A 57671-nucleotide genomic window follows, 5' to 3' on the forward strand; every position below is an offset into this window, starting at 1 on the left:
CCTGGTTCAGCGAAACAATGCTGATCACCGGGATGCCGAAGTCACGTTCCACTTCCTGGATGGCCGACAATTCGCCGTTGCCACGCTCCTGACGGTTCAGGGCGATCAACACGCCCGCGGCTTTGGCGCCGTCCTGGGAAGCGATGATCTGCATCACTTCACGGATGGCCGTGCCTGCGGTGATCACGTCGTCGATGATCAGCACGTCGCCGGTCAATGGCGCGCCAACCAGGCTGCCGCCTTCGCCGTGGGCCTTGGCTTCCTTGCGGTTGAAGCACCATGGCAGATCACGGCCATGATGTTCGGCCAGCGCCACGGCAGTAGTCGCCGCCAACGGGATGCCTTTGTAGGCCGGGCCGAACAGCACATCGAACGAAATACCGCTCTCGACGATGGCTGCCGCATAGAAACGACCCAGCTGCGCCAGGGCGGAACCCGAGTTGAACAGGCCGGCATTGAAGAAGTAAGGACTGGTGCGCCCGGACTTCAGGGTGAACTCACCGAAGCGCAAAACGCCACGATCAATGGCAAAACGAATGAAGTCGCGCTGATACGCTTGCATGAAAAAAACCCCAAATACCACGGATTTAGCTAATTAGGTAGACGCCGTGTATCATACCCGCACGCGATTTTTGGGGCCACTTATGCGGATCATCAGTGTGAACGTCAATGGTATTCAGGCTGCAGTCGAGCGTGGTTTGCTCAGTTGGCTGCAAGCACAGAATGCCGACGTCATCTGCCTGCAGGACACCCGCGCCTCCGCCTTTGAACTGGACGATCCAGCCTTCCAACTGGATGGCTACTTCCTTTATGCCTGCGAAGCCGAAGTTCCCGCCCAAGGTGGCGTGGCTTTGTATTCGCGGTTGCAACCGAAGGCAGTCATCAGCGGTCTCGGCTTCGAGACGGCCGACCGCTACGGGCGTTACCTGCAAGCCGATTTCGACAAGGTCAGCATCGCGACCTTGCTGCTCCCTTCGGGGCAGAACGGCGATGAAGATTTGAACCAAAAGTTCAAGCTAATGGACGACTTCGCCCGTTATCTGGATAAACAGCGACGCAAGCGTCGCGAGTACATTTATTGTGGCTCGCTGTACGTGGCGCAACAGAAGCTGGATATCAAGAACTGGCGCGACAGCCAGCAATCCCCGGGCTTCCTGGCACCTGAGCGTGCCTGGATGGACGAGATTGTCGGCAACATGGGTTATGTCGATGCCCTGCGCGAAGTCAGCCGTGAAGGCGACCAGTACAGCTGGTGGCCGGACAACGAACAGGCCGAGATGCTCAACCTGGGCTGGCGTTTCGACTACCAGTTGCTGACCCCGGGCCTGCGCCGCTTCGTACGCAGCGCACGCCTGCCACGTCAGCCACGGTTCTCGCAGCACGCACCGCTGATCGTGGACTACGACTGGACGCTGACTATCTAAGCGTCTTTTCGCAGATGCAAAAAAGCCGACATCACTGTCGGCTTTTTTGTGGGCAATGATTTGCTTTCTGTGGGAGCGGGCTTGCCCGCGATGAGGCCGTCACAGTCAACAGATGTGTTGCCTGCCAGATCGCTATCGCGGGCAAGCCCGCTCCCACAGGAAATCTTTGCTGGCTATTATTTCACCAGGCGCCAAGTAAACGGATACCGGTACGGGAACCCTTCATTGGCTTTCACGCCGGCAATGATCGTCAACACCAGTGCACCGATCGCGACCAGACCAAACAGGAAGAACCCGATGATCACCACCATCAGCAGGAAGCAGATGGCGGAAGCAATGGCGACGGTGATTTGAAAGTTCAGCGCTTCCTTGCCTTGCGCGTCGATGAACGGGTCTGACTCGCGCTTCATCTGCCAGAGAATCAGCGGCCCGATCAGCGTGCCGAACGGCAGCCAGATCCCCAGCAAGGCGGACAAGTGACAAAACATCGCCCACTGACGAACCTCGCGGCTCGGTGTGGGTAGCGGCAGTTGCTCGTCACTCATGGCGTCCTCCTTGCGTGGAGCAGGTCCGATCAGTCGGCCAGTGCAGCCTTCTGCAATTCGAAAATCTCGTTCATGCCTTTCTTCGCCAGCGCCAGCATCGCGTTCAGCTCTTCCGGCTGGAACGGCGCGCCTTCGGCAGTGCCCTGAACTTCGATGAAACCGCCAGTGCTGGTCATCACCACATTGAGGTCAGTCTCGGCAGCCGAATCTTCCAGGTAGTCGAGGTCAAGCACAGGCTCACCCTGGTACATACCCACCGAAACGGCAGCGATCATTTGCTTGAGCGGGTCGCCACCTTTCAGGCCGCCACGCTTCTTGATCACTTTCAAAGCGTCGATCAGTGCAACCATCGCACCGGTGATGGACGCGGTACGGGTGCCGCCGTCAGCCTGGATCACGTCGCAGTCGACGTACAGGGTGACGTCGCCCAGCTTGGTCATGTCCAGCGCAGCGCGCAGGGAACGGCCGATCAAACGCTGGATTTCCAGAGTACGGCCGCCTTGCTTGCCGCGGCTCGCTTCACGCTGGTTACGTTCGCCAGTGGCGCGCGGCAGCATGCCGTACTCGGCGGTCAACCAGCCCTGGCCCTGACCTTTGAGGAAACGCGGCACGCCGTTCTCGACGCTGACGGTGCAGATGACTTTGGTATCACCGAACTCGACCAGCACAGAACCCTCGGCGTGTTTGGTGTAGTTGCGGGTAATGCGGATCGAGCGGAGCTGATCGGCAGCGCGACCACTTGGACGTTTCATAGGGATTACCTGTACGGAGGACGGAAAACTGCCGAGCATTATAGAGCCGCGGGCCGCGAGTGGGCACTTCTAAAAAAATCGCCCGACGATTGAAGCCCCTGAATAGAGCTTAGCCGACGGCCTGCAGCTCTTTGTCACAGCGTGTGTTTGGGCGCATCCGCCCCACTGCGCTACAATCCTGCGCCTTTGCTGCCTGTCGGCTTTAATTCACAGATAGCGGGTCCGCGGAACCATGGGTTACGCGCCGACCTGCATTGCGAGGTACCTCCATGGTGCACAGCATGACCGCCTTCGCCCGCGTCGAAAAAGCCGGCATCCAGGGCACCCTGAGCTGGGAATTGCGCTCGGTCAACAGCCGCTACCTGGAACCCCACCTGCGTCTGCCGGAATCTTTCCGCGACCTCGAAGGCGCGGTCCGCGAAGCCCTGCGCCAGGAACTGTCCCGGGGCAAGCTCGAATGCACCCTGCGCTTTACCGAAGAAAGCACCGGCAAACCGCTGCAAGTGGACCGCGAGCGCGCCGCGCAACTGGTCGCTGCTGCCGAGACGGTCGCCAGCCTGATCAAGAACCCGGCCGCACTGAACCCGCTGGAAGTCCTGGCCTGGCCCGGCGTACTCGTGGCCGATGCCGCCGACCCGCAAGCGCTGAATGCCGAAGCCTTGGCGCTGTTCCATCAGGGCCTGAAAGAACTCAAGGCCGGTCGCGAGCGCGAAGGCACTGAGCTGGCGCGATTGATCAACGAGCGCCTGACCTCTATTGAAGGGGATGTGGTGATCCTGCGCGAGCTGGTCCCGCAGATGCTCGCCACCCAACGCCAGAAAGTTCTCGACCGCTTCACCGACATGAAGGCCGACCTCGACCCGCAGCGACTGGAACAGGAAATGGTCATGCTCGCGCAAAAGAGCGACGTCGCCGAAGAACTGGATCGCCTGAGCACTCACATCATCGAAGTTCGCCGGGTGCTCAAATCCGGCGGCGCTGCCGGTCGGCGCCTCGACTTCCTGATGCAGGAACTCAACCGCGAAGCCAACACACTGGGCTCCAAAGCCTTCGACCCGCGCAGCACCCAAGCGGCGGTCAACCTCAAAGTGTTGATCGAGCAGATGCGCGAACAAGTGCAGAATATTGAGTAAGGCAAACCCGACATGACCCACAGCACCGGCACCCTGTACATCATTTCCGCCCCTTCGGGCGCGGGCAAGAGCAGCCTGGTCAAGGCCCTGACTGACGCTGATCAGGAGATCCGTGTCTCGGTCTCCCACACCACCCGCGCCATGCGCCCCGGTGAAGTGAACGGCGTGAACTATCACTTCGTCGAACGCAGCGAGTTCGTGAAGATGATCGAGCACGGGGATTTCCTCGAGCGCGCCGAAGTGTTCGGCAATCTCTATGGCACCTCGCAAAGCCACCTGCAGCAGACCCTGGATGAAGGCCACGACCTGATTCTGGAAATCGACTGGCAGGGCGCCGAGCAGGTGCGCAAGTTGATGCCCCAGGCGCGCTCGATCTTCATCCTGCCGCCGTCTTTGCAGGCCTTGCACCAGCGCCTGACCAATCGTGGCCAGGACAGCGACGAGATCATTGAAGGCCGGATGCGCGAAGCCGTCAGCGAGATGAGCCACTACGTCGACTACGACTACCTGATTATCAACGACGATTTCGCCCATGCACTGGACGATCTGAAGGCGATTTTCCGCGCCAATCAGCTGCATCAGAAGCGTCAGCAGCAGCGTCATGGCAAATTATTGGCTGAATTGCTCGACTAAACAGCTCTTCCCAAAACCGCTGCAAGGGCTTTACATTGGCACTTATAGCGCGTCGAAGAGCCTGGTCAAAAAATCAGCGCTTCCCTAATCGCTGGTGATTTTTTAAACTGTTGAGTCCGCTCGCCCACCCGGGCAGCGCGCATATTGCATTCGCTCCGAGGAATACCATGGCCCGCGTAACCGTTGAAGACTGCCTGAACCACGTGGAAAACCGTTTTGAACTGGTCATGCTGTCCACCAAGCGTGCCCGTCAACTGGCCACCGGCGGCAAAGAGCCCCTGGTTCAGTGGGAAAACGACAAGCCTACTGTTGTAGCGCTGCGTGAAATCGCCGAAGGCCTGATGAGCTACGAGTTCATCGCCAACGCAGAAATCGTCGAAGACGAACCGCTGTTCGCAGCGTTCGAGGACGAGTCCAACGAGGCAGTATAAGTCCATGCCTGGTCGACGTAGCACGGCGCGGGGTCACAACGAACGGCAGGAATTATCATGCCGAGCATAGACGCCCTCGCCGATCGCTTATCGACCTACCTCGGCAAGGACCAGGTCAATCTGGTCCGCCGAGCGTACTTCTACGCCGAACAAGCCCACGATGGCCAACGCCGCCGCAGCGGTGAGGCGTACGTCACGCACCCACTCGCGGTTGCGAATATTCTTGCCGACATGCATATGGACCATCAGAGCCTGATGGCGGCCATGCTGCATGACGTGATCGAAGACACCGGTATTGCCAAGGAAGCGCTGCAAGCGCAGTTCGGCGAAACCGTGGCCGAACTGGTCGACGGGGTCAGCAAACTGACCCAGATGAACTTCGAGACCAAAGCCGAAGCCCAGGCCGAAAACTTCCAGAAAATGGCCATGGCCATGGCGCGCGATATTCGCGTGATCCTGGTCAAGCTGGCCGACCGCCTGCACAACATGCGCACCCTGGAAGTGCTGTCCGGCGAAAAACGCCGGCGGATTGCCAAGGAAACCCTGGAAATCTATGCACCCATCGCCAACCGCCTGGGCATGCACGCCATCCGCATAGAGTTCGAAGACCTCGGCTTCAAGGCCATGCACCCGATGCGTTCCGCTCGGATCAACCAGGCGGTCAAACGCGCCCGGGGCAACCGCAAGGAAATCGTCAACAAGATCGAAGAATCCCTCAGCCACTGCCTGGCCATCGACGGCATTCAGGGTGAGGTCAGCGGTCGTCAGAAACACCTCTACGGCATCTACAAGAAAATGCGCGGCAAGCGTCGGGCCTTCAACGAGATCATGGACGTCTACGCGTTCCGGATCATCGTCGACAAGGTCGATACCTGCTACCGCGTGCTAGGCGCTGTACATAATTTGTACAAACCGTTGCCGGGTCGCTTCAAGGATTACATCGCGATCCCCAAGGCCAACGGCTACCAGTCGTTGCACACCACGCTGTTCGGCATGCACGGTGTACCGATCGAGATCCAGATCCGCACCCGTGAAATGGAAGAGATGGCCAACAACGGCATCGCCGCCCATTGGCTGTACAAATCCAGCGGCGACGAGCAGCCCAAAGGCACTCACGCCCGCGCCCGCCAGTGGGTCAAAGGCGTGCTGGAAATGCAGCAACGAGCCGGCAACTCGCTGGAATTCATCGAAAGCGTGAAGATCGACCTGTTCCCGGACGAGGTCTACGTGTTCACGCCCAAAGGCCGGATCATGGAGCTGCCCAAAGGCTCCACGGCGGTCGACTTCGCTTACGCGGTGCACACCGACGTGGGCAACAGCTGCATTGCCTGTCGGATCAATCGACGTCTCGCACCGCTGTCCGAACCACTGCAAAGCGGCTCCACGGTCGAGATCGTCAGCGCCCCAGGCGCGCGGCCGAACCCGGCCTGGCTCAACTTCGTGGTCACCGGCAAGGCGCGGACTCATATCCGCCATGCGCTGAAACTGCAACGCCGTTCCGAGTCCATCAGCCTCGGCGAACGCCTGCTGAACAAGGTGCTCAACGGCTTCGACAGCTCCCTGGAAAAAGTCCCGGTCGAGCGCGTGCAGTTGATGCTTCACGAATATCGCCTCGAACTCATCGAAGACTTGCTCGAAGACATCGGCCTGGGCAATCGCATGGCTTACGTGGTTGCCCGCCGCCTGCTCGGCGAAGGCGAACAGCTGCCGAGCCCGGAAGGTCCGCTGGCGATTCGTGGCACCGAAGGCCTGGTGCTCAGTTACGCCAAGTGCTGCACGCCGATCCCGGGCGACCCGATTGTCGGCCATCTGTCCGCAGGCAAAGGGATGGTGGTGCACCTGGACAACTGCCGCAACATCAGCGAAATCCGCCACAACCCGGAAAAATGCATCCAGCTCTCGTGGGCCAAGGATGTCACCGGCGAATTCAATGTTGAGCTGCGCGTCGAACTGGAACACCAGCGCGGCCTGATCGCCTTGCTGGCCAGCAGCGTCAACGCGGCCGATGGCAATATCGAAAAAATCAGCATGGACGAACGCGACGGTCGTATCAGCGTGGTCCAACTGGTGGTCAGTGTGCACGACCGCGTGCACCTGGCCCGCGTGATCAAGAAACTGCGCGCCCTGACCGGGGTCATCCGCATCACCCGCATGCGCGCGTAGCCCACCCTTCACAAGGAGTCATACATGACCAAGACCGTTATCAACAGCGACAAGGCCCCGGCCGCCATCGGTACTTATTCCCAGGCGATCAAGGCTGGCAACACCGTTTACATGTCGGGTCAGATTCCTCTGGACCCAAAAACCATGGAACTGGTCGAAGGCTTCGAAGCCCAGACCGTCCAGGTGTTCGAGAACCTCAAAGCCGTGGCTGAAGCGGCCGGTGGTTCGTTTAAGGACATCGTCAAACTGAACATCTTCCTCACCGATCTGAGCCACTTCGCCAAGGTCAACGAGATCATGGGCAAGTACTTCGACCAGCCTTACCCAGCCCGCGCCGCCATCGGCGTAGCAGCCCTGCCAAAGGGTTCGCAGGTTGAAATGGATGCCATTCTGGTCATCGAGTAATGTGTCCGGCGCAACCCCAGAGGTTGCGCCGATTTCGTTCTGAAAGGATTCCACCATGCGCCAAGCGCTAGCTCTCTCGCTGGTCGCCCTTCTCTTGGGCGGTTGTGCCAGCGACCCTGCCGACCGTGATATCAGCGGCACCTGGATCAATCAGTCGGCGATCGATGCTGCATCCAAAGGCGGCCCCCTGCGCGAAGCGCTCCAGGCCTATGGCCCGAATCTGGAATGGGACGTCAACACCAGGGCCGGTCAGGCCCGTTACACCAATGGTTTTGAAAATGTCGAAGGCAAGCTGCTGGGCGAAGAGTCCGGCGCCTGGAAAGTCGACTTTTATGGCAGCTCCGCCAGCGAGCTGAAGCGTGATGGCAAGCAACTGAGCCAGGCCGCCAACGACAACGAGCCGGAGCAAGTCTTCGACCGTGCAGCGGTCCCGGTGCCGGAAGGCGCACCGATTGGCGCGAGTTTCGAGCGGGCACTGTATTCGGCCTATATGGGCGGCAGCTGGAAAATTCTCAGCGGCCCGGGCGAAGGCAACACCGTGCAATTCCAGGCCGATGGCCAGGTTGCCGGCCTGCCCGGTGCGGATCGTTATGCCCTGTGCCTGGCGGGCGATTGCGCGTCGATGAGCGGCGGCAACGATAACATCTGGCTGCAGGCAAACGGCCAGGGCAATACCTGGATCTTTGCGCGCAAGGGCAAGGAACTGGAGATTTTCCAGACCGTGAATACCGCACTGGCGGACGAGATGCCTTCGTTTACGCCGGGTGATCGCAAATGGTTGCTGGAAAAGCAGTAACCCGGCCCTAAGGCCAACGCAGAATCCATGTGGGAGCGGGCTTGCTCGCGAAAGCGGTGTAACAGTCAACGATGATGTTGAATGTTATGACCCCTTCGCGAGCAAGCCCGCTCCCACATTTGGTTTGTGACTGGAAATCAGCAGCGACCTTCGAGGATCGCAGCGTAGCCTTCGCGGAAACTCGGATACTTCGGCACCCAACCCAACGCCTTCGCCCGGGCATTGCTGCAGCGCTTGCTGCCGGCACGACGCACACTGGCATCCTCGGCCCATTCGGTCACGCCCAGATACTCACGCAACCAGCCCACCACCTCCGCCAATGACGCGGGCGCATCGTCGACGCCTATATAGACATCATCCAGCGTAATCCCACGCCGATCCGCCTCAAGCAGGAATGCCAGCAACCCCGCCGCGTCATCGACGTGAATGCGGTTGGCGTACAACGGTGGATCGATCGCCACGCGATAACCGCGACGGACCTGGGTCAGCAGAAACTCTCGGCCCGGACCGTAGATCCCGGTCAAGCGCACGATGCTCGCCGGGATGCCGCTATCACGCGCCACTTGCTCGGCCTCCAGCATCACACGCCCTGAATAGCCAGCCGCCACGGTCGGCGAGTTCTCGTCGATCCACTCGCCCTCTTGCTGGCCGTAAACGCTGCTGCTGGAAACGAATAGCAGCCGATTAGGCACTTGCCCGTAGTCCCCCAGCCATTCCAGCACGTGCTGCAAACCCTGAATATAAGCGGCGCGGTATCCGGCCTCATCGTGATCGGTAGCCGCCGCGCAATACACCAGGTAATCCACCGCTCCGATTGGCCAGGTCGGCGGGCAGTCTTTATTGAACAAGTCACCGGCAACGCCAATCACCCCTTGGGGCAGGCGTGAGACATCACGCCGCAAGCCGTGAACCTCCCACCCTGAATTCAGCAATTGCGTGGCCAGACGACTGCCGACATCACCGCAGCCGGCGATCAAAACAGAAGGCGCGGACATCAGAAAACTCCTATCGCAAAGCTACAGACTAGCGTCGGCAAAGCACACGCGGCTAGCAATGAAGGAAAAAAAGATACTCTATTACTTTTGTTAACAAGAATTACTTGCAATAATGCGGGTCACTTTTGTTCTCGGCCTCACGAGGCCTGGAAGAACATTTACCGTTTTTTTCCTTTCAGGTCCGGCCAGCATGACACGCAATCAATTCCCCGCTTCGCCAACCAAACGACCTCGCGCCTGGAGCGCGGTGGCCGCCCTGCTGCTCAGCCTGATGCTGGCGCCGACCGCCGCCTTCGCCGACGCACAAGCGCCGGCCACACAGCCTGCTGCCGCTCAAACACCCGCCGCGCCTGCTGTGACACCTGCCGCGACCGATCCGGTCCAGGCCGTAGACGCCGCTGACGTGCCGGAAGTCCTCGAAGCCGACAACACGCTGGGCATGGCCCATGACTTGTCGCCGTGGGGCATGTACCAGAACGCCGACATCATTGTGAAGATCGTGATGATCGGCCTGGCCATCGCCTCGATCATCACCTGGACCATCTGGATCGCCAAGGGCTTCGAGCTGATGGGCGCCAAGCGTCGTCTGCGCACTGAAATCGTCCACCTGAAAAAAGCCGCCACCCTTAAAGAAGCCAGCGCCACGGCGGCCAAGGAAGGCACTCTCGCCAACCTGCTGGTCCACGACGCGCTGGAAGAAATGCGCCTGTCGGCCAACAGCCGCGAAAAAGAAGGCATCAAGGAACGTGTAAGCTTCCGCCTCGAGCGCCTCGTCGCTGCATGCGGTCGCAACATGAGCAGTGGCACCGGCGTACTCGCCACCATCGGTTCCACTGCGCCGTTCGTCGGCCTGTTCGGCACCGTATGGGGCATCATGAACAGCTTCATCGGCATCGCCAAAACCCAGACCACCAACCTCGCCGTCGTAGCTCCCGGTATCGCCGAAGCCCTGCTGGCAACCGCGCTGGGGCTGGTTGCAGCGATTCCTGCAGTGGTCATCTATAACGTCTTCGCCCGCTCCATCGCCGGTTACAAGGCGCAAGTGTCCGATGCCTCGGCAGAAGTCCTGCTGCTGGTCAGCCGTGATCTCGACCACCTGCCGACCGAGCGCAGCTCGCAACCGCACATGGTGAAAGTGGGGTAATCGGCCATGGGCCTGCATTTGAAAGAAGGCGCAGACGACGATCTCGCCGAGAACCACGAAATCAACGTCACGCCGTTCATCGACGTGATGCTGGTGCTGTTGATCATCTTCATGGTGGCCGCCCCGCTGGCCACCGTGGACATCAAGGTCGACCTGCCCGCTTCCACCGCCAAACCGGCGCCGCGGCCAGAGAAACCGGTGTTCCTCAGCGTGAAAGCTGACCAGCGCCTGTTCCTCGGCGAAGACGAAGTGAAGGCCGAAACCCTCGGCGCCACACTCGACGCCAAGACGAAGGGCAAGAAAGACACGACGATCTTCTTCCAGGCCGATAAAGGCGTGGACTACGGTGACCTGATGAGCGTGATGGACGCCCTGCGCGCCGCCGGTTATCTGAAGGTCGGCCTGGTCGGACTTGAGACGGCAGCCAAGAAATGATCAACACGCGCCAAAAGCTGACGCGTTACAGCGGGAGCCTGGCCGTGGTGCTGGGCGTCCATGCGCTGGCCATTGCGCTGGCGCTGAACTGGACGTCGCGCCCGCCGATCGAGCTGCCGCCGCAAGCGATGATGGTCGAGCTGGCGCCGGTTCCGGCCCCGCCACCGCCCGCACCGCCAAAGGTGATCACGCCGCCACAGCCTCCGGCTCCGGTGGAAGAACTGCCGCTGCCGAAACTCGCTGAAGCGCCGAAGGCCGAGATTGCCGTGCCGAAACCGGTCAAACCCAAGCCGAAGCCTCAACCGCCCAAGCCTGTGGAGAAAAAGCCGGAACCGCCGAAGGAAAAGCCTTCCGAGGAAAAACCGAGCGACGCGCAACCGACCCAGGCACCGACGGAGAAATCCGCTCAGCCGGCACCCGGTCCATCGCCGGCGCAGCAAGCGGCCAAGGCCAGTTGGCAAGGCACCCTGCTCGCGCACCTGGCCAAGTACAAAAAGTACCCGGCCAGTGCACAGCAGCGGGGCAAGGAAGGCTTGAACCGTCTGCGCTTCGTGGTGGATGCGGAAGGTAACGTGTTGTCGTTCGAACTGGTGGGCCGCTCCGGCAACGCCGATCTGGACCGGGCCACCCTGGAAATGATCCGCCGCGCCCAACCGCTGCCCAAGCCACCGGCCGACATGCTGAATAACGGCTCCATCGAAATCGTTGCACCGTTTGTTTACTCGCTGGAACGCCGACGCTAAGACACCGCCGAACCAATGTGGGAGCGGGCTTGCTCGCGAAGAGGGAGTGTCAGTCGACATTAATGCTGCCTGACACACCGCCTTCGCGAGCAAGCCCGCTCCCACAGGTTCTTCGGCGGCTACAAAATCCATGAAAGGCACCGAAAGGTGCCTTTTTGCATGTCTGGAAACGCATTGCCCTGTGTCACTCAGCACACTCAGTCTGATAACGTGCGTCTATCGATTGCAGCCGGTATGCTTGGCTCGCAACTTCATGGACGCTTGCTATGACTCTCACAGAATTACGCTACATCGTTACCCTCGCCCAAGAGCAGCACTTCGGCCACGCGGCCGAGCGTTGCCACGTCAGCCAGCCGACCCTGTCGGTGGGCGTGAAAAAGCTTGAAGACGAACTCGGTGTGCTGATTTTCGAGCGCAGCAAGAGCGCCGTGCGCCTGACCCCGGTCGGCGAAGGCATTGTCGCCCAGGCACAGAAAGTCCTGGAGCAGGCCCAAGGCATCCGTGAACTGGCCCAAGCCGGCAAGAACCAGCTGACCGCCCCGCTGAAAGTCGGCGCGATCTACACCGTCGGCCCGTACCTGTTCCCGCACCTGATTCCACAACTGCACCGGGTCGCCCCGCAGATGCCGTTGTACATCGAAGAAAACTTCACCCACGTGCTGCGCGACAAACTACGCAACGGCGAACTCGACGCGATCATCATCGCCCTGCCGTTCAACGAAGCCGACGTGCTGACCTTGCAGCTCTACGACGAGCCGTTCTACGTCTTGATGCCGGCCCAGCACCCGTGGACCCAAAAAGAATCCATCGACGCCGCCCTGCTCAACGACAAGAGCCTGCTGCTGCTCGGCGAAGGCCACTGCTTCCGCGATCAAGTGCTGGAAGCCTGCCCGACCCTGGCCAAAGGCAACGACGGCGCCAAACACACCACGGTGGAATCCAGCTCGCTGGAAACCATTCGCCACATGGTCGCGTCCGGCCTGGGCATTTCGATCCTGCCGCTGTCGGCGGTCGACAGCCACCACTACGCTCCCGGCGTGATCGAAGTGCGCCCATTGAGCGCGCCCGTGCCGTTCCGCACCGTGGCCATCGCCTGGCGCGCGAGCTTCCCGCGGCCGAAGGCGATTGAAATTCTCGCCGACTCCATTCGCCTGTGCTCGGTGGCCAAGCCGCCAGCGCCGGTGGTGGCCGGTTAAGTCGCTGCCATGACCGAGTTGTCGCAAGTGTCGGTGACGGCACTCAAGGGTGTCGGCGAAGCCATGGCCGAGAAACTGGCCAAGGTCGGTCTGGAGAATCTCCAGGACGTGCTGTTCCACCTGCCGCTGCGTTATCAGGACCGCACCCGCGTGGTCCCGATCGGCCATTTGCGACCCGGGCAAGACGCCGTGATCGAAGGCACCATCAGCGGCGCCGACGTGGTCATGGGCCGACGCCGCAGCCTGGTTGTCCGTCTGCAGGACGGCACCGGCGGGCTCAGCCTGCGCTTCTATCATTTCAGCAACGCCCAGAAAGAAGGCCTCAAACGCGGCACGCGCATTCGTTGCTACGGCGAAGCGCGGCCCGGTGCGTCGGGGCTGGAGATCTACCACCCGGAATACCGCGCCATCACCGGCGACGAGCCGCCGCCGGTGGATGAAACCCTGACCCCGGTCTACCCGCTCACCGAAGGCCTGACCCAGCAGCGCTTGCGCCAGTTGTGCATGCAAACCCTGACCCTGCTCGGCCCCAGCAGCCTGCCCGACTGGCTGCCGACCGAACTGGCCCGGGACTATCAACTGGCGCCGCTGGCCGATGCGATCCGTTACCTGCATCACCCGCCCGCCGATGCCGACGTCGACGAACTCGCCCTCGGTCATCACTGGGCGCAGCATCGGCTGGCCTTCGAAGAACTGCTGACCCATCAACTGTCCCAGCAGCGCCTGCGCGAGAGCATGCGTGCCCTGCGTGCCCCGGCAATGCCAAAAGCCACGAAGCTACCCGTTCAGTATTTGGCCAACCTCGGCTTCACGCCGACCGGCGCCCAGCAACGGGTCGGCAACGAAATCGCTTACGACCTCAGTCAGCATGAGCCCATGTTGCGGCTGATTCAGGGCGATGTGGGCGCCGGCAAAACCGTGGTCGCTGCCCTCGCCGCGCTGCAAGCGCTGGAGGCCGGTTATCAGGTCGCATTAATGGCGCCCACCGAGATTCTCGCCGAGCAGCACTTCATCACCTTCAAGCGCTGGCTCGAACCGCTGGGCATTGAAGTCGCGTGGCTGGCCGGCAAGCTCAAGGGCAAAAACCGCGTCGCCGCGCTGGAGCAAATCGCCAGCGGTACGCCGATGGTGGTCGGCACCCACGCGCTGTTTCAGGAAGAGGTGCAGTTCAAGAACCTGGCGCTGGCGATCATCGACGAACAACACCGCTTCGGCGTGCAGCAGCGCCTGGCATTACGGCAGAAAGGCGTCGGCGGGCGGATGTGTCCACATCAGCTGATCATGACCGCCACACCGATTCCCCGGACGCTGGCCATGAGCGCCTACGCCGACCTCGACACCTCGATCCTCGACGAACTGCCGCCCGGCCGTACGCCCGTAAACACGGTGCTGGTCACCGACACCCGGCGCGTCGAAGTGATCGAACGCGTGCGCGGCGCTTGTGCCGAAGGGCGTCAGGCTTATTGGGTGTGCACGCTGATCGAAGAGTCTGAAGAGCTGACCTGTCAGGCTGCCGAAACCACTTTTGAAGACCTCACCGCCGCCCTCGGCGAGTTGAAGGTCGGGCTGATCCACGGCCGCATGAAGCCCGCCGAGAAAGCCGCGGTGATGGCCGAGTTCAAGGCCGGCAACCTGCAACTGCTGGTCGCCACCACCGTGATCGAAGTCGGCGTCGACGTGCCCAATGCCAGCCTGATGATCATCGAAAACCCGGAGCGCCTCGGCCTCGCGCAACTGCACCAACTGCGTGGCCGTGTCGGTCGGGGCAGCGCCGTCAGCCATTGCGTGCTGCTTTACCATCCGCCGCTGTCGCAGATCGGCCGTCAGCGGCTGGGCATCATGCGCGAAACCAACGACGGTTTTGTCATCGCCGAAAAAGACCTCGAACTGCGCGGCCCCGGCGAAATGCTCGGCACGCGCCAGACCGGTCTGCTGCAATTCAAGGTCGCGGACCTGATGCGCGACGCCGATTTATTACCCGCTGTGCGCGACGCTGCTCAGGCCTTGCTCGAGCGTTGGCCGGATCACGTCAGCCCGCTGCTCGACCGCTGGCTACGCCATGGGCAGCAATACGGCCAAGTGTGAGCACTGCCGCAGTTTCTGGACCCTGGCTTTAAACAAGCTGGTTATACTCCTGCAATTGTTTGCAAACGGATACAGACCATGACAGAAGCTGCCCTCGCCCCCGAAACCCCGCACGCTCCGTCTGTTATTCGGCTGATGCTCGGCAAGCTGGGCATCGCCTACGAAGAAGTCCTCGACCATCACGGCCTGAACGCCGCGCGTAAAGTGCAGGCAGTTTTGCTGGACGATGCCGTCGGCACGCTCATGGTGCTGTTCCCCCAGAGCCAATTGCTGGACCTCAACCGCCTCGCCGAACTCACTGGCCGCCGGTTGACTGCTGTATCCACCGAACGTCTGGTAAAAATGCTCGGCAAACACAGCCTGAGCCTGCTGCCCGGCCTGCCGGCACTTACCAGCTCGCCGTGCCTGTATGAAGAAAGCCTGCTGCGCGAACCGACGTTGCTGATCAACTCGGGCGAGCCGGGGGTGCTGCTGGAAATCTCCAGCGACGCTTTCAAAACCATGCTGACCAAGGCCAGCGCCGGTAACTTCGGCGAAGCCGTGAACCGCATCCGCCCAAACCTCGACCGCCCCAACGATGACCGCGAGGAAATCACCCAGGCCGTGCAAGCGTTCACCGCGCGGCGGATCCAGCAACGTCTGGAAGAGACCATCGAGATTCCGCCGCTGGCCGAAACCGCGCAGAAAATCATCAAACTGCGCGTCGACCCCAACGCCACCATCGACGACATCACCGGCGTGGTTGAAACCGACCCGGCCCTGGCCGCGCAAGTCGTCAGCTGGGCAGCGTCGCCGTACTACGCCTCGCCGGGCAAGATTCGTTCAGTGGAAGACGCCATCGTCCGGGTACTGGGTTTCGACCTGGTGATCAATCTGGCGCTGGGCCTGGCGCTGGGCAAAACCCTGAGCCTGCCCAAAGACCACCCGCAACACACCACGCCGTACTGGCAGCAATCGATCTACACCGCCGCCGTCATCGAAGGCCTGACCCGCGCCATGCCCCGCGCCCAGCGCCCGGAAGCCGGCCTGACCTACCTCGCCGGCCTGCTGCACAACTTCGGCTACCTGCTGCTGGCCCATGTGTTCCCGCCGCACTTCTCGCTGATCTGCCGCCACCTGGAGGTCAACCCGCACCTGTGCCACAGCTACGTCGAGCAACACCTGCTCGGCATCAGCCGCGAACAGATCGGCTCATGGCTGATGCGCTACTGGGACATGCCAGAAGAACTGGCCACCGCCCTGCGCTTCCAGCACGACCCAAACTACGACGGCGACTACGCCGAATACCCGAACCTCGTCTGCCTGGCCGTACGCCTGCTGCGCAGCCGCGGCATCGGCTCTGGGCCGGATGAAGACATTCCGGATGCGTTGCTGGAACGTGTTGGCCTGAGCCGCGACAAAGCCAATGATGTCGTCAGCAAAGTCCTCGAAGCCGAAGTCCTGCTGCGCGAACTCGCCTCGCAATTCAGCCAAGCCTAAAAGCATCGCGGGCAAGCCACGCTGCTACAGGGATCACCTAAATCCCTGTAGCACGCAGCAACCCTTGTTTCAACCCAAAAGTAAGCCAGATACACCACTCTGGGCCTGTTCGGTTGCAAATATTGCCCTGTTTCCACAGATTTTGGCCTTTGAGCCAACGACGACAGGAAGCAAGCGCCCTGCTATGATTTGACGGCAAATAGAGGGCTTTCCGATGACCCAAACAGCTGCTGTCAGTGTTGCAAGCCAAGTTCGTAAGCTTGCGAAAGAAAACAAGGTCACTGCTGAACGTGACGGCATGAGTCGTATGGCCGTGAGCATTACCCGTTTGGCTGGCGATGTCGTCGAGTTGGATGGCATCGAACAGTTGCTCGTCAATCTCAAGAGAAAAGGCGTTCTGAGCAAGTCTGAAATCCTGGCGCTTCAAGGGCGCTATCTTCAGGAAAGGCGTGCACAGAAACGTAGCGCATGACTTTTGATCCGTTCGGCGACTTCGAAACTGCTGGATATCTTCAAAACTCGCTGCAACTGAAAGATCCCACTGAAGTAAAAGAGTCAGAGCATCTTTCGTTCGAATTGAGTATCGAAGATGCGCTTGCCTATTTGGCTAAAAAAAAGCCAATCGATTACAAGACTGTACTCAAAGTTCACGAAATCCTGTTCTCCGGCTTCTATCACTGGGCAGGAAAAGACCGGAACGAGCTTGTCCCTCACCTGGCAGTCTTCAAAGGTTCCCTCGACGATCCCCACAGCACCATCTTCGAGCGCCCGGACTCCATCAAAATGTCTATCGACTATGCGCTAAAGCTAGCAGCAGACAAGAAACGCTTTAGAGCCCATCCCGGCGGAGTGATGGGTCAGCTGGCTTTCGCACACCCCTTCCTGGACGGCAATGGGCGCACGATTCTATTAGTCTTCATGGAACTCTGTTATCGAGCCGAGTTCGCCATCGATTGGTCAAGGACAAGCAAAGACGACTACCTGCGGGCACTCAGCGATGAGATCCGAGAGCCTCGCGAGAGGCATCTCGATAACTACCTCAACCCGTTCGTAGTCGATATATCCAGTCGTGACGAGTGGCCAGAGACCATCGGTGGTATCAGAGGCCTGGATGGCCTGGACAAGGAAGACATCACCTACGAGAACCTGGACAACCCGCAAGTCCAGCAGATCTACAAGACATACCGGACCCAGCCACTCGACGCCCACGGGCCTCCTGAGTCGGATGGCTGAAGAGGCTAGCTTGCTCTCGAAAAATCCCGGCGAGCCACCTCAAAGACTTATGCCTTAGGCTTGGCCTTCCGCGGCTTCAAATACTTGGTCAACCCCTGAAACCAGATCACCAATGCCGGGTTGCCCTTGATCTGAATCGACTTGTCTTGGATCCCCGTCATAAACGCCAACTGCTTGTTCTTCGCCTGCATCGTGGCAAAGCCATACGCCGCGTCCTTAAATGCAATCGCAAACGTCGGCTCGGCATACACGCCCGACTTGCTGGTAATGCGCTGGTCCTTCACAAAGAAATGCCGCGCCACTTTCCCGTCCAGGGTCTGTAATTGGAATACAAGCTCCTTGTCACCCAACTGCTGCTGAAACGCAGGATTAGTCCGACTGGCCTTACCCATCAACAAACCCAGCATCCACAGAAGAAAACGAAATTTCATGCGCACAGCCTCAAGAGAAAAATGAACGGCCGGCGCAGTGTAGCGGCTTCAAGCCAGAACGCCACTGTCGGGTTGCGTTAGAAGAAGATGAACCGCTTTTCCCGCATGATGACCGCCAAGTCACGCTTTCCCGCCTCTACCTTAATCGTTCCCACGCTCCTGCGTGGGATTGCATCCCGTGGCGCTCCGCGTCACACCCAACACCCGCCCTACACCTGAAGAAACACATTCTGTAGGAGCTGCCGAAGGCTGCGATCTTTTGATCTTGATGCCCTCAAACCTCTGGGAAATTTCCTTCAAAACGCCGGGCTGTTCATGAACTAGGCGGCTTGGGCCATCACCGATAACCTCTGTTCGTCACCGCAAAATCGGTGATTCGGACGTGCAAGTCCGGTGGAGTACACATTCGGTTATGGCAATTCATCGAGCGTTTTCCTATGCTCGCGAATCGTTATGGCGGCTGTGTATGGGAGACCTTCGGGTCTGCCGGGTGACTCCACCGGTCTTGCACACCTATACACAGCTGCCACCTCTTTCGAAGTGCACGCGAAATGGTGTCAGCTCCTTAAATCATGGAGTAACACTTAATGATCAAGCCAACACCGAATCCTCCCGAAAACCCAGCCACATCCCCCTACGAATCCTTCGATTCGAAAAAACTCCACGAAGCCGCCGAACGCGCCCTCGACCACCATTTCGCCCCACCGCCTAACGAAAAACCCAAGCGTAAAGGCAAACTCTTCACAGTCTCCCCCGATATCGACACCGAAGCCCTCCTGGCCAACGCCTCCGAAGACCTGAAGTCCATCAGCGCCATCGCTGCCGACCTAGCTGATGACATCGACGGCACCCGCCGCTCAGTCGCCCTGGCGCTCAGCAGAATGGCGGATGGGGTGCAGTTGTTGGTGGAGAGAGCACTGGATCATATTGATTCGCCGAATCCAGCGGAGTATCGGGCGAAGGCATAAAGGGACCACAGAAAGAAAAAGGGGACGTTGAGTCCCCTTTCTCAATGATCTCGACTCACCACTGACAGCCTGTCTCTGGTGACGCCTCCATGCTGATATCTTGATCGAACGAATACCTCTTACCGGATTTGTAATTCGTGTAGTACATCGAGTTTACCCGAGCCCCCTGAGTCGCCCTTTCATACTCCCCCGTCACCACACCGTCAGAAACCTCCACCCAAGTCGTCGTGAACTGATAAGGCCCGCCCTCCGTCATGACTTCTTCCTCAGTGTTCCGATAGACGAGAGGAATGGCCTTCTTCGACTTGCTATACCTAACCCCCGCGCCGCTCCATTGGGTGATCGAGTCGTAATAGGTTCTGAATTCGAAATTGATGTTTTTGCCTTCCAGCGAACGGAAACAAGAAACCTGTGTTGTGACCTCACTGCGGGCCGTCAACGGCAACACCAACAACAGCATCAAAAAAAACTTCTTCACAAATCTCTCTGATCTCGCTCTGTTGAAAACGTCCATACCCATGCTCCCGGGCGTTTCTAAAGCGAATAATCCGTCACCTCTTCAAGACGCCAACACTGCCCACGAACAAACCGATACTCGAATACATAATCGGTATCCGGCTTCTGCAGAATCGCCGTGGCCTGGTTGCCCTGCTCCTGCTTGACGGTCAACGTCAGCCCTTGGGCTTCGCGTTTCACGCGATCCGGAATGAGTGGAAACTTGATCTGGTCACCGCTGACGCTGCTTTTTTGCAACTCGGGCTCCGGATCACCTGCCACGGTCGTGGCCAGTTGCAGAGGCTGTTGGACGAACGCTTTTTGCACGTCTGCACGTTCGGAAAAGGCTGTGAGGAATGTTGAGAACTCGGTCGAAGGACAAGTGACATTGGCCGAATTACTCATGTTGCGCGGATCCTGGTTGATGCCATGTCCCACTTTTGAATCCGCAATAATCTTTGCATCCAAGTCTGCCAGACGCTTTTTAATACTCGCCGCATCCTTGTAAGCACATTCAACATCTACGCCCGCTTCCAGGTCTCGCCCATCGCGACAGTCCTGCAATTCGGGATCTGGCGGGTCACCGCGAAAAAACCGCAACGACAACTGATCCCCGTCCTTAATCAGTGGTAACTCCAGCGTCGAATAGGAGTAGCCCTCGAAACGGGCCGACTCCTTGTTTTTCGTGAGCACATACAGGGACTTCCCCGCTCGCTCAGGAAATTTACGCTCGAAGAAGAACACCGACACTATCTGTTCGCCAATGACCGGCGCTACATAAGTGAGTTCTGGTTTTGTAGCACTCATCGTTGCGTAGAAAACTTCACCATTGGGTACGTACGCGCCTGTCGTCTGACCTTTGAGCGTGTTCTGCAAGAAAAATACCGTGATTTTCTGCTCACCCACCGAAGCCACCACCGATGGATGCATTTGATCGATGGTTTGTAGGTCATTGACTGACACCGGTTGTGATGCAAAACCGATGATTGATACAAGTACGCACACACAACTAAAAAACCTGGCCACTTCCATTCACTTCCCTGTTGATCCACGAGCTGATCATTCTTCAAAGACTTGCGCCGCCGACTTAAGGCCGCTCATAGTTGATCCTTTTAACCGCAGGACTTTCTTCCTGCAGCTGTCTCTTTGTGACACCGTAAGCCTTGATAAGCTCTTCCCAGGAGCCTTTCGAACCAAACGACCGATAGCTATTGCTGTAGCTGTAATGCTCTAACCGTCCGGCCGTCGAGTAGTACCCGCGCCATTCAGGGCAGGATCCGCATCCGCCATAACCGCCAATTGAAACCAGGCTGCCCTTGGTTCCTTTCACGCAATCCATCGCCACCACCACGTTGTTCAACATCTTCGTCTTCGCACCGTCGGACGTGCGCTGTAAAACTTTGCCGATATCACGCCGAAGTACTTTGCCGCCGATGTTGATTGTCTGGTCGGAACAGACCGGGATGACATTGGTTTCCGTGTCTTCCACCGTTACTGTTCGGCAAGACGAGACCAGCACCACTTCGACGCCGCCACACTGCATGACATCGCGCTGGGTATAAGCATCCGCTGGCGCAGCGAAAGCCGGGGACGAGAGCAGCAATGACAGGCCGCCAGCGAAAAAAAGCTGATTCATTGAGTATTCCTTGTCGCCGTTAACCGGCCTGTTGTCCTGCCAGGCACTGTGCGTAGCCTTCGACAAAGCGAGCGTCGCGGGGGAGGGAACGGAGACAGACCACGTTTTTCAGATCATTATTGAAACGTGGTCTGTCCCCATTTCATTTTATTGCTACGGCTCGCCATTGGCGCCGAAACTTCGCCTCCACCGACATCCGCAACCCTTACTAGCAACCGGACTTCAGGATCACGAGCAAAATCAGCCTGGAGTACAGTTGCGACCATAGTGCCCTCTGCTCGAGCAGAGACTGAAGTCAACACTAGGGCAAAAACATAAAATAAATTTAGAACGCGCACGACCCACCCATCAGAAAGAGGAAAACCCGCAAAAAAGACTACAAGGCGGGCTAATTTATTTATTGGCGACCACATCCACACAAGCAACAAATCTAATCATAAATAAACCTGCCCCATTTTTCTTCTATCAATCCAAGCAACACTTTAAAATCCGATATATCAGCCTCATAAAACGCATTACACTGCGAAACAACTACATACTTTGAGTCCATCTGTTTTTCAAGAGTACTGCAAACTACGCCTGCTCCTTCCTCCCCACCCTGCCCCTCATATACGAAATCCTTCATATCCAACAACTTCCAACCAGTTTCCGACAACTTCAGTTTCGCCGCAGCGGACGCATCATTGTAGTGCAAAATCGCTTCTGGATAGGGTAACTCAATCAAGTTATTGTATCGTGACTGTGCGCCATTCCCCACAGCCTTCAACACCAAACCCAGGTCACTGCCACTTACAATATATGTTGGAAGATTTTCAAGATTTGTTTCATAAGAAGGCTGACCGGACGGCGCCAATTTCAATATACTCAGACTATCCTTCGACGCACAACTAACTACCTCAAGCTTAAATCTCAAATCATCAAATGCACAATGCTGCGCTTCAGCAAATACTGAAGTTGAAACAAGCGCGACGCAGAACACCCCTAACACAGAGAAGTTGATTCTATATTTTGTCACTTAACACGCTCCACATAGGCACAAGTGCATTTTGCCTTTCGGCATTGTGTTCTGGAGTACTATTGGGGTTACCTCTATTAATGACGGAGCCAACTACAGTTGAAACAGATGAGCTTGGGCCACCATCCGCGTGTTTACTGATTTTCTCCCTCACCCAAAAGAAACCAGATGCATCGCAAGCATTGTAATCATCTGTGGCGAGAAGTGCCGAATGGGGATCAGTTGTGAAATCTTTCCCTCGGTATTTTTCATAGCTCGTATAGTTTTTTCTTCCCGTAATTTGCAGAAAGCCACGACCATGAAATCTGTCACCATCACCTGCCATACCACCATTCGCGGCGTTTGCCACTCCATTGCCCATCCCAGCAGCCTTAGTTAATACTTGGCCAGGACGCGCTGCCATATAACCAGCTCGGTTAATTGTTGGCTTTGGATTTGGTCCAGGGTTGGGAAGTTCTACTGGCCGACGACCGGATGGTAGATTACGCACTCTAGTAACAGCGTTATCATAATCTTCTCCAGCTTCAGCTGGCGTAATAACCTCATACATTGTTCGGAAGTATCGTGTGCCGCCGATTTCCTCTCGATACCTCCACCACCCTGTTTCTATTCCGACTTGAGAGAAAAAATGAGCCATTCTAAGTTTTGAACTGCTGATCAAGTATTTCGAAAGCATCCTATTCATTTGAACTCTTAAACCAGCAGCGCGTTGCCTTCCAAGTGCATCAGAAGGCTTGAGAACATTTGCCAGTTCATCACTACTAAGCCAACCGCACGATCTGAATACGCGAACAAATTCAAGCGGAGGAAAGTGCCAGTGTTTACTTTCGATACCAGTCAAATTAGCTAGCTCCCAGAATGCTAATTCTTTCTGGTGGCTTTTGATTTTTTCATATTGCTCCTGAGGCATCGGCCCACCATCTCCTACTTTCAGCAACCAGCCATAACGGGTATCAAAGTCGTTCGCCGTCCATTCGGTTGGAAACTTGCATATAAGGCGCTTTAGAAGTTGCTGTGTATCATCCGAACGTAATCGAGACATACTCAACTGACGCTCATTTGTGTAACGCTCTGACAAATTTTGTTTTTCTTCAGCTGAAAGAACTGCGTAACCCGGTGAGTTCGCAATGCTAACAGCATCACCAGCGTCATGTTTAACCGTCTCTGTCCCCAAACCAAAGAGGCTCTTAATGAAATCCGACTGGCAATGACTATCTGTATCCATATCGTCATCAACCAAGCGCCACCCCTGCCAATGAGGGAAATCTGCATCGCTGAATTTAGTCACGCTGTCGGCATTCAAGTTTACCCAACCTGCCTTACTCTGTTCTCCTGCCTTCCCAGGAAACTTGATTTGGCGCCAATGTGCGGCATCAACAGGCTGGAGAGTATCAGGTCCTAGTACACGCCCAAACCGTAGCAACTCATACCCCGCACTAGGAGACTGTGGGTAGTACTGCTTAGCCTTGTCGTAAAGTTTGTACGCATACTCAGCATCCTCCGGTTGAGTGCCAATTTCCTGTCCACTCAAATAAAAGGAAGTCAATTTGCATTCGCCTTTTTCGTAACGCATGCGCACGTAGATACCTTCTTGAAGCATGGATGCTACTGCAGGTTCATATCCGTCCACTGTAGCGGAAGAATCTGAAGACGATGCTGTGCTGCCACCTTCCTGGATCGGCACGGTCACGGGCATGACCGGAGGCCGATAGGCTACCGCAGCATTGTTTAGTGGTTGTCGGCGGTCATTAGGAGGGGCGCTGTAAAGCAAAACTTCCGGTGGTACGAAAAAGTACATATCCCCCCAGCAGCTATTTTTTCGCCCATTTTGTGCTTGATATTTGAGGTCGAGAGTATCCCTACCCGTCAAATTGGCTATCTGACTTTGATCCGCAATAACTTCAAAATGAATCCGCCCCTTGCTTCCGTAAATACTGCCTGCTTCACCAATGGCGTCTTTTCTGCTGATCACTTTTCCTATCTGTGGGCCATTCAGACTGATCTTCGATAGGTGCATATAGATCGAATAGAAGACTACTTTCGACTGTTCTTCCTCGCCAATTTCAGTCTCATGACGCAGGACCACACAACCTTTATCAGTCCATCCCCCACGGAAATTTAGCGGATGAGCCGAGTCTGCGCTCTCAGGAACCGAGTCGCGGAAATACACCAATGTCCCATCGCATATTGCTCTCACAGGCAATACTCGCCCCCCCTCTTGGGGAGCAGTCAAATGGATGCCGCCATGCCAATTCAGGTCAAAACTCAGCGGATAACCACCATCACCAGGAACACCACCCACCATGGCGCGCGCCAGGAAGGCCTCGTCGGTCTCTCCCGCAACTGGAGCTGGAATAAAGGGAGGGCTAATGATCATTCTGAAAAATCCTTGTTCATATTGATGCTTATACGTCCATTCATAACGAGAACGGGTAATCGATAGTTGGCTTAACCTTCTCAGGCACCGCATTCCCCAACGCCTGATCCATCAAACTCCCCGCCTTATCCTTATCCGCCGCCCCCGGCAGCACTGGTGGCTTAATCCCAATCCCGGTCCCATTCCCCGCCGACCCACCCGCATTAATCTTCACCACCGGCCCAACAACCGTCACACCACCGGCATCGAGCTTGATAAAGCTCCCACCGGCCTTGACCGTGAGCTCCATTCCAGCTTCGATAACAATCTTGTCCCCAGCCTTGAGGTGAATCTCTTTCCCCGCACTGGTCAACTGCGCAGTCCCCAACTTCACATGCTGGTTCTGCCCAATGGTCAGGTGATCATCCATCCGCACTTCAGTCTTGCGGTCGGCGATGGTGGTGCGGTGTTCTTCAGCCTTCAGCTCGGTGTAGGTGTTCTTCTCCACGGTATCGTGGCGTTCATTCCCCACCCGAATCCTCTGGTCATGCTCAATGTTTTCATCCCAATCCCGCTGGGCATGGATAAAGATCTGCTCCGCGCCTTTCTTGTCTTCAATCCGCAGCTCATTGAACCCGCCGCCCCCCGGTGAGCTGAGGGTTTTGAACACGGTGCGCGTCTTGTTCGCCGGCAGGTCGTAGGGAACGAGGTTTTCCTTGTGATACAGGCACCCGGTTACCAACGGCTGGTCGGGGTCGCCTTCGAGGAAGGTGACGAGCACTTCCATACCGATACGCGGAATGGCGACGGCGCCATATCGATCACCCGCCCAACTCGAAGAAACGCGCATCCAGCAGCTGGTTTTGTCATCAGCCAAACCTTCGCGGTCCCAGTGAAATTGCACTTTGATGCGGCCGTATTGGTCGCAGTGGATTTCTTCGCCTTTGGGGCCGGTGACCATGGCGGTCTGGCTACCGAGCACGCGGGGTTTGGGGTGTTCCAGGGCCGGGCGGTAGAACACGGCCCATGGGGTGGCGAGGAAGCGGTTGCGGTAGCCCTGGTGGAAGTCGTCTTTGTTGTCGGTGGTGTCGCTGGTCACGCCTTCTTCGAGCACTTGCGGCTGTTTGCCTTCGTGGACGACTTCGGTGAGCAGCCAGAGGTCGTTCCACTCGGTGCGCGGGTGGTCGGAGATTTCCAGGAAGTGACCGCTGACGAGGGTGGTCTGGTCGCCGTGGCCTTCGGCTTGCTGGTAGTCGGCGCGGTGGCGTTCCAAGGCGCGCTGGCTGAGGAATTTGCCGCGTGCGCGGTCGAGGAAGCGGCCGGGGTAGTCGTAGTCTTCGAGGTCCGGCTCTTCGCTCTGAACATCAGGTTTATAGGCAGCTTCCAGTTGCAGACGCGGTTTTTCAAAGTCGTAGTCGCGGCGAGTAGTCCGACTGGTGCGGGTTTCCAGACGCAGTTTGAAGCCTTTGATCACGGGTTCGTCGGCGACCATGCCGCTGCCTTGGACGTAGGCGGTGGGCTGGCCGAGTTTCGGGAACACCGTTTGATCGTCACCGAATACCAATAAATGACCTTTGGAGGTGTGCTGGAAGTGGTAGTGAATGCCTTCTTCTTCGCACAGGCGCTGGACGAAGTGCAGGTCGGTTTCGTCGTATTGCACGCAGTAATCGCGGTCCGGGCACGGCTGGCTCAACTGGAATTTGTAGGCGTTGCCTTTGATGCCGTGTTCTTCGAGGATCAGCGCGATGATTTTCGGCGCCGACATCTGCTGGTAGATGCGCTGGTTGGTGCGGTGATGCAGGTACTGCAGCTGCGGCACCAGGGAGACTTTGTAGCGGGTCAGGCGTTTGCCGGTATCGCCTTGGGCGACGCGGTAGATCTGGCCGTGGATGCCGGAACCCTTCGGGTCGAATGCGAGGAACGCCTGTTTGTGCAGGAGCTTTTCCAGGTCCAGGTCCGGATTTTCGCTGACCAGTTCCAGGTCGAAGCGATACGGCTGGCTGATGCCTTCAGTGCCGGCGAACGACAGCACTTGCAGGTCGCCGGCATAGTCTTCGACTGTGAGGCTGAAATGCGTTTCGTTAGCTGAGTTGAACATTGCTTGCTCCCTGTTCGGTAGTCATCCGTTACGCCCGGAGTCGCAGACGTTGCAGCCAAGACGATGTGGCGCCCATAGCGTCACGCAGTTGGGCGGCAGTGATCGTTCGATCTGCCGCATCGAAAGCCAGCGCCTTGTGCAGGGCTGGCCAGCAGTGTTTCGGTAGATTCTTTGGTGGGTGCAGCTCTCGGTCGAGGTACCCGGCGCGGGCCTCGGTCGAGGGCAAGCGGCGGAACGGGTGTTTGCCGCCCGCCAGTTCGTAGATCACACAGGCCACGCCGTACACGTCCGCGCTGGCCGACAGCGTCTGGCCTTCGAGCAGTTCGGGGGCGGCGTAGCCGGGGGTCCAGGCGTTGAAGCGGTTGCGGCTCAGGTGCGGCAGGCCGGGCAAGATGCCCTCTCCCGCCTGGCCGAGGCCGAAGTCAAACAGGCGCACGCCCTCTTCGCTGAGCATCACGTTGCTTGGCTTTATATCGCCGTGCAGCACGCCGCGAGCGTGGGCGTAGGCCAGCGCGTCGAGCAGCGGCAGCGCAATGTCACGCAGTTCTTTCCACGGCAGGCCCAGGGGCCGCTCGCAGAGTAATTTGTCCAGGGTCAGCCCACGCATGAGTTCCATGGTGATGAAGGCGCGCTGGCAGTCGGTGTCCACTTCAAAGGTGTGCGGTCGCAGCACGTTGTCGTGGCGCAGTCGTCGGGTCAGGGCGAACTCGCTGTAGAGCAAGGCACTGGCGTCCGGCGATTCGGCAAATTCTTCGCTGAGGATTTTCAGCGCGATGTAAGGGTCGGGATCGCCGAACTGCTCACTCAGCAGATCCCGTGCACGGTAAACCGCGCCCATGCCACCGGCACCGAGCAGGCGTTCGATGCGGTAACGCCCCGCCAGCACGTCGGGCAGCACACCGACGCTGGCCTTGGTCGGGGCCAGCGCAGGCTCAGCCTTATGCGGCTTTCCGTTTAGAGGCTTTCCGTTTAAAGGCTTGGCGAAGGCGAAGTAAGTCAGGTTATTGGCTTCTTCCTCAGTCACCAGCAGGTCGTCGATCAGTGGCATGAATTCAGTCATTGGCGGATCACCACGGCAGTCAGGTTGTCCCGGGCCGAGCCACGCAGCGCGCCGTCGAACAGACGCTCCAGCGCAACATGTGGCGCGGTCAGGCTCAGGGCGTTGCCCAGGGCATCGCTGCTCAGCCCTTGATACAAACCGTCGCTGCACAATAGAAACGCATCGCCGGGATAGACCTCGAGTTCGAGCACGTCCAAGGTCAGTTGCTCGGCAGCGCCGACCGCACGGGTCAGCGCATGAGCGGCAGGATGCGCACGAGCGTCTTCGACACTCATGTTCTGCTCGTCGATCAGTTGCTGTTGCAGCGAATGGTCCTTGGACAGCTGATACAAACGCTGGTCGCGCCACAGGTAGCAGCGGCTGTCGCCGGCCCAGATACAGGCCGCGCGATTGCCTTCCACCAGCAGCGCCACCACGGTGCTGCCCATGATGCTGTCATGGCGCCCGGCGGTGACGGTCAACTCCTGACCCAAGCGGCGGTTGAGCCAGTGCAGGCACTGGCGAATACCTTTGAGTCGCTCGTCGAAGTCATCCTGCACCGGCAATTCCGCCAGGCTGGCGACGATCAACTGGCTAGCGATGTCGCCACCCTGATGACCGCCCATGCCGTCCGCGACCACCCACAGCCCCTGCTGTGGACAGTCAAGAAAAGCATCTTCGTTGCGCGCCCGAACCTTGCCCGGATCGGTACGCGCAGCGCTGCGCCAGGGACTGGCAACCAGCATCAGAGCTGCACCGGCATACGGAAAGTGCGCAGCACGCCCATGTCGAACGGGTTCGGCGTGCGCTGGCTCGACAGCAAGTAGTTGGCGCGCAGGCCACCCACGTCAGCCTTGAGCACCAACACGTCGAGACCGGTCAGGTACTCGGTCTGCATCAGGTCAAACAGACGGAACAGCGACCATGGGCCGGAGTTCTTCTCGATGCCGATCGGACGGCCGGCCATTTTGTCGAGGACCAGGCTGGTGCGACCGTCTTCAGCATCGGTCGGCCATTTGAACGACACCGGCACGATCGGGCCGTGACGGTATTCAATGGTCTTGTCGCCGAACTTGAACTCGGAACGACTGACAGCCGGGTCGAGGGTGTACGGCTCCAGTTTGAACTGCACTTGCGGCTCGGCCGGGTTGCTGGCGAAGAAGCTCTGACGGATCACTTGTGCCGCGGCCATCTGGTCGAGGTAGACCTTGGAGATCGGCATGCTGTGACCGTCAATGCTGCGCAGGCGGTAATTGCCTGGATCGCCACTCACGAACGGACGCATGTAGTTCTCGAAGAAGCGGTCGGCGATGCCTTGGGCTTTGAAGAACTCGCGGAAGTCGCTGATCGCCACGTCGCTGGTGCTGTGGGCACTGAACGGGTAACGCTTGTTGATCGCCTTGCCGTAGAAGCTGTACAGCTCGCTCTGATAACGCTGGTTCAGGTACTGGTAAGCATCGTTGAGCACCAGACGCCAGGTGTCTTCGGCCAGCACGTTGAACCACACGCTTACCGGGCGCGGCAGACGGTTCGACGCGTTGCGCAAGTTGCTCAGCGCATCGCGCTGGCCGCTCATACGGGTCTTGGCCATTTCGAACGCAGCCTGCTCTGGCGCGCTGGCACGGGCCAGGCTCGACAGTTGCAGTTGCAGGTCGTTGAGTGCTTGCAGGGCCGGGGTCAAATCAGCGGCCGGGCCGTTGTTGTCATCCAGCAAACGGTGCAGCGGTTCGAAGCGACGTTGCAGGGATTTCTTCGCGGTGTCGGGCAAGTTCTTGGCCATGTCCGACGCTTTGTCCGCGGCAGCTGCAGCGAGTTTGCCCAACTTGCCACCCTTCTCGCCCAGTTTTTCTGCCGCTTCAGCGGCTTCATCTGCGCTGTCTGCGATGACCGGGAAACGGGTGTTCTCACGCACTTCCACCAGCAGTTGCAGCACTGGGGAGTTGGCAGAAGTCAGGCCAGCCAGTTGCTCGGCGCCTTCACCAGCGTCGTTGATCGGTGGCAAGGCAACCTGGCCGACCGCTTCGCTCCAGAAGTTGGCGTAGTCGCGGAAGTACAACTGCTCCAGTTCGACCATCAGGCGACGCAGGTCCATGCCGCTGATACCCGAGCCTTCGCCCAGCACCCAGTTGTCACGCAGAATATCGGTAACCAGCGCAGTGCCCTGGATCGAGAAGTACTGCTGATAACCCTGCTGGGTGTAGAACCCTGGAATCACGTAATCGGTGCCGACAAACAGCGCACCCTGTGGGCCCAAGTGTTGGCTGAAACGGTATTCCGGCAGATTGCGAGCCTGCTCGCGCAGCATCCGGTAAACCACGTTGGCCAGCGACTCGCTGCGCAGCACCTGACGCGCCTGCGTCACCAGTTGATCGTTCAGCGGGTAGATAAACGGCTGCTTGAGCAAACGCTCGAAGTGGGTATTCAAGCCGTTCTGCACCGCGGTGTTGCCGGCGTAACGCAGGGACCAGTCAGTGGCGACCCAATCCTTGAGCCACGTAGCATCGCGGCGATCCTTCATGTTCAACATCAGGTACGCACGCAGGCTGTTGAGCAGGCGTTCGCGGTCCTTCATGTTGGCGCGGATCTGCCCTTCCAGCAGCGTTGCAACCCGTGGCAGCAACTGCGCTTCAAGCTCTCGCTCGTAGGCGTTCTTGACCACCGGATTGGCGTCTTCGCCTTGGTACAGACCGCCGCGCTCGTGGTACGACACGTCACCTTTGTTCGGGAAGACCTGAGTCGCCGCGTAACTGGTGTCGAGGGTCTTGAGCACCGCCATGGAGTCATCACGCGCAGTCAGGGCCGAGCGTTGCAGATTCCAGTTTTGTGCCAGTGAACGCAGGTTTTCCAGACGCTCATAGTTGGCCGAGAAACCGCCAGCCCACAGCATGCCGAATAGCGCCAGTGCCGCCAGTGCACCAACGTAGAGGGCGCGTTGGCCCCAATGGATGCGGCTGCGCTCGCGCTTGTCCAGACCGGCCAGATCGGCCTCGGGGAAAATCACCCGGCTGAGCAAATGGTGAATGAACCGCGAACGGCCACTGCGCAGGGTCGGCAGCACGCCAGCGTTCATGCCCAGGTTCGCGCCGATGCCGGCGGTGGTCTGGTCCATCTCTTGGGTCAGGTGCGGTGCGCTGGTCAGGTAGAAACCGCGCAACTGGCTGACGCGCTGATAGCGGTTGCCGGTGAACGCCATGTCGACGAACAGGCACAAGCGCTCGCCGATCTGCCCCAGTTGATGCGGGAAGTCGAGGATGCGACCACGGCGCTGGGTGTCGCGCTCCTGGTGCATGCGCATGATCACCTGGCTGTTCAGGCGACGCAGCAGCTCTTCGAACTCGGCGCGCAACACGGCCACGTCGGTACCGCTCTGCTCTTTGCGGAAGCTGGTGCCGAGGACCTGATCGCTTTCTTCGCGGGTCAGTTGATCGAAGAATTCGTCGAAACCGAGCAGGCGATCGGCCTTGCTCAACACCAGATAAATCGGCACATCGACGTGGAGTTTCTGATGCACGTCTTGCAGACGCGCACGCACCTGGCGCGCCAGGGTGTCGAGGTCTTGCTCGCTGCCACCCAGCAGTGTTTCCACCGGGATGGTCACCAGCACGCCGTTCAACGGACGGTTGCGGCGGCGCTTGCGCAGCAGGTCGAGCAAGGTGCTCCAGGCGCTGCCATCGACTTCGGCATCCGGCTGGGTCAGGTAACGTCCGGCGGTGTCGATCAGCACGCCATGGTCGGCGAAGTACCAGTCGCAATGACGAGTGCCGAGGGTGTCGCGGGTGAGTTTGCGGTCGATCTTGTTGATCGGAAACTCAAGGCCCGAGAAGTCCAGCAAGCTGGTCTTGCCGCTGCCCTGCGGGCCGATCAGCAAGTACCACGGCAAATCACTGCGCCAGCGCTCGCTGCGGCCGCGATACAGGCTAGAGGTCTTCAGGGTTTTCAACGCATCCTTGAAGCGGAGGCGAAGCTCTTTCTGCTCTTCGTCGATCAGCTCTTCACGGCGGATACGGTCCTGGCCATCTTCGGTTTCTTCGATGGCTTTTTTGCGCACACCGGCGCGCCAGCTGACGAAGACCATGGTCAGGCCCCAGATCAGGAACAGCACACTGATGGTCAGCAGGCGGGAGGTCGAACCCTCCCAGAACTTGTAGTCATTGACCGCCAGCAGCGGCCCGACGAACCACACCAGCAGCGCGACAAACAGCACCAGCAGCAGGGTCCAGACCCAGGTCTGGCACAGGAATGCGCCGACTTTCTTGAAAAACTTTTTCATCACACGTCCCTGTTTACGGCTGCGACTGCGGCTGAACCGCAGTCGGGTCTAACTGCTGATAAGGTTGCAAAACGGTTTCGCGTTGCTCGCCCAGTACCCAGGCGAAGCCCGAATACATCACCACCAGGCAGACCACGGTGAACAGCACCACCATCCACGCCGGCACGATGCGCACCAGGCTGCGGCGCTGATCGTTCAAGCCTTCCCAATGCGGCGACAGCTCACGAGGCACGTCGCCGCGCAGTTGACGAATCTGCCGATACAAGGCGTCGCGGATGCCTTCAAGCTCGAGCATGCCTCGGGCTTGCACCCGGTATTTGCCTTCGAAACCGAGGGACAGGCACAGGTACATCAGCTCCAGCATCGGCAGGTGCTTGACCGGGTTTTTCGACAGGCGATCCAGCAGCTGGAAAAACTTCTCGCCACCGAAAGTTTCGTTGTGGAAGCTGCTGAGCAGGCTCATCTGCGACCACTCGCTTTCGTTGCCCCACGGTGTGGTCACGACGGCTTCGTCGACCACGGTGCAGAGCACGTAGCGGGCGGCCATCACCTGGCTGCTTTCAGCGCCGTTGTGCAGCGCACGCACTTCAAACAGCTTGAGCCCGGCGGTCAGTCGTTCGTTGAGCGCGTACATGTCTTCGCGGGTGTCGCTGTGCTTGAGGCGCACCACTTCCGACAGCAGCTCGGACGCCGCCGCCACCAGCGAATTGAGGCTGATGTTGAACGCTTCGGCCGGGCGCAAACGCGCGGCGTAGATCATCCGCTCTTCCAGCTGTTCGAAACGCGGCGGAGCAGCGAAGTCAGTCAGCGGACTCGACGCCGGGCCGTGGCCCTGGCGGTCGAGCAGGACGGTTTTGTCGTCCTGGTTGTATTCCATGTCCTTGATCATGTCGGTCAGTTCCTGATGGCCCAGAATTTCAGTTCAAGCTCGGCAAATTCGCCGGACACGTGGAATGCGAAGCCGCCCGAGCGCTCGAGTTGCGCCAGGTCTTCGGAACTGAGTTCGAGGATGAAATAGGTTTTGTTGGAGTGGAACGCGATCTGCCGTGGGGCCACCGGCAACGGTTTGACCTTGATGCCTGGCAGGTGCAGGTTGACCAGTTGGCGGATGCGCTCCACCGGACCGACCTTGAGGTGCGCCGGCAAGCGATGGCGCAGTTCTTCGGAGTCGCAGTTGGCACTGGCCGCGAGCACGAACGAGGCCGATCCCAGCAGCTTGTGGTCGTGCAACGGTGACACGATGATCCCGTACTGACGCGCTTGCAGCACCAGTTCAATGGCGTGCTGTTCGAGCACCATCGACAGCACCTGACGAATCGCTTCCATCAGTTTGCGGAAGCTCGCGCCCTGGTCGCTGTGCTGGTAACGGCTGTCCAGACGCGGGCGCTTGCTCTCGCTGGAAAACGTCGCCAGATCGCCGAGCATGGTCAGCAGCGTGCGGTACAACTCTTCCGGGTGAACCTGTTCCAGGCCGAGGTAATGGCGCAGCAGCATTTCGGTGCGGTTGATCAGTTGCAGCATCATGAAGTCGCCGACTTCCGCGCCACCGACCTTGCCGTTGGAGCGAATCCGGTCGGCGATGGTGTCGCCCCGGTGGCCGAGCATGCTGATCACTTCTTTGAGGCACGACAGCAGGTAGCTGGACGAATGCGCCTGGATGTAGGTCGGCACGAAGTCCGGGTCGAGGCTGATCACGCCGTCGGGCGTGGTGTCGAGCACTTCGCAGATCTTCAGCTTCACGTAGGCCTGGTCGCTCTGCTGCTCGCCGAGCAACAATTTAAAGTCCGGACGACCGCAGCTGACCTGGCTGGCAGAGTCATCGCCGGCGTTGGAGTCGGCCACTTCCGCGTCGTACGCGGTGTAGCGTGCCAACACGTCGGATTGCTCCGGGCGGCGAGACTCGATGTGGTTACCGGTCACCAATGGCAGTGCCAGATAGATTGGCGTGTTGCCAGTGTTCGGCGGCACGTCCAGGGCCAACGGCTCGGTGTTGCCGCCCAGTTCGAACAGGCTGCCGTCCGGCAGAATCCCCGAGGCCTGGCTGATCACCAGTTTGCCCATGTTGAGGAACTGCAAGTCGATTTCCAGGTTCAGGAAGCCCCAGGTGTAGCTGCCCAGCAACTGTGTGCGGGTCTTCATCTGGTGGTCGTAGTAACGATCGTTGTGCTGGAAGTGCTGCGGTCGCAGCAGCATGCCTTCCTGCCAAATGACTTTATGCGCATTCATGTTCAGTCATCCGCCTTGGCGAGCGTTTCATGGGTATTGCGGATGCCGGCCTGATCGAGGGTCAGGTCAGCCTCGGTGACTTCCACCGGAGTGATTTGCACCGTGTAGCGCCATTTGGTTTCCGGCAGGTCGCGGTAAGCCGCGAGCACGCCGACGTAACGGCTGCCCTCCTCCACGCTGAGCTTGAGCTCGATGGTTTCACCCGGGCGCAGTTCGAGTTCTTCGCCGGCCACCAGGTCTGGGGCGAGGGATTCCTTGGCGCGTTCGTAGAGACTGAAGAAATCAGCGTTCTCGAACGTCACCGGGTGCTTGAGCTCCAACAGACGCACGACAATCGGCGACGGACGACCGTTGAGGTCCGGGTTCAGCTGATCGCTGGCGGTCAGTTTCAGGTTGAGCTTGGTCACGGTGGAATACGGCGACAGCGACGAGCAACCGGCCAACAGCACGAGGGCTGTGAGCGCAGTCAGCGTCTTGAAAAAAGCGATCGAGCAGCGAGACATGCGCATCATCCTTGGTGGTCGGTATGAAGGGTGGAAATCAGGCGGATCTGTTCTTCGTAGGCCTGAGCGAAGTCGCGGGCCAGCAGGCGTTCGCTCCAGTCATCGTCCTGACGCAGGGCCTGGTGATAACGCCCATAGGCTCTCCAGCGACTGCCGGAGGTGGCGAGCAACGGCTTGTTGTCACGCTCGAAACGCAGGGTCAGCTGTTGCGGCGAGAAGTGTTCCAGGGTGCCGCGAACGGCGGCGCGGCTGGCGGTCAGCAACGCCACCTGATGCGCCTGCAAATCGCGGAACGCACGGGAGATCGCTTGCTCCGCCGGCAACTGACCTGGCTTGTTCGGCTGCAACAGAATGCCCAGCGCTTCACCGGCATCGACGGCGAATTTCAACGGATTTTTATGGGTGCCTTGCACGGTGGTCTGGGCCAGGCGCAGTTCGTTTTTCAGTTCGCTGCGAGTGCGCAGGCTCTGCTGCAAACCGCCGACGCTTTGCTTGAGCAGGCGCGCAGCGTTCAGCGCCAAGGCTTCGCGGGCGTCGTGGTCCAGGCCTTTGAGGTCTACGCCCAGCGCTGCACCGAAGTGCTCCCAGAAACCTTCGCGCTGACGTTCGACCGCTTTCGGCGGTGGCGCCGGTGCTGGCTCTGCCGGGGCGTCGATCAGCTCCGGGACCATCAGGCTTTCCATGTCGATGCGCGCGTAGTCGGCACGCTGACGGGTGTCTTCGATCGTAGTACTCGGGGAAATCAGTTCGTCGATTTCCGAGTACACGCGCTCTTGCTGGTCGAGGGCATTCAGCGGGTCGAGGTCGAGGAACGCATCGTCCGGAATGATGCTTCCCGCGGCCTGCGGACGGCCGACTTCAACGTCGAACGTCGCCGGGTCGCGTACCAGTCGCGCACGAATCTCGAAATCACCGAGCACATACACGCTGCCGTGCTCGATACGCATCGGCTCGCCCTTGCGCAGGCGCGCGCCGCTGTCGCTGTCCTGGATACCGTTGCTGCTGGTATCGGTCAGGAAAAACGTGCCTTCGCGGTAGCTGATCAACGCGTGATGGTTGGACAGGTGACGCTTGCGGTCGGGGATGATCCAGTCGCAATCCTCGCCCCGGCCGATCACGCCACCGGCCTGTTTGAAGGTTTTCTGGCACAAATCCGTGGGCACGAACCGCTTGGTGTTCAGCATTTCGAAAACCAGTTCCATGGTGATACTCCTTGCGGTCACTTGCCGCGATTGACCGCCTGCGGATCACCCAATGGGCGATAGGTGTTGTCGTTGTATTTGTAATTGCCGCTACAGCCGCCGAGGCCGCATAGAACGACGAGGGTCAGCAGGACGGCTTGCCAGTGACGCACAGACATCAGAGGGTCTCCAGGAGTAGACAAAGCGCAAAGCGCCGACCCGTTTGGGTGGCGCTGTTAGAAGCGAATGAGGTGAAATCGACGGTCTTTTGCCTACCCATCGAAGTCACCCAAATTGATATTCAGGCGCCCGAGGCGGTACAGCAGCGTGCGGCGCGGCAACCCGAGTTCGCGGGCGGCGAGGGTCTGGTTGCCGTCGTTTTTGCGCAGGCAGTCGAGCAGCAAACTGCGCTCAACCTGCTCCAGGCGTTCGCGCAGGTTCAGGCTGCTGTCTTCCGGCATGGTTTCCATGCGCAGGGAGAAATGCTCGGCCAGCAACTCGCCGCCTTCGCACAGCAATACCGCGCGTTCGACCAAACCTTTGAGTTCACGCACGTTGCCGGGGAAGGCGTAACCGGACAGGTGATCCAGCGCCGCGTCGGACCAGCGCACCGCATCCCGTTGCAGAAACGCGCACGCCTTGTCGGCGAAGTGCCGGGCCAGGTCGAGGATGTCGCCTTCGCGCTGGCGCAGGGCCGGCAGCTCGATCGGGAATTGCGCGAGGCGGTAGTACAAGTCCTCGCGGAATTTGCCTTCACTGACCAGTACCGATAAATCCCGGTGCGTCGCGGCGATGATGCGCACGTCGATCTTGTGGGTGTCGTTGGAACCCAACGGGCGGATCTCGCCTTCCTGCAACACGCGCAACAACTTGGCTTGCAGGGACAACGGCATGTCGCCGATTTCATCGAGCAACAAGGTGCCGCCATTGGCCGCGTCAAACAGCCCGGCACGGTCGCGGTCGGCGCCGGTGAAAGCACCTTTGCGGTAGCCGAACAGCTCACTTTCCAGCAGGTTCTCGGGGAACGCCGCGCAGTTCTGCACTATGAACGCCTGGGAACGGCGCGGGCCGCAATCGTGAATCGCCCGCGCGACCACTTCCTTGCCAGTGCCGGTCTCGCCGCGCAGCAGCACGGTGTAAGGGCTGTGCAAAACTTTACTGATCAGCGAATAGGTCTGGCGCATCGCCGAACTCTTGCCGATCAGGCCATAACCGCTGGCGCTCGGGACGTTGACCGGAGTCGGCCGTGTATTGCCGGTCGGCTTACGCAAACGCTGCAGCAAGTGCAATTGGCCGAGCACGAACGAGCCCAGTTGACCGAGGGAATCGGCAAAGCCTTGCAGGTCGATATGCCGGCGACTGGCGCACAGCAGCAAACCTTCGACAGCCTTTTGCTGATTAACCAACGGCACGCACAACAGCGACTGCCAAGGCGTTGCCTGCAGTGGCAGGAAACTGGTTTCGTGCAGGCTGCCGCTCAGCTCGCTGAGGCATACCACGCGGTTCTGGCACAGGGCGAATTGCAGCAGTTGTTCACCGTTGTAATCCGCCGGCAGGCTCGCCCCTTCCCGGGGTTGCAGAATGCCGTTCAGGCACTCGGCGTTCATCCCCAGGCAGGTGTGGGTCGCGTCCAGCAGGTACAGCTGCGTCAGCTCGCAACCGCTGAGCTCGGCCAACCCGCGCACGAAGTCACCCAGCAGCGCAGCACCGTCCGCCGCGCGCGACAGGCTGGCGAACTGCGCCAGCAAGGCTTCGGCATAGACCAGCGGTTGCGGCACTTGAGTGAACATCACACCCACCTCAGGCGAACTCGCACATCACGCTGGCGTTGCCGTCGAGCGTCGCATGCACACGCTTGAGGCTTTCGCCGGTGGCCATTGCATCGAGCAAACGGTCAGCCACCAACGGCAGCACGTGCAGGTCGAGCAAGTGGTCGATCAGGCGCGCGCCGCTGTCGCTTTGGGTGCAGCGTTCGGCCAGGTGATCGACGAGGTCCTGGGAGTAAGTGAAATCAAGCTGGCGACGGTTCAGGCGCTCGCCCAAACGACCGAGTTTGATTTCGATCAGCTCGCGCAGCACCGGGCCACCGACCGGGTAGTAAGGCACCACACGCATCCGCGCCAGCAGCGCCGGTTTGAAGTGCTTGCTGAGCACCGGGCGAATGGTTTCTAAGAGCACTTCTGCAGTCGGCCGCGCGCCGTTTTCGCAGAGTTCGCTGATGCGGTCGCTGCCAAGGTTCGAGGTCATCAGAATGAGCGTATTGCGGAAGTCGATCTCGCGCCCTTCCCCGTCGTTGGCCACACCTTTGTCGAAGATTTGGTAGAACAGGTTCAGTACGTCCGGGTCGGCTTTCTCGACTTCATCGAGCAACACCACCGAGTACGGTTTCTGGCGCACGGCTTCGGTGAGCATGCCGCCCTCGCCGTAACCGACGTAGCCCGGCGGCGCACCGATCAGACGGGAGACGGTGTGCTTCTCCTGGAACTCGGACATGTTGATAGTGGTGATGAAGCGATCACCGCCGTAGAGCAAGTCGGCCAGGGCCAGGGCGGTTTCGGTCTTGCCGACACCGCTTGGACCAACCAGCAGGAACACGCCGACCGGTGCATCAGGCTTGTTGAGGCCTGCGGCGGTGGCGCGCATCGAACGGTCCAGTGCATGAACCGCTTGTTCCTGACCACGAATGCGCGTGCGCAGGTCGGTGGCGAAGCTCGCGACCTTGGCATTGTGTTCCCGAGCCAGTTGCGCCAATGGCACGCCGGTCCAGGCGCTGATCACTTCGGCCACCAGACGCGGGCAGACTTCGAAGCTGACCAGACGTTCCTTGACCTGGGCCTCGGTCAGGGCACGGTGGGTTTCGTTGAGTGCAGTTTCCAGGGACGCGACGCTTTGTGCTTCGTCTACTGGCAGGGTTTCGATCACGGTGCCTTCAGCGTCTTCTTCGACCGTGATGGTCGGTTCGACGGCAGCGGCTTCGCGAGCTTTGGCCAGTTGCTGACGCAGTTCCAGCAAGCGCTCGGCCAATTCTTTCTGTTCGGTCCAGAGGGTTTCCAGAGCGACCATTTCGTCTTCTGCCTCGGCCAGGCGATCTTCCAGAGCATCCAATGCTTCATGATCGATCAGCAGACCCGCCTCGGCGTCACGACGCAAGGCCTGACGCTGACGCCCACCTTCGGCCAGCTCGCCACGCAGGCGTTCCAGACTTTCCGGGGCGGCGGCGAGGCTGATGCGCACTCGAGCGCACGCGGTGTCGAGTACGTCGACGGCTTTGTCCGGCAGCTGACGACCCGCCAGGTAACGGGCAGACAACTCGGCCGCGGCAACCACTGCGTCATCACGCAGGTAGATGCCGTGGCTCTTCTCATAGACCTGAGCCAAACCACGCAGGATGGTCACCGCTTCGCTGACGGTCGGTTCGTGCAGTTGCACCGGCTGGAAACGACGGGCCAGGGCCGGATCTTTCTCGAAGTATTTTTTGTACTCCGCCCAAGTGGTAGCGGCGATGGTGCGCAATTCGCCACGGGCCAAGGCTGGCTTGAGCAAGTTGGCCGCGTCGGAACCACCGGCATTGCCGCCCGCACCGATCAAAGTGTGAGCTTCGTCGATAAACAGAATGATCGGTTTTGGCGAGGCTTTGACTTCGTCGATCACGCCTTTAAGGCGACGTTCGAATTCACCTTTGACGCTGGCGCCGGCCTGCAACAGGCCCATGTCCAGCGACAGCAACTCGACACCTTTCAAGACTTGCGGCACTTCACCGGCCGCGATGCGCGAAGCCAGGCCTTCGACAATCGCGGTTTTACCGACGCCGGCTTCACCGACCACAATCGGGTTGTTCTTGCGGCGACGGGCGAGGATGTCGACCATCTGCCGGATCGCGCCATCGCGGCACAGTACAGGGTCGAGTTTGCCGTCGCGGGCTTGTTGGGTCAGGTTGTGAGTGAAGCGCTGCAGCAGCGATTCGCCGGGCACAGCGGGTTTGCCGGTGGCCGGTTGTTCTTTCTGCGACAGGGCGAATTCTTTCAGACGCTCGATGTTCAGCTTGGCCAGCAACGACTGATAACGACTTCCGGCATAACGCATCGGGTTGCACAGCAGTGCGAGGATCAACGCGGCTTGCTCGACCTGGCTCTGGCCCAGTTCGAGGTTGGCCACCAGCAAGGCGTCTTGCAGCCATTGCACCAGTTCCGGGGCGAACACCGGGTTGCGCGAGGCGCTGTGCTCGACCCGCGATTGCAGCGCGGCGCTCAGTTCACCGGCATCGACTTCGGCATCTTGCAGCGCGCGGGCGAGCAGGCCTTGCGGGCGCTCCAGCAGGCCCAGCAGCAGGTCTTCGACGAGAATCTTGCTGCCGCCACGGGCGACGCAGCGTTCCGCAGAACTTTCCAGATCACGACGGGTTTCGGCGTCCAGCGCCTGGATAAGTTGTTGCAGGTCTACGTTGATCATGTGTCATCTGTCCTTAATGAATTTTGCTGCCCAAGGTCACCACGCCGTCCGCTTTTTCGCGGCCCAGCCAACTGGTCCATCCCAGGCGACAGGCGTTCTGTTCACCGATGCGCAGTTCGCGGATTTCTTCCTGGCGCAACACCAGGCGAATGTCGTAATCGAGCGGGTCACGCAGGGTGAACCGCACCAGCGCGCACAGCGGCTGGTAGCCGAAACCGATCGGCAGGAATTCGTGAAAGCGTTGCCAGTCGAGCTCGCGGATGTGAATGCGGAATTTGCCGCTGCGATCACGCACGTGTTCGCCCAGCACCAGGTCTTCGCCGAGCATGCTGTTGGCGCGACCCAGGCGATTGCGCTGCTCGTCGAGGATTTCGACGCGGCGCTCGATGCACTGCTCGATGGTCAGTTCGGCATGCTTGAAGTAGTAACGCAGCACCGCTTCGATCAGCGCCGCCGAGTGCGCCCGCAAGCTGAGCAGGCCAAGGTACGGCAGCAGGCGTTTCCAGTTCAGTTCCTGGGCCCTGCGGATCTCTTCGCCACCGAGGCCGATCAACGCAAACAACTGCGAGGAAAACGGATCGAGGGCGCCGCTCTGGAAGCTTGCGCGGTAGCGATATTTGCGCCAGATCGGCAGCATCAGCCGTTGCAGGCGATGGTGGAACAGGTCGAGGAAGTTGCGGGTCGGATTGCCGTCTTCACTGTCACCCAGAGCCTGTTCGCCATAGAACGCCGGCAGCGGAGAACCGGAACCGACCAGGCCAATCAGGTTGAAACGCAGACGCGCACGCATCTGCCCGTGCTCTTTGAAAAACTCCACGCGATCGACGTCGCTGCCAGGGAAACCCAGGCTCGGATTGGCCTGGAATTCCAGCTGGTCGTACAGGTCGTCTTCGCTCAGGTGCGGGTGTGCCTCACGCAGCCGGTCAATGACCAGCAGCACGGCCTGAAACAGCGAGTACTCGCGTATTACCCGGGTCAGCCCGCTTAAAGCAGGGGCTGCAGGCCCATACGTGGTGTCCATTGGTACACCTCTCCCTGTGTGCTTTTTACCCGCAGCTCGTGGAACGAATTGAGACTGGCGTAAAGCGCGAAAAACTCGTTAAGAACCGAAGCGAACACAAACAGGTCGCCCTCGCCGATATACCCTTCCGGGTCGATGGTCAGCTCGGTGCGCAACCCACGAACCGGCAACCCTCGGTGCAATCTGTCGACGTGTTGGTGCTTGATCGACTTGAGCCCGCCCAGCAGGCGCTTGCTGACTTTTTCCGCGTGTTGGTCGTAGTAGCGCGGCAGGTCGTAGGTTTCGAGAATCACCTTCAACGCATTGACGTCGGTCAGCGACAGGTAGTTAAGCGACATGTTGCTGATCAGCTTCCAGAGGAAGTCGCGGTTCAGCGGCGGCGCAAAACTCGACGTGGCCGGGGTGATGTTGCGAAAGCTGAGGAACTCCGGGGTCTCTTCGCAGGCCATGCAGATGTCGCCGAGCTTGAGCTTGCGCGGCAGGTTCTGGTTGGTGCACATCAGCTCGATCGACAGGGTTTCGTGGGCTTCGGTGTGGCGGATGCCGAAGCTCAGATAAGTGTCGAGGCCGTCGTGCAGCAAGGACGAACGCTGGCGGATGCTGTAATGCGGACGGCTTGTCGGCACGTCGAAACTCGGGTCGTGCTCGAAGGATTCGAACGGCACGTACTCCTGATAACCGAGGCCGCCGGGCTTCCAGCCGGTGACGGTTTCCACCGAGAACACGCCGCAGTTTTCCAGGTCGAATTCGGCCGGCAACAGCAGGTATTCGTCCTGTTTGCCATCGAGGCGAATCGGCAAAGCATCGTGCTCGAACAGGTTAACGATCGGGGTGCAGTAGAGCTTCACGTTGTCCAGGGTCGGACGCATACGCATGATGCCGCTCTTGCGAATATCGAAGCGCAATTCCAGGCCACGCATCTGCTTGAGGGTGTCTTCCGGCAACGCCTTGAGCAGGTCGAGACCGTTGATGTCGACGAAGAGGAATTTGTCCTGGAAGGCGAAATATTCCTGCAGGTAGCGGTAGCCGCGAAAGGTGTTCAGCGGATACGGGATCAACGCCTCTTCTTCGGCAAAGCCCACCGGCTGCACGCGGTCGCCGGGCATCTTGAACGCCATCGGCAGGCCGTTCACCCCGTTGATGGCCTTGCCGGCGTCGTCCAGCGGGATCAGTTCGATGCCTTCGAGGTTGCGCAACAGGCTCAGGTAAAGCATCTGACTGATGTAGCGCTCACCGGCAAAGTGCAGGCGCAGACGACTCAGCGCCAGCTCGCCGAGGTGACCGTCAGCGCTCATCTCCAGACGCAAGCTCAACAGCGAACCGTCGCCCTTCACCGAGTAAGTCAGCGCGGCCAGATCCAGCGGCAATACCTCGGTCGGATAGCACGTGCGAAAACGGCAGCGCACATCATCGACCGGCACACTCTCGACCGGCGTATCACGCTCGACCCTCAAGGCAGGCCCGGAACGCTTCAACGGGTCGAACTGCAAAATGCTGAACGCCGGCAGCGGCCGCATGTAGTTCGGCCACAGCAGCTGCATCAGCGAGTGGCTGAGTTCCGGCAACTCGTCGTCGAGCTTCTGGCGCAGGCGCCCGGTCAGAAAGGCAAAGCCCTCGAGCAACCGCTCCACGTCCGGATCCCGCCCGGCCTGTCCCAGGAAAGGCGCCAACGCCGGGCTACGCTCGGCGAATCGACGACCTAACTGGCGAAGTGCGGTGAGTTCGCTTTGGTAGTAGTGGTTAAAGGACACGGGTTACCTGCCTGCTTGAAAATTCGAGGGAGCCAACTGCTTTTATTAGTGCCAAACGCACCTGCGATAGAGCGGAGTCAAATCCCACCAACTTAAGCTGGCAACAGGTTTAAAAAATAAGTTCCTATTGCATGTATTAGAGGGATCAGCAACACACACAAGTACATCATTACCTTATGGATTCGGCGAGCCCTGATACTGGGAAAAATCCCACACACAGCAACTAAGACGCAAATAATCGCCAATGTGCCAAAAAAATCGCTGTCTGCCACATTTGCAAAATAACCTTCTACAGTCACTTATTGAACTCCATGAAATTCCAACGGTAAAACAAAAATATCTTCAGAAGATCTGCAGTAACCGAACCCGTAGTTTCATTCCTGTAGGTCCAACCAACCGCGTCCTTTGTGTAATAGCCACTTTCTATAGGCATACCCGCATACCCGGAGTTTTGCGGGTCGGCCATATTTGCGCCTAACCATTTTTTTACTGTCGTAACGGGTCGGACACTGATCCCTCCAGTATTACCTTGCCTTATCTCTAACTTCGATGCGGTGATATTCACGGCTATTTGAATATGGTGAGCGATACCGCGGTCCAGCGCCTGCGCAAGAATGTCCCCAGGCAGCAAGGCTTCCACCGTTTCTACAGCAAGCGTATTCACTCCAACACGCTGCATATCTGGAGCCCCATAGGTCAGCATAACCATCTCGCAGAAACCGTACATATGCGAAGAATAGCGATCGTGTGCCGTGGCGGAATAGTTCTCCATATTTTTGTATGTTCTTACACCTGTTGTCAGCTTTACAGGTAGACCGCGCTTTGAGGCAAACTCACAAAGCAAGCGCAACGCAAAATCCTCGCATGTAAACTTATTGCCGCTTATCGCACCGTCTTTATTCCAGTACTTCTCCACGATAAGTCGCTCAGAAATTTCCGGTGCTTCTCTGTGATAATCAGCAATATCCGCCTCGGTCCAGAAAGCTGTTGTTTTCCAAAAAACCTTATAGATAACTTTTTTTGGCGCCTTGTCTGCCTTTGGAGTTAATGCGATTGAGCGCGCCATTAGCGTAGATAGAATTTCTGCACTCATACCATCGCTCCATCCATCGCGGCGTGGAAGTCAAAAGTTTCACCTTCTTTTCCTCCTACCAACTGAGTTCTACCCATTGCATCACTTTGCCCAGAGATAACTTCGCCTTTGGCAGTGGTGATTTGATAAGGAATATCCTGAAGTGGATTTCCATCCTGATCTTCCATCACAACATGCTGACAATGGGAAAACAGCATCAATGGAACCGGTGGAATAAACGGCGCCGGCGAATGCGAATTCCCGATAATCACCGTCCCGGACCCGGCCGTAACCTTGTTGCCATGAGTACCGGCTGAGCCCACGGTGGCCGCCGGTTTACCGTTGATCAAAACGGTGGTCGCAAGATCGCCAACCATCGCACCACCACACGCCGAGGCATCGCCTTGGCGGGCGGCCGCGAGGCCGTCGAAGAACACGTCGCCGGAACCGGCGGCGATCGGGTTGGTGCCGTGGCCGGGGAGCGGGCAAGCGGTGGGGTCGGATACGCGTGCTGCTGGTTTGCCGGACATACGAATCTCCTTAATTGACCTTTACTTGACCGCTGCCATCCAGGAGCGCGGCGAAACTGACCTGGCGCTTGAAACCATCAACTTCCAGCAGGCCTTCGATGCTGAAGGACAGGCGAAGCTGATCGTTGTTACGCGGCAGGGAGATGACACGCACGTTGCTCAGGCGCGGTTCGTAGGCTTCGATGAAACTTTCGATGGCCAGGCGGGCCTGACTCAGGGAGTCGTGCAGGCTCAGGCGCATGTCATTGAGATCGGGTAGCCCGTAATCGGACAGCGTTTGCACGCTGCCCGCACGGGTGCTGAGCATCTTGGCCAAATGGGCAGCCACGGACGCCATGGCGGAAACCTCGCGGCTCCAGCCGACGCGTTTGTCCGCGTCGCCACCCAGGCGTTCGAAAAGGCTGCCGTATCCAGTCATGAGTCAGGCTCCGCTTACTCTTTGTCCAGCTTGCCAACCAGCGACAGGGTGAAATCGGCCCCCATGTACTTGAAGTGCGGGCGCACGTTCAGGCTGACGCGGTACCAGCCAGGCTCGCCTTCAACATCGCTGACGATGACCTGGGCAGCGCGCAGGGGACGACGGCCACGCACTTCGGCGCTCGGGTTTTCCTGGTCGGCCACGTACTGGCGGATCCACTTGTTGAGTTCCAGCTCGAGGTCGGTACGTTCTTTCCACGAACCGAGTTGCTCGCGCTGCAGCACTTTCAAGTAGTGAGCCAAGCGGTTGACGATCATCATGTACGGCAGTTGGGTGCCGAGCTTGTAGTTCAGCTCTGCGGCCTTGCCTTCAGCGCTGATGCCGAAGAACTTCGGCTTCTGCACCGAGCTTGCGGAGAAGAACGCCGCGTTGTCGGAGCCTTTACGCATGGTCAGGGAGATGAAACCTTCCTCGGCCAATTCGTATTCACGACGGTCGGAAACCAAAACTTCGGTAGGAATCTTGGTTTCGATTTCGCCCATGCTTTCGAAGTGGTGCAACGGCAGGTCTTCAACCGCGCCACCGCTCTGCGGGCCGATGATGTTCGGGCACCAGCGGAATTTGGCGAAGCTGTCGGTCAGCTTGGTGCCGAACGCGTAGGCGGTGTTGCCCCACAGGTAGTGCTCGTGGCTGTTGGCGACGGTTTCTTTGTACACGAACGATTTGACCGGGTTTTCTTCCGGGTCGTACGGGTTACGCAGCAAGAAACGCGGCACGGTCAGGCCCACGTAACGGGAGTCTTCCGACTGGCGGAAGCTCTGCCATTTGGCGAATTGCGGGCCTTCGAAGTGATCTTTCAGATCTTTCAGGTCCGGCAGACCGGTGAAGCTTTCCAGGCCGAAGAATTTCGGACCGGCAGCCGCGATGAACGGAGCGTGCGACATGCAGGCAACGCTGGACACGTACTGCATCAGTTTCACGTCCGGCGAGCTTGGGGACATGAAGTAGTTAGCGATGATCGCGCCAACCGGTTGACCACCGAACTGACCGTATTCAGCGGTGTAGATGTGCTTGTACAGGCCAGCCTGCATCACTTCCGGCGAATCTTCGAAATCGTCCAGCAGGTCTTCTTTGGAGACGTTGAGGATTTCGATCTTGATGTTTTCGCGGAAGTTGGTGCGGTCGACCAGCAACTGCAGGCCACGCCACGACGATTCCAGGGACTGGAAGTCAGGATGGTGCAGGATTTCGTCCATCTGACGGCTGAGCTTGGCATCGATCTCGGCGATCATGCGATCGACCATGGCCTTCTTGACCGGCTCACCGTTGTTCTGCGGCTTGAGCAGCTCTTCGATGAACGCCGACACACCGCGTTTGGCGATGTCGTAGGCTTCGTCATCTGGGGTCAGGCGGGTTTCGGCGATGATGCTGTCGAGAATGCTGTACTCGCTGTTCTCGTTGCTCTTTTGCTGTGCTGCGCTAGTGCTCATTGTGTTGGCTTCCTTGGCTGATAGGGGCTCAGGCGTCCTGGGCTGCGGCGTTCAGGCCCAGCTCACCCAGTACGCGACCGCGGGATTCGTCGTCGGCGAGCACGCCTTCGATGGCTTTGCGGAACGCAGGTGCGTTACCCAGCGGGCCTTTGAGGGCCACCAGCGCGTCGCGCAGTTCCATCAGTTTTTTCAGCTCAGGCACTTGCTCGACCAGCGAGGCCGGGTTGAAGTCCTTCATCGAGTTGACGCGCAGTTTCACGGCCAGTTCTTCAGTGTCGCTTTCTTCCTGTAGACGGTTCGGCACGCTCAGCGTCAGGCTCAGCTCTTGCTTGGCCAGCACTTCGTCGAAAGTCATTTTGTCGATGCTGATCGGCTTGCGATCTTCGACTTTGCGTTCGTCCTTGCGGTGGGTGTAGTCACCGATTGCCAGTAGTTTCAGCGGCAGTTCAATCTCTTCCTGAGCACCGCCGGTGGCGGGTTTGAAGGTGACGTTGATGCGTTCCTTGGGGGCTACCGAGCCTTCTTTGGCCATGGCTTTTCTCCTTGCGGTTGTGGCCCGGGGGCCTATTCGAGTACCACTTCGAGATCGAGGTGGCACAGCCTGCGATAAATCTCTTCCTTGCGTTCACGCACTGCATGGTTCTGCGGTAATAACTCGCAGCAGCTATGCAGCAAATGCAGCACTTCCAGCGCAAGATCGGGCTCCCAGGCGTGCAGGCCTGAGTCCTGTAATGTTTGGTCGAGGGTTTCGAGTTGGGTCTTGGCCAGCTCGTATTTCTTGGCCATGAAACACAGCCGCGCGAGGGCGAACTGCCAGAAGAATCGAACCCGCCCGCCGTGGGCACTTTGCAGGCCTTGCTTGAGAATCTGTACGGCGGCCTTGAGGCCGTCCTTGCGCAGAATCGGCAAGACTTCTTCCAGAGCCAGTTCCCAGGCCGGCTGGGTATCGGCGACTTCGATCTTGCGCGGCGCACTGGCGCTTTGCAGGTGCGGCATGACGTGGGCACCGATCCAGGCGCGGGTGGCCGGATCGGCGAACGGCGCGCCGTCATGGAAACGCAATTCGATGATGCCGGGCAGGCGCTGAACCAAAAGCGCGAAGTGGATTTCCACTTCGCGCATCGCCATCTCGGCGTTCAGCCCTTGAAGGCATTCCCAGACCATTCGCTGGCCATCGAACCAGAACGGCGCCTTCGCCAGGCTCGCCTCCAGCTCCACCAGCAGATCTGCGTATTTCCCTTGGTCGTAACGGTCCTGATAGGCCTTGAGTTTGTCCGCCGGCAAGCCACGCAGAACGGTGATCTGTTCTGCGTTGCGCTCAGGCACCGCGTCGATGGGCAACCACAACAGCGTGCGATTGAGGCGCAGGGCGCGCAGGTCGGTAGCTTTCTGCTTGAGCCACCAGGCACACAACGGACGGGCATTTTCCTGCTGGGCACGCAGGGCCTTGTGGGCTTCTTTCTCGTTGTCGATTGGTGCGCCGGGGGTGAACAGCTGAGTCGCGGCCTGCTTGACCTGCGCCACTGCGGCGCCCACCACACCGGGTTCCGGCTGATTGTCGGCGGCGCGCTGGACCATGTTTTTCAAGCGACGGGAAATCGGCAGCAGCAACGGCGCGTCATCGCCCAGATGCTCGGTGCACGCGGCATCGAGGCCTTCCAGATGCTCGACCAGACGGCGGAACAGCGGCAGCTGCTCTTTGATCGCGACGTTTTCGTTCAACACCTGCTCAAGACGCGGCACCAACCAGCTGATGGCAGCGGAGCGAGTGCGGGCCTTGTTCGGGTGGACTTCGGCCCAGTGATTTTCACAGAGGTAGTGCAACAAACCGAGGCCGGCGAGCAGCCCCTGGAAGGATTCACGCTGGTACAGCGCCCAGGTCAGCCACGCGCCAACACGCAAATCCTTGGATTGGGTACGCAGCAGGTTTTCACTGTTTTCGCGGATTTTCAGCCAGTCGATCTGACCGCTTTCGTGCATGGATTGGGCTTTGCCCAGCTCGCTTTCCAACGCTTCATATTCGCTCGAAAAACGAACATCCTCGCCCGCGAAATTCTCTATTGAAATAGAGGCTTTTGCGAGTTCAAGGTAATAAGCGGAAAGTTTGCTTGAGTAGGACATCCGTGACCTTTAATTAGAATTACAGTCATACAGCCATTGGAGTTGTAATGGCGCCGGACAGTATCAAAAAGTTGCGATGAGTCTCATCCAATTGAGTTCGCGCTCTTTCAAGGCGCGCATCCTAAGCACAATGATGGCCATTTGCAAGCACCCGATCAAACAATAAAACTGCGTCTTTTTTGTTGCTGTAGGAGATCACCCTAGAGGGGACAAGGGATTCCCTGATGCCGGTTTTGACCTCCCTATCTTCGACTCATTACCCCTGTAACCATTGAGCCAGAGCGGTTCATCAACCCAATCAATAATCACCGGACATTCACGCCCTGAAACGGAACCCAGCATGCCAAAAATAAAACATAAAAAATGTAGGAGCTTTCCGAAAAGTTACAGTCATCCATGGACGTAGCAATAACTGACAATAAGAAATAAAAGGCGCCACTAAAATGATCGCACCTTTTATTTCACCCATCTTCCTCCAATACGTACTCAGTCTGCCTCAAACTTCCTACAAAAGTATCCGACAGCCATTCGTGCATTGCTGACGCAACATTTTGAAATGCGGAAAACTCTGACGTACTTTCTGGACGCGTCCGACATTCATTCTTTTGCCCTCTTGTTAGCGTGCTGGACAGTTTGCGTTTGCTCACGCCGGGCATGGCTTGGGCAGCGCAATTTGTCTCCTCTTTCGGCTTAAGGACGAGCCACGGAAAAGCAAAAGGATAAGCGCATGTTCGCACCGGCCAATGCTGCTCACTTCACGTTGTTGATCCCAACGGTTCGCAACGATTTCAAAGTACTGGCCTTTGAAGGCACTGAAGCCATCAGCACCTTGTATTCGATCCAGATCGAGCTGGTTAGCGAATACCCTGATTTCGATCTGGAAAGCTTGCTCAGCCAGCCAGTGTTTCTCCAGTTCGGCCTCAATGGTGAAGGCATTCATGGCCGTATCGAAGATGTGCGCGTAGGTGCAGCTGGTAAACGGCTGACCCGTTATTACCTGACCTTGGTGCCCGCGCTGCACTACTTGCAGTTCAGCCACAACCAACGGATTTTTCAGTACCTGACGGTGCCGCAAATCATCGCTCAGGTCCTCCAGGGGCATGGCATCCAGGCCGATACTTTCACCTTCAACGTCGGAACAAGTCCCGAGCGCGAGTACTGCACTCAATACGGGGAAAATGACTTCGAGTTCGTCCAGCGGCTGTGCGCCGAGGATGGCATCGCCTGGCACCACCAGCATTCCCGGGAAGGCCATCTGCTGGTGTTCACCGACGACCAGACCTGCTTCCCCAAGTTGGACGAAACCCCTTATCAGCAAGACTCCGGCCTGGTGGCGGAGCACCCGGTGGTCAGCCAATTCTCCCTGCGTTTCAGCACCCGTTCCAGTACGACCACCCGCCGACACTACGACCTGAAACGCCCGAATCTTTTGCTGGAAAGTCGCTTCACCGCCGAGTTCACTCCTGAGCTTGAAGACTATCGGTACCCGCTGTTTTTCGAGAGCGAAAAACGCGGTAAACAGCTCGCCCGGCAGACGCTGGAACGGCACCGTACCGATTACCAATTGGCCGAAGGTGAAAGCGACCAGTCGACCCTGCGCAGCGGTCATTTTTTCAGCCTGACGCAACACCCACGCGAACCGTACAACGATCTATGGCTGTTGCTCAGTCTCACTCACGCTGGAAAACAACCCCAGGTGCTTGAAGAGTCAGTCACCAGCGCTGCCGAACCCGAGGGCGGTTTTACCCAAGGCTACCGCAACCGCTTCAGCGCGATTCCCTGGGACGTGTTTTATCGGCCACCGATGCCTCCCCGAAAACCTGTGCTGGTCTGCCAGACCGCGCGTGTCACAGGACCGCCCGGAGAAGAAATTTATTGCGATGAGTACGGCAGGGTTCGTGTCGAGTTTCCTTGGGATCGGGCAGAACTCAACAGCGAAAAAAGCAGTTGCTGGTTAAGGGTTGCATCCAGTTTGGCGGGCGAAGGTTTCGGGGCAGTGTCCATCCCGCGCGTCGGCATGGAAGTGGTCGTGACATTTCAGGAGGGCGATCCGGATCAACCGTTGATCACCGGTTGCGTGGTCAACAAGGTCACGTCCGTCGCTCATCAATTGCCCGAGAACAAGACCAGAACTGTCCTGCGCAGCCAAAGCTCGCCGCGCAATGGCGGCTACAACGAACTGTCGATTGAAGACCGTACCGGGCAGGAAAAAATCTACCTGCGCGCCCAACGCGACATCGAGCAACTGATCCTCAACGACAGCCACAGCCTGATCAGCAACGACCGCTTCGAGCAGGTGGACAACAACAGCACCAGCCTGATCAAGGGCGAGGAATTCCACACCACCGAAGGTGTGCGTAGCACGGTGATTGGCGGTGATGAGCTGATCACTATCAGCGGCAACAGCAGCACGACGTCCAAGGGTTCGCTGGTGATTCAGGCCGGGCAACAGGCGCATGTCACCGCTGCCAACGTGGTGATCGATGCCGGCATGAGCCTGACGCTCAAGGCAGGTGGTCACCACATCGTCATCAACGCCGGCGGGATTTTCAGCAGCGTGGCCATTGTCGAGGGCGGTGCGCCCCTGGCGGGTATTCCGCCGCTACAAGCGCTACAGGCTGTGCCCAGCAATCCGAATCCCGTCATCGCCAGCCCACTGTCTATCGTCACCGGCGCCCGCCAGCAGGCGGCGGACTACTGCCCGCTTTGTGAGGCCTGTCTTGCTGGCCAATGCAACATTGGAGAAGTCGCATGAGTACGCTTGAACAATGGCTACACGAGCAATCGCGATCCGGGCGGGATCTCTATCTGATGCTCGACACTGACGATCAGCTCGACGAGCGCATGGCGTTGGCCAAGGAACTGGGAGCCGATCAGTACCGCAATTTGTATGTGGGTACGGCAGCCAACTCAATGGCGCCAACAGGCCCTGTTCTTTTCCATATTGGCACCGTCAAACATCCACTGATCCAGGCACTGCTCGCCACTCCAGAGCGTCATTGGGGCTGGCTGGGGAGCGCCACCAACTTTGACCTTGATGCGTTGGTCACTCACTGGCGCGACCGGCTGGTAGTCGGTGAGCGGCCGAATCAAGCGGTGTATCGCTTCCACGATAACCGCGTACTGGGGCGTGCCCTGACCTATCTGCAACTTGAGCAGCGCGCCGAATATCTTGGGCCGATCGCCAGCGTCTGTTACTGGCACGCTGAACAATGGACCGTCACTGACAACCCTGACCCCGGCGAACACCCGCTACCGCTCGAACCGGCGTGGCTGAAAACCCCGACGCCGGAGATTGTCTACGCGAACGTGCAGTTCGATAACACGCGCCGCTACCTGATCCGTGAGCACACCGAAGCCTTGGCTGCCCTCGCCACAGAGCGCGATGTGGATGACTGGTTGTGGGGCTTGATTCAATTGGCCCGTTTGTGGGGCTGGCAGCAACCGGAGCAGGTGCATTTTTTGCTGACTCAGTGCTTGAAGGCGCCGGGTTACCTGCCGCCCAAGACATGGCAACCGAAGCCGGAAGAGGACCCAGCGGCGCATTTTGAGCGGGTATATGAGCAAGTGCTTTATTGGCAGGGAAATGCGCCTGTATGAAACAGATCTTTCAAAGCCTGACCCTCGGCAGCTGCCTCTCCCTGACACTGGGTTGTTCCGCGCTCGGCAAGTCGGACAGCTTCACCTTCGCTCCCGATTTTCCGCCTGATTTCAAGTACGAACTGAAGGCGATCTACCTGCCAGCCAAAGGGCAAACGTGCACCCTGGCGGGAGGGAGAAATGCTCAGCTCGGCTTCAACAAACTCGACATGGAATACGAAACGACTTCTGAGATCGAGCTGTACAGGACAGTTGAAAACTGCCTGGTGGCATTGAATCGAGTGGAGATCAGGATCACGGGCATCTTTGGCCCGGAACTCAGTAATAGAAGCTCTGACTATGCCGTAATTGCCGTGCGCTCAGGGTTGTCGGATCGGAACAAAGGCACGTTCAACGCTGCTGGTGTAGGTGAGTTCTCAGGCGAGTGTCAGTGGTTTTTCCGCACAGTCGGCCCCAAGCGTTACCTCATAAAAATCCTCTACTGCAAAAAAACCGATGCGCAGGGGAACGTCGCGAAAAGTCGTCCCTTCACGGCTTATACCTTTGATCAGCTACCAGGGAAAACCGTCAAGCTAAAGATCACCTTGGCCCATGAGGAGGAGCCTTACATGGGTGACACATGGGTGAAGGTGCCTGACGGCTGGAAGCGCTGCATGGGGAAAGGTTTTGAAGACCAGCACGCGTTTTGTTACGGCAATCACAAGGATTTCAGCATCTTCAGGATGGTGGATGAACGGATCTGCACCATTTACCCAGGCTGCACGGAAAACAAGGAGGAAAACCCTTGAGCGTCGAATCTTTGGCTGCGAGCGATATTCCATTTATGAAAGGCAACATCCACGCTTGCCCATTGCGTGGCCACTTGACAAGTTTTCAGCTAGTAGACGAGTTCGGTGATGGCAAGGCCTACTCCGGTTTGACTTACGAAGTTACCGACTACGAAGACACCGTTTACACCGGAAAACTGGATGCCACCGGCTCTGCCAAAGTGGAAAACCATTTCTGTGGCCCGGTGTTGCTCAAACTGAACGACGAATATCGAGGACTCAATGATGATTACAGCGAATTAGTTCGCCGGAAGCACTACCCACTCCCCATCACCGAACTACAAGTACGCGCCGAAAAAACCCGCTTTTTCGACAAATCAGGCGTACGCACGCTGGCAAATCCAGCGAAGGACCTCGCAGATCCCGATGCCTATTACCAGGTTGAAGTGAGCGAACTGGTCAAGCATGTAGCGCATTTACCGCCCTTGGCCTCGCGCAGCGCCCCACCCAACACGGTGTTACACACGCTGTTCCGCCAGCCCGCAAAAACCAGATCATTCACGCCTCAGAATAAAGATGCCACGGATGGAGGAATGGGCGCTGTCATGACGCCGGCAGACATGGGCATGTTCGAGCTGGGGTTTACCCCGCCGCCGCCCAAGCCAACAGGCATCGCCTTACTGCCGAACAAACATCATGTGCTGGAGGTGCGGCCGATGAGGGCGCTACGGCCGATGTTGTCGACAGCCAACGAGTTTTGCGTACTCAACCTCTATCAACTGTCACTGATGTCGACGTTGAGTTACACCGACTTTGGTCAAGACCCGAACACCCAGCCCATCGAAACGGATAGCGTGACATTTCCACTGCGGCCCAGCAGCGGCAACTGGTTCGGTCATGCTCTGCCGCAATTTGAGGAGCTATGGCAAGTCGATGCCGCCCAGACCGCAAAGTACTACCCACTGTATGAAGAGGTACCTTACTCCAAACGTCTGGAACTGGTGCCGTTCGACCCGCAGTTGTACCCCGAGGCCAACGATCCGGAACTGGGCGATGCGCAGGAACACCCGGCGAACGTAAACTTCCTCGATGATCGCAACAAAGAAAACAAGACCGACACCCAAGCCTTCATCTGCCATCACGACGAGTTGATATTGATAAGTGTCAGGGGAACCAGTGAGATAGGACCCGACGCCTGGCTTGATGCGGATGCCAACCAGGTGCCTTTCGAACAAGGGGATGGAAAGGTACACAACGGATTCTATAGAGCTGCCAAAGTGGCCTACACATTTGTCGTGGACTACATGGAGAAATTCTACAGCGGGCAAAAGCTGGTAATCACCGGGCACAGCCTGGGTGGTGCGGTGGCTCTGATACTGGCTGAGATGTTACGACGCGATAAACAATACGCCCCTAACATCGTGCTTTACACATACGGCGCCCCCCGCGCCGCCGACTCAACCTTTATCGAAGCTGCAAAACCGCTGAACCACCATCGCATCGTCTTCCACAACGACCCCGTACCGAGCGTTCCTTCCACCTGGATGAACACGCCGTCCAACCGCGTTCCGATGTACGCCACCCATGGGGCGGTACTTGCCCTTCACCCGGTGGGTGGTTTGGCGTTTTTTATAGGCGGGATCATTAATTTCCTGGGTGACCCGTATGGGCATCACGGCCAGTTACATCATTTCATGCCGGTGGTATTCGGCGAAGGTCACAGCTCCTCCATCCTTTGGGAACCGGGTTGCAGCACGATCAACGATCATGGTTGCGCTGAAGCGCTGCGACAGATTGATGGATTGCCCGAGCGCGACTCATTTCTGCGGCAGGTGATAGATAACGGCCATCACTCGATGGTCGACAGTTACATTCCCGGATGCTGGGCCAGCCTGCGCCGCTGGCAGGAAGCGCTGGAAAAAAGACGCTCACTGGTGACTTTGACGGAATTCCAATGGGTCAGCGACACCCTCACAAACGTCTCAGGACAACTACGTGCACTCAAAGCGAAAATCGAAAAGCTCTCCCGTGCTCATACCAATCCCCAGCGAGATGCCCAAGCCATAAGGGATCTTGAAAAAGAAGTCGAACAGATCAGCCAAACCAAGACCCGCCTGCTCGCGCTGCACAAGCGGACGATCACCGAGGCTGATGTTTATGGCAGCTACGCCGATCAACCCGAGTGGGTGCAGGACAGTCTGCTTCGGTGGAATGCTCATCCGGAAAATATCGCCCGGGAACAACTGGCGATGATTCCCTCCCCTCCCGAAGACAATGAAGCGGCTATTGCAGCAATCACGGGAGGGCATGCGGTGGGTACGCCGTTCCATTTAGATATTGATTCGATTGTGTAGCCCTTGCCCGAATCAACAAAAGTGCCAACGTTGCCGCCACTTAAACACAAGCACTCTCAATGTTGAGTCGGTGCGGCACGTCGCTTATGGCAGCGCGCTCACGCTTGGGCGGCCACAGACAGGGAGTTCAACCAGATCATGACTACTCGGCGCGATAAAAAATGGACTCTGGCCTTCGGGAGCTTATGTGGGGCCATGATCATACTCGTAGGTAGCGACTCTGTTCGGGCTGAGCCTACTTATACCCCCTCGTCATTCACTGGATACGGGTTGCTCATCACAACGGTCGGACCGTTTATTACGACAACGAACGACATCAAGGATGGCTTCTCCAAACTCTACATTCAGGCAGTGAAAGACGATGCCGCCGCCTATCTCGCTACCGACGGCGATTTTGATGGACCCATGCTTGAATCTGCATGGCGCGCGCACTTGGAGCAGCACGCTGATCTTCAGCCAAGCAAGAAAGAGTTTGCCCACATGGTATTAGCTTCCTATGGATGAACAACCAAGTTTCTCCAATTCGGGCTTAACGGCGAAGGTATTCATGGCCGAATAGAAAACGTGGTTGCGAGTGAATCTGGAATACGCCTGACCCGTTATCACTTGACCCTGGTGCCTGTGCTGCACTACTTGCAATTCAGTCACGATCATCGGGTTTTCCAGAATCTGACGGTGCCGCAAATCAAGGAGAGCAAATACGATGGCGGCGCATAGCGCCAAGGCATAGCCAGTACAGATCACTCCCACGCAGAGCGTGGGAATGATCAAAGACCTACAGAAACTTAATCAAGCATTCGGGCAAGGTACCGGTGCCCAGTCGCCCAGGTCCGGGTTCTTGCACATGCTGTTGACCTGAGTGTTGCCGGCGCTCGCGACTTGCTTGCTTTCCGCCTGTTTGGCTTGTGCGGTCTGCAGGGTTTTCTCGGTGGTGACCGCTTCTTTCGGCACGGTTGGCAGCACCGGTTTTTTCGCCGGTTTCACCGCTTTTTTGCTCTTGGTCGGTGCCACGACCGGCGTGGTGTCGGCGGTTGCCACAGTGACCACGTCGGTGCGCTGCACGCCTACTTGCTGCAGGTCTTTTTCGTAGGCCTGGGTGTAGTTGTTCAGGTCTTCGCTGGCTTTACCGTTAACCGCGACGATCAGATCGTTGGACTCTTTGAGGCCCGCGACGATTTCTGCCAGACGCTTGCGGCCTTCGGTGTCGTTGACGGTCTTGGCCTTGCGGTCGGCAACCAGTTTGGTGAACGCATTCTGGTAGCACTGCTGCGAAGTCTTGGCGTACGCGGTGCTGCGGTCGATGTCGGCGGCACTTTTGTTGACATCGGAGGCGTAGGACGCGATGCGCTGGTTGTCATCGGCGATCTGCTTCTGGCGCTCGGTGTAGTAACCGGCCGCGCCGCCCGCCAGGGCACCGCCCGCTGCACCGATGGCGGCGTTGCGGCCACGGTTCTCGGAGTCGGTCAGGGCGCCCAACAGTGCACCGCCGACAGCGCCGACGGCCGCGCCGGTGACGACCGACTTGGTCATGTTCCCCTCGGTGGCACGCAAGTGCTGCACCGGCTCGTAGCAGTTGGGGTAGTACTCGACCTTAGTGCTCGAGGCGACCTTGGAGGTCGGCGACGTGGCGCAACCGGTCAGTACGGTGCTGAAGCCAACGGCCATCAGCAGCAAGTGACGCTTGGAAAGCGAAGCAAAAGGTTTACGGGAGGAAAGCATAGTTGTGTTCTCTTTTAAGTTTGACCAGCTCAGCACGGCCCACCGCCGCCTGAGTCCCTTCCAAGCTCGCTGTACAACGAATGATCAAGACCGCTGAGCGTTCGATGCGAGCAATTCCTTCAATATCGCCGCCGGGTCGGCTCGTCGTTGCTGACGATAATCACCGACATGGCGAACGAATAACGTTGCGCGCGCTACCAGGCTCTTGCCCAGTACCGGCTTGCGCTCCAACTCTTCCTTGATGCGTTGAAACTGCGCCTGGATCACGGCATCGGTGTAGCGCGTGCCGGTCGCCAGGTTGTCGATGTAGATCGCCACCGCGCCGTCCAGTGCGCTGCGGCCATTGTCGATGGCGGTAGCGAACAGCTTGGCGCTGGCCTCGTCCTTGGCGTCCACGGCCTGCTGGCGACTCTTCTGCAAATTGGTCAGGCGAATGTTGTAGTTGTTGACGGTCTCGGCCACCAGGGCCGCCGACTGGATCAGGTTGCCGGCCGCCTCCTCGCGCTGTTGGGCGATGAGCGAGACGTTGCGCTTGAGCTCTTCGTTGACCAGCCCCAACTCGGCTTGCA

General features: G+C 58.5%; 52 protein-coding genes and 1 pseudogene (2 of these 53 cut by a window edge). 22 read left to right on the forward strand and 31 right to left on the reverse strand.

What is annotated here, in order from left to right; genetic code table 11:
• Window positions 1–562, reverse strand: partial view of an orotate phosphoribosyltransferase gene (gene pyrE, locus KVG95_RS14155; protein ID WP_007894680.1) — the 5' portion only. 83 nt of this gene lie to the left of the window's left edge; the window shows 562 of its 645 coding nt (coding positions 1–562); its start codon is at window positions 560–562; the stop codon falls past the left edge of the window.
• 82 nt (window positions 563–644) lie between these two features.
• Here pyrE and crc point away from each other — a divergent pair, with 82 nt between their 5' ends.
• Window positions 645–1424 (forward strand): catabolite repression control protein Crc, encoded by a 780-nt coding sequence (gene crc / locus KVG95_RS14160; protein WP_007934608.1) that lies wholly within the window; start codon window positions 645–647, stop codon window positions 1422–1424.
• A 176-nt stretch (window positions 1425–1600) separates the two neighbouring features.
• Here the strand turns inward: crc and KVG95_RS14165 are convergent, their stop codons facing one another.
• Both KVG95_RS14165 and rph read right to left on the reverse strand, forming a co-directional pair.
• Window positions 1601–1969 carry a DUF4870 domain-containing protein gene (locus KVG95_RS14165; protein ID WP_217856866.1) on the reverse strand — a complete coding sequence of 123 codons (369 nt, stop codon included), beginning with the start codon at window positions 1967–1969 and terminating at the stop codon, window positions 1601–1603.
• A 29-nt stretch (window positions 1970–1998) separates the two neighbouring features.
• A complete protein-coding gene (gene rph, locus KVG95_RS14170) occupies window positions 1999–2721 on the reverse strand; it encodes a ribonuclease PH (RefSeq protein WP_123720220.1) in 723 nt (240 codons plus the stop codon).
• A gap of 269 nt (window positions 2722–2990) precedes the next feature.
• Here rph and KVG95_RS14175 point away from each other — a divergent pair, with 269 nt between their 5' ends.
• The 6 genes from KVG95_RS14175 (at window position 2991) to KVG95_RS14200 (ending at window position 8282) form a co-directional block, all read left to right on the forward strand.
• Window positions 2991–3854 carry a YicC/YloC family endoribonuclease gene (locus KVG95_RS14175; protein ID WP_217856867.1) on the forward strand — a complete coding sequence of 288 codons (864 nt, stop codon included), beginning with the start codon at window positions 2991–2993 and terminating at the stop codon, window positions 3852–3854.
• 12 nt (window positions 3855–3866) lie between these two features.
• The gene (gmk, locus tag KVG95_RS14180; RefSeq protein WP_052964483.1) at window positions 3867–4487 is read left to right on the forward strand and encodes a guanylate kinase; all 621 of its coding nucleotides are present in this window, start codon (window positions 3867–3869) and stop codon (window positions 4485–4487) included.
• A gap of 167 nt (window positions 4488–4654) precedes the next feature.
• Window positions 4655–4918 (forward strand): DNA-directed RNA polymerase subunit omega, encoded by a 264-nt coding sequence (rpoZ, locus tag KVG95_RS14185; protein WP_007894670.1) that lies wholly within the window; start codon window positions 4655–4657, stop codon window positions 4916–4918.
• Window positions 4919–4975: 57 nt separating this feature from the next.
• Window positions 4976–7081: a bifunctional GTP diphosphokinase/guanosine-3',5'-bis pyrophosphate 3'-pyrophosphohydrolase gene (spoT, locus tag KVG95_RS14190; RefSeq protein ID WP_038980727.1), complete on the forward strand. Its 2106-nt coding sequence runs from the start codon at window positions 4976–4978 to the stop codon at window positions 7079–7081.
• Window positions 7082–7105: 24 nt separating this feature from the next.
• Window positions 7106–7486, forward strand: a complete 381-nt coding sequence (locus KVG95_RS14195) for a RidA family protein (protein WP_003177257.1) — start codon at window positions 7106–7108, stop codon at window positions 7484–7486.
• 55 nt (window positions 7487–7541) lie between these two features.
• Window positions 7542–8282 carry a hypothetical protein gene (locus KVG95_RS14200; RefSeq protein ID WP_048396255.1) on the forward strand — a complete coding sequence of 247 codons (741 nt, stop codon included), beginning with the start codon at window positions 7542–7544 and terminating at the stop codon, window positions 8280–8282.
• 137 nt (window positions 8283–8419) lie between these two features.
• On the opposite strand, the gene KVG95_RS14205 is transcribed toward KVG95_RS14200, so the two are convergent.
• Entirely contained in the window at window positions 8420–9277 is an 858-nt protein-coding gene (locus KVG95_RS14205; RefSeq protein ID WP_217856868.1) for an SDR family oxidoreductase, read from the reverse strand.
• Between the two features lie 190 nt (window positions 9278–9467).
• On the opposite strand from KVG95_RS14205, the gene exbB reads away from it, so the two are divergent.
• The 8 genes from exbB to KVG95_RS14245 all read left to right on the forward strand — a co-directional run bounded on the left by exbB (window position 9468) and on the right by KVG95_RS14245 (window position 17592).
• Window positions 9468–10421, forward strand: a complete 954-nt coding sequence (gene exbB / locus KVG95_RS14210; RefSeq protein WP_217856869.1) for a tonB-system energizer ExbB — start codon at window positions 9468–9470, stop codon at window positions 10419–10421.
• Window positions 10422–10427: 6 nt separating this feature from the next.
• Entirely contained in the window at window positions 10428–10856 is a 429-nt protein-coding gene (gene exbD, locus KVG95_RS14215) for a TonB system transport protein ExbD (RefSeq protein WP_038980717.1), read from the forward strand.
• Window positions 10853–11599 carry an energy transducer TonB family protein gene (locus KVG95_RS14220; RefSeq protein ID WP_008007617.1) on the forward strand — a complete coding sequence of 249 codons (747 nt, stop codon included), beginning with the start codon at window positions 10853–10855 and terminating at the stop codon, window positions 11597–11599. The genes exbD and KVG95_RS14220 overlap by 4 nt, the downstream gene beginning before the upstream one ends.
• A 266-nt stretch (window positions 11600–11865) precedes the next feature.
• Window positions 11866–12795, forward strand: coding sequence for a hydrogen peroxide-inducible genes activator (locus KVG95_RS14225; protein ID WP_008007618.1), 930 nt, complete (start codon window positions 11866–11868; stop codon window positions 12793–12795).
• Window positions 12796–12804: 9 nt separating this feature from the next.
• Window positions 12805–14880 (forward strand): ATP-dependent DNA helicase RecG, encoded by a 2076-nt coding sequence (gene recG / locus KVG95_RS14230; protein WP_217856870.1) that lies wholly within the window; start codon window positions 12805–12807, stop codon window positions 14878–14880.
• A gap of 78 nt (window positions 14881–14958) precedes the next feature.
• Complete coding sequence (locus KVG95_RS14235) at window positions 14959–16359, forward strand: aminoacyl-tRNA deacylase and HDOD domain-containing protein (protein ID WP_217856871.1); 1401 nt, start codon at window positions 14959–14961, stop codon at window positions 16357–16359.
• 214 nt (window positions 16360–16573) lie between these two features.
• Window positions 16574–16831 (forward strand): hypothetical protein, encoded by a 258-nt coding sequence (locus tag KVG95_RS14240; RefSeq protein WP_217856872.1) that lies wholly within the window; start codon window positions 16574–16576, stop codon window positions 16829–16831.
• Window positions 16828–17592, forward strand: a complete 765-nt coding sequence (locus KVG95_RS14245) for a Fic family protein (protein ID WP_217856873.1) — start codon at window positions 16828–16830, stop codon at window positions 17590–17592. Before KVG95_RS14240 ends, KVG95_RS14245 begins: the two co-directional genes overlap by 4 nt.
• A gap of 47 nt (window positions 17593–17639) precedes the next feature.
• On the opposite strand, the gene KVG95_RS14250 is transcribed toward KVG95_RS14245, so the two are convergent.
• Window positions 17640–18023: a helicase gene (locus KVG95_RS14250; RefSeq protein ID WP_217856874.1), complete on the reverse strand. Its 384-nt coding sequence runs from the start codon at window positions 18021–18023 to the stop codon at window positions 17640–17642.
• Between the two features lie 587 nt (window positions 18024–18610).
• Between KVG95_RS14250 and KVG95_RS14255 the strand changes: the two genes are divergently transcribed.
• On the forward strand, window positions 18611–18991 hold the full coding sequence (locus tag KVG95_RS14255) for a DUF6124 family protein (protein WP_217856875.1): 381 nt from the start codon (window positions 18611–18613) through the stop codon (window positions 18989–18991).
• A 55-nt stretch (window positions 18992–19046) separates the two neighbouring features.
• Here KVG95_RS14255 and KVG95_RS14260 read toward each other — a convergent pair whose 3' ends face one another.
• The 24 genes from KVG95_RS14260 to tssA form a co-directional block, all read right to left on the reverse strand.
• The gene (locus KVG95_RS14260) at window positions 19047–19505 is read right to left on the reverse strand and encodes a hypothetical protein (protein ID WP_437180795.1); all 459 of its coding nucleotides are present in this window, start codon (window positions 19503–19505) and stop codon (window positions 19047–19049) included.
• A gap of 20 nt (window positions 19506–19525) precedes the next feature.
• The gene (locus KVG95_RS14265; RefSeq protein ID WP_217856876.1) at window positions 19526–20518 is read right to left on the reverse strand and encodes a hypothetical protein; all 993 of its coding nucleotides are present in this window, start codon (window positions 20516–20518) and stop codon (window positions 19526–19528) included.
• Between the two features lie 55 nt (window positions 20519–20573).
• On the reverse strand, window positions 20574–21122 hold the full coding sequence (locus KVG95_RS14270; protein ID WP_217856877.1) for a hypothetical protein: 549 nt from the start codon (window positions 21120–21122) through the stop codon (window positions 20574–20576).
• Between the two features lie 430 nt (window positions 21123–21552).
• Window positions 21553–22137 carry a hypothetical protein gene (locus KVG95_RS14275; RefSeq protein WP_217856878.1) on the reverse strand — a complete coding sequence of 195 codons (585 nt, stop codon included), beginning with the start codon at window positions 22135–22137 and terminating at the stop codon, window positions 21553–21555.
• Window positions 22124–24514 carry a M23 family metallopeptidase gene (locus KVG95_RS14280; protein ID WP_217856879.1) on the reverse strand — a complete coding sequence of 797 codons (2391 nt, stop codon included), beginning with the start codon at window positions 24512–24514 and terminating at the stop codon, window positions 22124–22126. The genes KVG95_RS14275 and KVG95_RS14280 overlap by 14 nt, the downstream gene beginning before the upstream one ends.
• A gap of 40 nt (window positions 24515–24554) precedes the next feature.
• Window positions 24555–26591 carry a type VI secretion system Vgr family protein gene (locus KVG95_RS14285; protein ID WP_217856880.1) on the reverse strand — a complete coding sequence of 679 codons (2037 nt, stop codon included), beginning with the start codon at window positions 26589–26591 and terminating at the stop codon, window positions 24555–24557.
• A 28-nt stretch (window positions 26592–26619) separates the two neighbouring features.
• The gene (locus KVG95_RS14290) at window positions 26620–27651 is read right to left on the reverse strand and encodes a serine/threonine-protein kinase (RefSeq protein ID WP_217856881.1); all 1032 of its coding nucleotides are present in this window, start codon (window positions 27649–27651) and stop codon (window positions 26620–26622) included.
• Window positions 27648–28376 carry a PP2C family protein-serine/threonine phosphatase gene (locus KVG95_RS14295; RefSeq protein WP_217856882.1) on the reverse strand — a complete coding sequence of 243 codons (729 nt, stop codon included), beginning with the start codon at window positions 28374–28376 and terminating at the stop codon, window positions 27648–27650. The genes KVG95_RS14290 and KVG95_RS14295 overlap by 4 nt, the downstream gene beginning before the upstream one ends.
• Complete coding sequence (tssM, locus tag KVG95_RS14300) at window positions 28376–31900, reverse strand: type VI secretion system membrane subunit TssM (RefSeq protein WP_217856883.1); 3525 nt, start codon at window positions 31898–31900, stop codon at window positions 28376–28378. Before tssM ends, KVG95_RS14295 begins: the two co-directional genes overlap by 1 nt.
• Window positions 31901–31913: 13 nt before the next feature.
• Window positions 31914–32789: a type IVB secretion system protein IcmH/DotU gene (gene icmH, locus KVG95_RS14305; protein ID WP_217856884.1), complete on the reverse strand. Its 876-nt coding sequence runs from the start codon at window positions 32787–32789 to the stop codon at window positions 31914–31916.
• Between the two features lie 5 nt (window positions 32790–32794).
• Complete coding sequence (gene tssK / locus KVG95_RS14310; RefSeq protein WP_052967808.1) at window positions 32795–34126, reverse strand: type VI secretion system baseplate subunit TssK; 1332 nt, start codon at window positions 34124–34126, stop codon at window positions 32795–32797.
• 2 nt (window positions 34127–34128) lie between these two features.
• Window positions 34129–34629: a type VI secretion system lipoprotein TssJ gene (tssJ, locus tag KVG95_RS14315; protein WP_217856885.1), complete on the reverse strand. Its 501-nt coding sequence runs from the start codon at window positions 34627–34629 to the stop codon at window positions 34129–34131.
• A 5-nt stretch (window positions 34630–34634) separates the two neighbouring features.
• A complete protein-coding gene (gene tagH, locus KVG95_RS14320; RefSeq protein WP_217856886.1) occupies window positions 34635–35831 on the reverse strand; it encodes a type VI secretion system-associated FHA domain protein TagH in 1197 nt (398 codons plus the stop codon).
• A gap of 17 nt (window positions 35832–35848) precedes the next feature.
• On the reverse strand, window positions 35849–35989 hold the full coding sequence (locus KVG95_RS14325; RefSeq protein WP_008150087.1) for a hypothetical protein: 141 nt from the start codon (window positions 35987–35989) through the stop codon (window positions 35849–35851).
• Between the two features lie 93 nt (window positions 35990–36082).
• The gene (locus KVG95_RS14330) at window positions 36083–37600 is read right to left on the reverse strand and encodes a sigma-54 interaction domain-containing protein (RefSeq protein WP_217856887.1); all 1518 of its coding nucleotides are present in this window, start codon (window positions 37598–37600) and stop codon (window positions 36083–36085) included.
• 10 nt (window positions 37601–37610) lie between these two features.
• Window positions 37611–40259, reverse strand: a complete 2649-nt coding sequence (gene tssH, locus KVG95_RS14335) for a type VI secretion system ATPase TssH (protein WP_217856888.1) — start codon at window positions 40257–40259, stop codon at window positions 37611–37613.
• A 13-nt stretch (window positions 40260–40272) separates the two neighbouring features.
• Window positions 40273–41280, reverse strand: coding sequence for a type VI secretion system baseplate subunit TssG (tssG, locus tag KVG95_RS14340; RefSeq protein ID WP_217856889.1), 1008 nt, complete (start codon window positions 41278–41280; stop codon window positions 40273–40275).
• Window positions 41244–43031: a type VI secretion system baseplate subunit TssF gene (gene tssF, locus KVG95_RS14345; protein WP_217856890.1), complete on the reverse strand. Its 1788-nt coding sequence runs from the start codon at window positions 43029–43031 to the stop codon at window positions 41244–41246. The genes tssG and tssF overlap by 37 nt, the downstream gene beginning before the upstream one ends.
• A gap of 295 nt (window positions 43032–43326) precedes the next feature.
• Window positions 43327–44124 (reverse strand): hypothetical protein, encoded by a 798-nt coding sequence (locus tag KVG95_RS14350; protein WP_217856891.1) that lies wholly within the window; start codon window positions 44122–44124, stop codon window positions 43327–43329.
• Window positions 44121–44633, reverse strand: a complete 513-nt coding sequence (locus tag KVG95_RS14355; protein WP_217856892.1) for a PAAR domain-containing protein — start codon at window positions 44631–44633, stop codon at window positions 44121–44123. The genes KVG95_RS14350 and KVG95_RS14355 overlap by 4 nt, the downstream gene beginning before the upstream one ends.
• A 10-nt stretch (window positions 44634–44643) precedes the next feature.
• The gene (gene tssE / locus KVG95_RS14360) at window positions 44644–45051 is read right to left on the reverse strand and encodes a type VI secretion system baseplate subunit TssE (RefSeq protein ID WP_217856893.1); all 408 of its coding nucleotides are present in this window, start codon (window positions 45049–45051) and stop codon (window positions 44644–44646) included.
• Between the two features lie 14 nt (window positions 45052–45065).
• Window positions 45066–46541 (reverse strand): type VI secretion system contractile sheath large subunit, encoded by a 1476-nt coding sequence (tssC, locus tag KVG95_RS14365; RefSeq protein WP_217856894.1) that lies wholly within the window; start codon window positions 46539–46541, stop codon window positions 45066–45068.
• Between the two features lie 28 nt (window positions 46542–46569).
• Window positions 46570–47073, reverse strand: coding sequence for a type VI secretion system contractile sheath small subunit (gene tssB / locus KVG95_RS14370; RefSeq protein ID WP_027926311.1), 504 nt, complete (start codon window positions 47071–47073; stop codon window positions 46570–46572).
• A 32-nt stretch (window positions 47074–47105) separates the two neighbouring features.
• Window positions 47106–48662 (reverse strand): type VI secretion system protein TssA, encoded by a 1557-nt coding sequence (tssA, locus tag KVG95_RS14375; RefSeq protein WP_217856895.1) that lies wholly within the window; start codon window positions 48660–48662, stop codon window positions 47106–47108.
• Between the two features lie 727 nt (window positions 48663–49389).
• On the opposite strand from tssA, the gene KVG95_RS14380 reads away from it, so the two are divergent.
• The 6 genes and pseudogenes from KVG95_RS14380 to KVG95_RS14405 all read left to right on the forward strand — a co-directional run.
• Window positions 49390–51417, forward strand: coding sequence for a type VI secretion system Vgr family protein (locus KVG95_RS14380; RefSeq protein ID WP_217856896.1), 2028 nt, complete (start codon window positions 49390–49392; stop codon window positions 51415–51417).
• The gene (locus tag KVG95_RS14385; RefSeq protein ID WP_217856897.1) at window positions 51414–52262 is read left to right on the forward strand and encodes a DUF4123 domain-containing protein; all 849 of its coding nucleotides are present in this window, start codon (window positions 51414–51416) and stop codon (window positions 52260–52262) included. Before KVG95_RS14380 ends, KVG95_RS14385 begins: the two co-directional genes overlap by 4 nt.
• Window positions 52259–53050, forward strand: a complete 792-nt coding sequence (locus KVG95_RS14390) for a hypothetical protein (protein ID WP_217856898.1) — start codon at window positions 52259–52261, stop codon at window positions 53048–53050. Before KVG95_RS14385 ends, KVG95_RS14390 begins: the two co-directional genes overlap by 4 nt.
• A 35-nt stretch (window positions 53051–53085) precedes the next feature.
• Window positions 53086–55383, forward strand: a complete 2298-nt coding sequence (locus KVG95_RS14395; RefSeq protein ID WP_217857058.1) for a lipase family protein — start codon at window positions 53086–53088, stop codon at window positions 55381–55383.
• A 195-nt stretch (window positions 55384–55578) separates the two neighbouring features.
• Complete coding sequence (locus KVG95_RS14400) at window positions 55579–55887, forward strand: DUF2388 domain-containing protein (protein ID WP_225923086.1); 309 nt, start codon at window positions 55579–55581, stop codon at window positions 55885–55887.
• Between the two features lie 9 nt (window positions 55888–55896).
• Window positions 55897–56070 (forward strand): annotated as a pseudogene (locus tag KVG95_RS14405) (contractile injection system protein, VgrG/Pvc8 family); the annotation flags it as partial.
• A 102-nt stretch (window positions 56071–56172) separates the two neighbouring features.
• Here the strand turns inward: KVG95_RS14405 and tagQ are convergent.
• Window positions 56173–57102: a type VI secretion system-associated lipoprotein TagQ gene (gene tagQ, locus KVG95_RS14410; RefSeq protein ID WP_217856900.1), complete on the reverse strand. Its 930-nt coding sequence runs from the start codon at window positions 57100–57102 to the stop codon at window positions 56173–56175.
• An 84-nt stretch (window positions 57103–57186) separates the two neighbouring features.
• Window positions 57187–57671, reverse strand: partial view of a formylglycine-generating enzyme family protein gene (locus KVG95_RS14415; protein ID WP_217856901.1) — the final stretch only. 1243 nt of this gene lie beyond the right edge of the window; 485 of the gene's 1728 nt are visible here — the last part of the coding sequence; its start codon lies beyond the right edge, outside the window; its stop codon occupies window positions 57187–57189.

It is taken from the genome of Pseudomonas farris (genome assembly GCF_019145235.1).
Taxonomy (GTDB): domain Bacteria; phylum Pseudomonadota; class Gammaproteobacteria; order Pseudomonadales; family Pseudomonadaceae; genus Aquipseudomonas; species Aquipseudomonas farris.

Bases quoted from the DNA above. Each gene is read 5' to 3' on its own strand.
- crc (WP_007934608.1), top strand. From the start codon at position 645: ATGCGGATCATCAGTGTGAACGTCAATGGTATTCAGGCTGCAGTCGAG.
- KVG95_RS14165 (WP_217856866.1), bottom strand. From the start codon at position 1,969: ATGAGTGACGAGCAACTGCCGCTACCCACACCGAGCCGCGAGGTTCGT.
- rph (WP_123720220.1), bottom strand. From the start codon at position 2,721: ATGAAACGTCCAAGTGGTCGCGCTGCCGATCAGCTCCGCTCGATCCGC.
- KVG95_RS14175 (WP_217856867.1), top strand. From the start codon at position 2,991: ATGGTGCACAGCATGACCGCCTTCGCCCGCGTCGAAAAAGCCGGCATC.
- gmk (WP_052964483.1), top strand. From the start codon at position 3,867: ATGACCCACAGCACCGGCACCCTGTACATCATTTCCGCCCCTTCGGGC.
- rpoZ (WP_007894670.1), top strand. From the start codon at position 4,655: ATGGCCCGCGTAACCGTTGAAGACTGCCTGAACCACGTGGAAAACCGT.
- spoT (WP_038980727.1), top strand. From the start codon at position 4,976: ATGCCGAGCATAGACGCCCTCGCCGATCGCTTATCGACCTACCTCGGC.
- KVG95_RS14195 (WP_003177257.1), top strand. From the start codon at position 7,106: ATGACCAAGACCGTTATCAACAGCGACAAGGCCCCGGCCGCCATCGGT.
- KVG95_RS14200 (WP_048396255.1), top strand. From the start codon at position 7,542: ATGCGCCAAGCGCTAGCTCTCTCGCTGGTCGCCCTTCTCTTGGGCGGT.
- KVG95_RS14205 (WP_217856868.1), bottom strand. From the start codon at position 9,277: ATGTCCGCGCCTTCTGTTTTGATCGCCGGCTGCGGTGATGTCGGCAGT.
- exbB (WP_217856869.1), top strand. From the start codon at position 9,468: ATGACACGCAATCAATTCCCCGCTTCGCCAACCAAACGACCTCGCGCC.
- exbD (WP_038980717.1), top strand. From the start codon at position 10,428: ATGGGCCTGCATTTGAAAGAAGGCGCAGACGACGATCTCGCCGAGAAC.
- KVG95_RS14220 (WP_008007617.1), top strand. From the start codon at position 10,853: ATGATCAACACGCGCCAAAAGCTGACGCGTTACAGCGGGAGCCTGGCC.
- KVG95_RS14225 (WP_008007618.1), top strand. From the start codon at position 11,866: ATGACTCTCACAGAATTACGCTACATCGTTACCCTCGCCCAAGAGCAG.
- recG (WP_217856870.1), top strand. From the start codon at position 12,805: ATGACCGAGTTGTCGCAAGTGTCGGTGACGGCACTCAAGGGTGTCGGC.
- KVG95_RS14235 (WP_217856871.1), top strand. From the start codon at position 14,959: ATGACAGAAGCTGCCCTCGCCCCCGAAACCCCGCACGCTCCGTCTGTT.
- KVG95_RS14240 (WP_217856872.1), top strand. From the start codon at position 16,574: ATGACCCAAACAGCTGCTGTCAGTGTTGCAAGCCAAGTTCGTAAGCTT.
- KVG95_RS14245 (WP_217856873.1), top strand. From the start codon at position 16,828: ATGACTTTTGATCCGTTCGGCGACTTCGAAACTGCTGGATATCTTCAA.
- KVG95_RS14250 (WP_217856874.1), bottom strand. From the start codon at position 18,023: ATGAAATTTCGTTTTCTTCTGTGGATGCTGGGTTTGTTGATGGGTAAG.
- KVG95_RS14255 (WP_217856875.1), top strand. From the start codon at position 18,611: ATGATCAAGCCAACACCGAATCCTCCCGAAAACCCAGCCACATCCCCC.
- KVG95_RS14260 (WP_437180795.1), bottom strand. From the start codon at position 19,505: ATGGACGTTTTCAACAGAGCGAGATCAGAGAGATTTGTGAAGAAGTTT.
- KVG95_RS14265 (WP_217856876.1), bottom strand. From the start codon at position 20,518: ATGGAAGTGGCCAGGTTTTTTAGTTGTGTGTGCGTACTTGTATCAATC.
- KVG95_RS14270 (WP_217856877.1), bottom strand. From the start codon at position 21,122: ATGAATCAGCTTTTTTTCGCTGGCGGCCTGTCATTGCTGCTCTCGTCC.
- KVG95_RS14280 (WP_217856879.1), bottom strand. From the start codon at position 24,514: ATGATCATTAGCCCTCCCTTTATTCCAGCTCCAGTTGCGGGAGAGACC.
- KVG95_RS14285 (WP_217856880.1), bottom strand. From the start codon at position 26,591: ATGTTCAACTCAGCTAACGAAACGCATTTCAGCCTCACAGTCGAAGAC.
- KVG95_RS14290 (WP_217856881.1), bottom strand. From the start codon at position 27,651: ATGACTGAATTCATGCCACTGATCGACGACCTGCTGGTGACTGAGGAA.
- KVG95_RS14295 (WP_217856882.1), bottom strand. From the start codon at position 28,376: ATGCTGGTTGCCAGTCCCTGGCGCAGCGCTGCGCGTACCGATCCGGGC.
- tssM (WP_217856883.1), bottom strand. From the start codon at position 31,900: ATGAAAAAGTTTTTCAAGAAAGTCGGCGCATTCCTGTGCCAGACCTGG.
- icmH (WP_217856884.1), bottom strand. From the start codon at position 32,789: ATGATCAAGGACATGGAATACAACCAGGACGACAAAACCGTCCTGCTC.
- tssK (WP_052967808.1), bottom strand. From the start codon at position 34,126: ATGAATGCGCATAAAGTCATTTGGCAGGAAGGCATGCTGCTGCGACCG.
- tssJ (WP_217856885.1), bottom strand. From the start codon at position 34,629: ATGTCTCGCTGCTCGATCGCTTTTTTCAAGACGCTGACTGCGCTCACA.
- tagH (WP_217856886.1), bottom strand. From the start codon at position 35,831: ATGGAACTGGTTTTCGAAATGCTGAACACCAAGCGGTTCGTGCCCACG.
- KVG95_RS14325 (WP_008150087.1), bottom strand. From the start codon at position 35,989: ATGTCTGTGCGTCACTGGCAAGCCGTCCTGCTGACCCTCGTCGTTCTA.
- KVG95_RS14330 (WP_217856887.1), bottom strand. From the start codon at position 37,600: ATGTTCACTCAAGTGCCGCAACCGCTGGTCTATGCCGAAGCCTTGCTG.
- tssH (WP_217856888.1), bottom strand. From the start codon at position 40,259: ATGATCAACGTAGACCTGCAACAACTTATCCAGGCGCTGGACGCCGAA.
- tssG (WP_217856889.1), bottom strand. From the start codon at position 41,280: ATGGACACCACGTATGGGCCTGCAGCCCCTGCTTTAAGCGGGCTGACC.
- KVG95_RS14350 (WP_217856891.1), bottom strand. From the start codon at position 44,124: ATGAGTGCAGAAATTCTATCTACGCTAATGGCGCGCTCAATCGCATTA.
- KVG95_RS14355 (WP_217856892.1), bottom strand. From the start codon at position 44,633: ATGTCCGGCAAACCAGCAGCACGCGTATCCGACCCCACCGCTTGCCCG.
- tssE (WP_217856893.1), bottom strand. From the start codon at position 45,051: ATGACTGGATACGGCAGCCTTTTCGAACGCCTGGGTGGCGACGCGGAC.
- tssC (WP_217856894.1), bottom strand. From the start codon at position 46,541: ATGAGCACTAGCGCAGCACAGCAAAAGAGCAACGAGAACAGCGAGTAC.
- tssB (WP_027926311.1), bottom strand. From the start codon at position 47,073: ATGGCCAAAGAAGGCTCGGTAGCCCCCAAGGAACGCATCAACGTCACC.
- tssA (WP_217856895.1), bottom strand. From the start codon at position 48,662: ATGTCCTACTCAAGCAAACTTTCCGCTTATTACCTTGAACTCGCAAAA.
- KVG95_RS14380 (WP_217856896.1), top strand. From the start codon at position 49,390: ATGTTCGCACCGGCCAATGCTGCTCACTTCACGTTGTTGATCCCAACG.
- KVG95_RS14385 (WP_217856897.1), top strand. From the start codon at position 51,414: ATGAGTACGCTTGAACAATGGCTACACGAGCAATCGCGATCCGGGCGG.
- KVG95_RS14390 (WP_217856898.1), top strand. From the start codon at position 52,259: ATGAAACAGATCTTTCAAAGCCTGACCCTCGGCAGCTGCCTCTCCCTG.
- KVG95_RS14395 (WP_217857058.1), top strand. From the start codon at position 53,086: ATGAAAGGCAACATCCACGCTTGCCCATTGCGTGGCCACTTGACAAGT.
- KVG95_RS14400 (WP_225923086.1), top strand. From the start codon at position 55,579: ATGATCATACTCGTAGGTAGCGACTCTGTTCGGGCTGAGCCTACTTAT.
- tagQ (WP_217856900.1), bottom strand. From the start codon at position 57,102: ATGCTTTCCTCCCGTAAACCTTTTGCTTCGCTTTCCAAGCGTCACTTG.